This is a genomic window from Streptomyces mesophilus (assembly GCF_040300965.1).
Classification (GTDB): domain Bacteria; phylum Actinomycetota; class Actinomycetes; order Streptomycetales; family Streptomycetaceae; genus Streptomyces; species Streptomyces mesophilus_A.
Genome location: NZ_JBEPEW010000002.1, coordinates 113,197 through 169,233 on the forward strand (window position 1 = coordinate 113,197; position 56,037 = coordinate 169,233).

The window sequence follows — 56,037 nt, forward strand, 5'->3', positions numbered from 1 at the left end:
ACGAGTTCGCCGTCGTGCTCGACGAGCACGGCGGTGTGGCGGGCATCGTCACATACGAGGACATCGCGGAGGAGCTCGTCGGCGATATCGCGGACGAGTCCGACGCGGTGGTGGAGCCGGCCGTCGCGGACGGCGCCGGCTGGCTGGTCGACGCGGGTCGCCGGCTCGACGAGGTGGCCGACGCCACCGGGATCGAGCTGCCCGAGGAGGACGACTACGACACCGTGGCCGGCCTGGTCATCGACCGCCTCGGCCGCTTCCCGGCCATCGGCGACCGGCTCACGGTCGCCCTCGCAGACGGGTCGGGCGCCGAGATCGCGGTCCTCCGTCTGGACCGCCATGTCCCCGAGCGCGTACGGATCGAGCGCGTCCCGGCCCCCGACGCCACCGAGCCCGAGGAGGTCACGGCATGAGCTTCCCCATGGCCCTCTTCGTCACGCTTCTGCTCCTGGTCGGCAGCGGCTTCTTCGTGGCCGCCGAGTTCGCCCTGGTCGCCGCCAAACGGCACCGTATGGAACAGGCCGCGGCCCAGGGGCAGCGCGGCGCCAAGTCCGCGCTCGCGGGCATGCGCGAGCTGTCCCTGATGCTCGCGGGCGCCCAACTGGGCATCACCCTGTGCACCTTGGGCCTCGGCGCGATCTCCAAGCCGGCGATCTCGCACGAACTCGACCCGCTCCTGGAGAAGCTGGGGCTGCCCTCCGGCCTCAGCTACGGCATCGCGTTCGCCGTCGCCATGATCGTCGTGGTGTTCCTGCACATGGTGCTCGGCGAGATGGCCCCCAAGTCCTGGGCCATCGCCCACCCCGAACGCTCGGCGATGCTGCTCACCCCGCCCTTCCGCGCGCTGGTCAAGGCCGTACGCCCGGTGATCCGGGTGCTCAACGCGGTGAGCAACGCGCTCGTACGGCTGTGCCGTGTCACCCCGCGCGACGAGCTCGCCTCGGTCCACAACCGCGAGCAACTGACCCATCTGGTCGAGGAGTCCGAACGCCTCGGCCTGATCAGCGAGACCGACTCCGGCCTGATCACCAGCTCGCTCACCGAGCCGCTGACCCCGGTCGGCGCGCTCCAGACGCCCGCGGACCGGATCACTTCCGTACGGGCCGCGGCCGGTGTCGACGAGATCCTCGAGGTCGCCTCGGCGCACGACCGCACCCGCCTCCTGGTCCTGGACGGTCCGGCGGTACTCGGCGACGGCCGGGCGGTTCTCGGTGACACGGCGGTGCTCGGCTCTGTGCACGCCCGTGACGCCCTGGTCTCCCGCGCCCAGGGCCGCACCCCGACGGCCCGCGAACTGGCCCGCCCGGTACCGGAACTCGCCGCCACCGACACGATCGCCGACGCCGTCGAAACCCTCCGCCACCACCGAGCCACCCTCGCGGTCGTCCGCGACGGAACGGGCCACCTGACGGGCTTGGTCAGCCTGGACGACCTCCTGTCCCGCCTCCTGGAGCCCACCGTCTGACGGGGACCGACTGGCGCCGGGGGACCGATTGTCTTTGCGTAACCACCCATAGCGGACATCACGCAGGACAATCGGTCCCCCTGCCGAGCTATCCGACGGACGTGAGGGGAGACTTCGGGCGGTCGGGGAGGAGATGGCCGGTGTGGGCCAGGGCTGTGATCGCGGCCGCGCACAGGGCGCCCGTTGTGGCGAGGGCCGCCCAGGGAAGCCAGGCCACGCCCGTGTCGAACAGCGCGCCCACCGCCAGGTTCCCGGCCGCGATCGCGAGGCCCGACGCGGTGTTGTACGCGCCGTAGTACGTGGCGACAAGACGTTCGCCGGACAGCCTGACCACGGTGTCCATCTCGAACGGATAGAGCAGCGCCCCGCCCCACGCGAGCAGCGCGGCGCACAGGGCAAGACTCAGCACCCCGTACACGAAGGGCCCGTCGTAAAGGAGCGGCAGGAACGCGGCGCCCATCATCGCGAGTCCCCACGCGATGGCCCGCGGCCCGGACAGGGTCCGTTTCGCCCAGGCCGTCAGCCTCAACTGCCCGGACAGCGCGGCGAGCGCGGACACGGCGAACACGGCGCCCGTCACCACGCCCGTGCGCTCGCCGAACAGCTCCCGTGTCCGCAGCGGCAGCGCGAGGTACACCTGGAAGGCCAGGACGTAACTGCCGGACATGGCCACCGCGAACAGCAGGAACGGCCGGTTCGCCACGATCGACCGCCAGTCGGCGAGGACCGCACGCCAGGCCGGTTCGGCGCCGCGGTCCTGCGGCGCCCTGCCGGGCAGCGCCCGCGCCTGGAGCAGCGCCAAGGCACCGAAGATGAGCGCCGACGCCGCGCACACGGCCCTGAAGTCCCAGGCCAGGAGAGCGAGTCCGGCGAGCGGGCCGACCAGGATCCCGGCCTGGTAGAAGACGTTGAACGTGGCGAAGGCCTCCACCCGCCGCTCCTCACCCGCCTCGGCCGCCAAGTACGCCCGTACCGCCGGATTGAACAGCGCGCCCGCGAGACCCGTCAGCGCCGACGCGACGATCAGCGCGGGCAGCGACTGGGCGAAGCCGAGCAGCGCGAAGGCCACGGTGCGCAGCGCGCACCCGGTCAGGATCATCGGCTTGCACCCGTAGCGGTCGGCGAGCGTCCCGCCGACCAGGAACATCCCCTGCTGCGACAGATTCCGTACGCCGAGCACCAGACCCACCGCCCAGGCGGCGAGCCCGAGTCCATGGCCCAGGTGGTCGGCGAGATAGGGCATCAGCATGTAGAAGCCCAGGTTGATGGCGAACTGATTGACCATCAGGAGGCGTACGGCCGGGTCGAAGGACGCGACCTGTTCGCGGAGCCCCTTCACCGCACACCTGCCGTACGCGCGAGGGGGTCGCGGACCTGTCCGCACCGCGTCCACCCCGTCACCACGCGCTCGTCGGGCGTGGCGATCTCCTCGGGGCCCGGGGGTGGCGCCAGGTCCCAAATCCCTTGTTCCGTGCACCAGTTGTCGTTGTAGACCGTCTCCAGATAGCGGTACGGCCCGTCGGGGAACACGGCCGCGATCCGTGTCCCCGGCGGTGAGGTACGGGCCACCCACCCGGCCACCAGCGCGACCGCGCCCACGCTCCAGCCGCCCGAGGCGTAGTGCCGGCGCGCCAACTCGCGGCAGGCCCACACCGCTTCACCGGGCGCCACCCAGTGCACCTCCGCGAACGCGCCGTAATCCACGTTCGCCGGATGGATGCTGGAGCCGAGCCCGCGCATCAGCCGGGGCGCCGCGGGCTGTCCGAAGATGGCCGAGCCGACCGAGTCCACACCGACCACCCGCAGGCCGGGGGAGTGCCGGCGAAGGCCCGCCGCGATCCCGGCGGAGTGCCCGCCGGTGCCGACCGCCACCACGAGGGTGTCGATCCGGCCGAGCTGTGCGGTGAGTTCGGCGGCGAGGGGTCCGTACGCGGCGACATTGTCGGGATTGCTGTACTGGTCCGGGCAGTACGCACCCGGCTGCGCGGCCAGGAGTTCGGCGACCCGGGCCCGGCGGGCCTCCTGCCAGCCGCCGGCCGGATGCGGCCGGTCCACCCGGTCGACCCGCGCGCCGAGCGAGGTCAGGAGCCGGACCATCGCCGGCTCCATCCCGGGATCGGAGACGACGGTGACCGGATGCCCGTACGTCAGCCCGGCCAGCGCGAGCCCGAGCCCGAGCGTCCCGCTGGACGACTCGACCACGGGCGCACCGGGCCGCAGCGCACCGCGGCGCCGCGCCTCGCGGATCATATGCAGGCCTGGACGGTCCTTGATACCGCCGGGGTTGGCGCCTTCGAGCTTGGCGAAGAACCCGCGGCCGGGCGGGGCGAAGGGGCGGTCGATCCACAACACCGGGGTGTTTCCGACCAGTTGGGCAGGGCGGCGGGCGACGACCGGCGCCGCGGCCCCTGAGGGGGAGGTCCGGCCGATGGCCGGATGCGGGGGTCCGGGGGCGAAGTCCTCGGGGGTGAGGTCGTCGCGAGGGTCGTCACACAGTTCGTGCAGGCGGGGGGTGGGCTTCATGGCGTACGGCTCCTACGTGCTGCGGCGGCGCCAGGCGCGCTGAGCACGGGATCGGCAGGTCGGGGTCGCGCGGACGCATCCCGTGAACTCCCGGCTCGTATACGGGAGGTGGGATGCGGGGCGCGGCTACTGCCGCCAGACGCAGAGCGAGGACCGTTCGCCGCCCCGGCCCGGCGGTCCCGTATGGTCCACCGCCGCAGGGGACGGCAGCGGGCACCGGGCGGACGGGGTGAGGGGAGCGAGGAGGGGCAGCGCCGGCGCGGAGAGCTCCTGTGCGCCCGGATCGCGCGGCCGGTCCACCGAGTGGTCGACGTGCTCACCCTCGTCGTGATCGTGCGCGGGACCCGGTACGAGCGCGGCCTGCTGCGGACCGGCCGGCGCGTGATGACCGGGCGGGCAGACGGCGACGATGCCGGGATGCGGACCATGCGCCCCATGCGGCCCGGCGAACGGAGCACTGTGCGCGGCACTCGCCAGATGCGCGGTGATCAGCACGGCGAGCAGCGGCACGAGCACGAGACGGCCTTGCCGCATCGCCCCTGCCAAGGCCGTCCACCACGACTCGATCACGCACTGATCGTAATTCGGTGATTACGCGAGGTCACGTCCGCGGGCTGCGGTTCGCCCGTACGTGCGCCCGCTGGCCCCGCTCACACCGCCGCCCGCCGCCTCAGTAGGCCACCGTGTCGCACCACTTCTCCGCCCAGGCGGAGGGGCCGTGCGTGTTGGCCGCGCGGACCGTGACGCAGATTTCGTCTCCGGAGAACGGACCGTTGATGGTGTAGCTGGTGGCGCCGGTGGAGTATGTGGTGTCGACGTTCTTCTCGGTGAAGTTGCTGCCCGTGTTGGTGTAGTGGATGTCGTACCGGGTCGCCCGGGGGATCGCGGACCAGCTCACCTTGATGGGCATGTCGCAGGAGCCGACGCAGCCGTGGACGTACTCGAGCTTGTAGGCCGTGAGGGCGGGCGGCGGGGAACCCTCGGAGGAGCCGCCACCGGACGCGCCGCCGTCGGATGAGCCACCGCCGTCGGCGGAACCGCCGCCGGACCCGTCACCCGTCGGGGTGCCGCCCCCGCTGTCCGGCTCCTGTGAACTGCCGCCGCTCTCCTGGCCGTCCGGCTGCTCGCTGCCCTTGGGGTCCTTCGCTCCGTCCTCGTCCTTCCCGTCGTCCCCGCCCTTCTCCTTCTGCTTTCCGGAGGGCGAACTGCTGGGCGTACCGGAGGAATCACCGTCTCCAGGTGTCGCACTCGCGCTGCTGCCCGGCGGCTGCGTACGGGTCTCGTCGCCGCCGTCGCCGAAGGGCTGGAGCAGTGCGACCGTTCCGCCGCCGACGGCGAGTACGGCGACGACGGGCAGGACGAGGAGGGTGCGCCGCCGGCGCGGCCGCTCCTCGCGCGTACTGGTGTCGGCGGACGCGCCGGGCTGCCGCGGCCGCAGCCCGACGGTCGCCTGGTCGACGGCGCCGCCCGCCGCGGCCGGCTCCTCCCGCAGGGGCGTGGCCTCGGCATCGAGCAACTGCGCGGACTGCTGGGCGAGATGGGCGACGACGGGCGCGGGCAGCCAGGTGCCGCGCGCCGTGGTGGGCCGTGGCCGCCCGGGATCGGCGAGGAGCTCGTCGACACCGGGCCGCCGCTCGGCATCCTTGGCCAGGCACCGCGTGATCAGCGCCCGCAGCGCGGCATCCTCGATCCCCGTCAGATCCGGCTCGCCCTCCACGATCTGGTACATCACGGCATGCTGATTGCTCGCCCCCTGCCCGAACGGCAACTGCCCGGTCGCCGCGTACGTCAGGACGCAGCCGAGGGTGAACACATCGCTCTTCGCCCCCGCGCGCTGCCCCTGTATCTGCTCCGGGGACATGAACCCGGGCGAGCCGACGGCCATCCCCGTACTGGTCAGCAGGGAGGAGACGGACGCGTCGAGCGCCCGGGCGATCCCGAAGTCGATGACCTTGGTGCCGTCCACGGTCAGCATCACGTTGGACGGCTTGAGGTCGCGGTGCACGAGCCCTGCCGCGTGGATGTCGGCGAGTGCGTGCAGCAGGCCGTCTGCCAGGGTGTGCACGGACGAGGGGGGCAGCGGTCCGTGCATCCGTACGACCTGCTCCAGCGAGAGCCCGGCCACATAGCCCGTGGCCACCCACGGCGGCTCGTCGTCGGGGCCGGCGTCGAGCACCGGCGCCGTGTACCGCTCGCCGACCCGCCCGGCCGCCTCGATCTCCTGGCGGAACCGCGCCCTGAACTGCGGGTCGGACACATGCTCTTCATGGACGACCTTCACGGCGACGGTACGCCCGCGCTCCGTCCGCGCCAGGAACACCCGCCCCATCCCGCCGGCGCCCAGTCGGCCGAGCAGCAGATACGGCCCGATCCGCGGGGGATCGCTCGCGGCGAGCGGCTTGATCCCGCCGTCGAAGCCGTCCACGCCGTCCTGCCCGGCGTCCCGCTCGCCGCGCCCGTCCCCGTTCGCAGTGCTCATGTTGGTCTGGCTCCCCCGTTTTCGCGCGCCTGGTCCCGGCGCAACGCCGTTGAGGATAAACGGTGTTGAGGCGCGTGGTGAAGGAGCGTCCGGTGCTCCCGGTGAGCTCTTCGCCGGGGGCGAGGGGGACCTGGTCCCGCTCCCGGACCGGCTGACACACTGTGCGCCACGCGCACCTCCGCCCGTTCACGCACCCGGCCACCGCTTTCCCTGCCCGAAAGGCTCCCGATGATCACGCCGAACGAGGCTCCGGAGCCCGAACCGGGCAAGGCGGTCGAACCGGCCGAGGGAGTCGACCCGGCCGAGGCAGTCGACCCGGTCACGGCAGCCGAACCGGCCGCCGGGCGGCCCCTGGTGACCGCCGCCTATGGCGAGCCGGTCGTGCATGAGGGCGTCACGGTCATCCCGGTCGCCGAGACCTACGACTTCGGCGGCATCGGCGCGGTTGCCGGAGCCCGCCCGCGCGGCTTCATCGAGATCAGGAACGGCTCCGCCACGTACAAGCCCCTGCGCCCTCCGTGGAAGACCCTCGCCGCCCCACTGGCCGCCTTCGCGGTGGGCGCGGCCGTCCCCGCCCTGGCCCGCCGTCTCGCCGGCCGCCGCTGGGGGCGGTGACCGGACTCGCGGGCCGCCGCTGGGGGCGGTGACCGGAGCGCGGGCCGCCGCTGGGGGGCGGTGGCCGGACCGCAGGCCGCCGCTGGGGCGGTCACCTGACCGTGGGCCGTCCGCACACAGGGCCGTATGATCGTGGGGTTGGTCTGCTGCCGTCCCGCTTCCGTGCCGCGGGGTCACCGAGCGCGTGACCGCCAGCCGTGCCGGGGCCGCCGTCGCTCCCGGCGAGAACCGATGCCTGCAGGAGAGAGCGTGCGCATGCCCCAGATGCCCAGCGCCGCCGCCTGCCCGCCGTGATGCCTCGCCGCTGAGCCGTGCCCACAGTGATGTCTCGCCCCTGAGCCCGCCCCTCCGCGATGTCTCGCGCTGAGCCCGCCCCGCCGTGCTGCCCCTGAAGCTGCCCCTGAAGTGGTCCGGCCCTCGTGCCACCCCGTTCCGTACGTCCGTACAACGCCATGCCCGTACCACCTCGGGCGTGCCCGAACCCGACAGGTCCCGCCCTTGTCCCCCTCCACACTGTCCCCTGCCGCCCGCCTGCGCCCCGACTGGCTGAAGGACCCCAAGGTCTGGCGTACGGAGATCCTCGCCGGCCTGGTCGTCGCGCTGGCCCTGATCCCCGAGGCGATCTCCTTCTCGATCATCGCCGGGGTCGACCCCGCGATCGGTCTGTTCGCCTCCTTCACCATGGCCGTGGTGATCTCGGTCGTCGGTGGCCGCCGCGCGATGATCTCCGCCGCGACCGGCGCCGTCGCCCTGGTGATCGCCCCGCTCAACCGCGAGCACGGGCTCGGCTACCTGGTCGCCGCGGTGATCCTGGCCGGTGTCATCCAGATCGTCCTGGGCGTGCTCGGCGTCGCGAAGCTGATGCGGTTCGTGCCGCGCTCGGTGATGGTCGGCTTCGTCAACGCGCTGGCCATCCTGATCTTCATGGCCCAGGTCCCCGAGATGCGCGACGTGCCTTGGCCCGTCTACCCGCTGATCATCGGGGGCCTCGCACTCATGGTCCTCTTCCCGAAGGTCACCAAGGCGGTCCCGGCCCCGCTGGTCTCCATCGTGATCCTCACCGTGATCACCCTCGCCGCCGGCATCGCGGTCCCGACCGTCGGCGACAAGGGCGACCTGCCGTCCTCGCTGCCCGTGCCAGGGCTGCCCGACGTGCCGTTCACGCTCGACACCCTGACCACCATCGCCCCGTACGCGCTCGCGATGGCGCTGGTCGGTCTGATGGAGTCGCTGATGACGGCCAAGCTGGTCGACGACATCACCGACACCCGCTCCTCCAAGACCCGTGAGTCCATCGGTCAGGGCATCGCCAACATCGTCACCGGCTTCTTCGGCGGGATGGGCGGCTGCGCGATGATCGGCCAGACGATGATCAACGTACGGGTGTCCGGAGCACGCACCCGCCTGTCGACCTTCCTCGCGGGCGCCTTCCTCATGGTTCTCTGCATCGTCTTCGGTCCCGTGGTCTCCGACATCCCCATGGCCGCCCTCGTCGCCGTCATGGTGATGGTGTCCTTCGCGACCTTCGACTGGCACTCCATCGCGCCCAGGACCCTGCGGCGGATGCCGGCCGGGGAGATCACGGTCATGGTGATCACCGTCGCCGTCGTGGTCGCCACGCACAACCTCGCGATCGGCGTGGTCGCCGGCACCCTCACCGCCATGGCCGTCTTCGCCCGCCGCGTCGCCCACGTCGCCGACGTCACCGCGGTCACGGACCCGGACGGCACGAGCGTGGTCTACTCCGTGACCGGCGCCTTGTTCTTCGCCTCGTCCAACGACCTCGTCGGCCGTTTCGCCTACGCCACCGACCCCGACAGGATCGTCATCGACCTGACCGCCGCGCACATCTGGGACGCCTCCTCCGTCGCGGCCCTCGACACGATCGGCGCCAAGTACGCGCAGCGCGGCAAGACCGTGGAGATCATCGGCCTCAACGAGGCGAGCGCTCGGATGCACGAGAAGCTCAGCGGCGAACTCACCGGAAGCCACTAGCCGGTTCGGACCGGCCCCGCGCGGAACCCACTAGCGCGGATCGGTCCCGCGCGGAAGCCACTGGCCGAGGCGGACCGGCCCCGCGCGGAAGCGGCTAGCGCGGATCGGTCCCGCCCGTACGGCGGCGGCGTACGGCCCACAGCATGGCGCCGGCGCCGGAGACGATGCCGAGCCCGGCGAGCGCACCGATACGGCGCGCGGACAACTCCGTGCCGGTATCAGCCAGTTGGGGTGCATCGGGTTCGGACGGGATGAAGCTCGGTGTCGTTGGGCCGGGGGTCGGTGCCGGGCTGGTGGGGGCCGGTGTGGTGGGCGCGGCTGTGGTCGGCGTCGGCGTCGTCGGCGTAGGAGTGGGCGTCGGCGTAGGAGTGGTCGGCGTCGATGTGGGTGTCTGGGTGGTGGGGCTCGACGTCGGTGTCGGTGCGCCGGACTCGCAAGACAGGTCCGCGGCGAACGGGAAGTAGTGGATCTCACCCGCGTTCACATCCGACCCACCGGCCCCTTCCGTCCCGGCCAGTGGTCCCGCGACCAGCGACTTCACGATGACATCGCCCTCGATATTGGACGGGTCGACATCGGTCAGGTGCGCGTTCGGCGCGTAGATCGTGCCCTCGACCGAGTCGCCGTCCGTGATCGTGATGCCGGTCGCGTCGGGGAAGTCCCAGAGGATGTACGGTGCGTCGGTGCCCGAGACGCCCGCCATGTTCGGGGTCGACCAGTCGAACTCGCCGCCGGTCGCGGTGGTGTCGACGACGATGGCGAGCGGGGTGTCCGCGCTCGGCCGTGCCGTGAACGTCATGATGTCGATGTGGTCGAGCTGCTCGCCGGTCAGGTGCAGCACATTGGTCCTGCCCGGAGTCAGGTTGACGGTGACGTTGGAGCCGGCGGGCGGGTCCGTGACGACGGCGCCGCTGCTCGTGTCGGTCAGGACGACGTTGTCCCCGCAGCCGGCGATCCGGGCGGCCCGCGTCCGGTACGTCGCGAACAGCGAAGGGAAGTCCATCAGGCCCGCCGCCCGCACGGAGCCGGCGTCCTGCCGGGTGGTCAGCTCGATACGCGGCGTGGAGTCGTAACCCGAACCCGCCGCCACCACACGGGTGTTGACGGATGCGCCGTTCCCGTCCTTGTCCAGCGCCTGCCCGCCCGCCATGTCCCCGACGTGGACATAGCCGTTCGTCAGCACCTTGAGCACACCGGACGGGCTGCTCGCCGCGTAGTCGACGAAGCCGCCGACGAGCAGCGCCGTCGGGGTGCTCTCGCCGGGCGCGGTGAAGGTGCCGGGGGTGTGCAGGGACACGTTGTAGCCCGCGCCCATGGTGAGGTTTCCGCCGACGGCTACGGGCCCCTCGGACTCGGTGCTGCCGAGGGTCGCGTCGCCTTCGGTGACGACGCCGAAGCCGTTGTTCCCGGCCACGGGGTTGCCGATCGAGACGGTCTCGCGGACGGAGGCGACCGGGGCCGAGGACACGGGGCTCGCCGCGAGCAGTAGCCCGCCGGCGCATACGGCACATGTCGTGGCGGCCCCGAGCGCGGCCGGCCCGGCCATCGCCCGGGTCCTGCCACTCCGGGACGCTCTGGAGTGCTGGGTCATACGGCGCACTGTGATCCTCGTACGACGACCTGACCGGCCCCCACGCCGTGCGGCACCCCTTACGCGGGAACGTCCACGGGCAACCGGCTGCGCCCGCCGCACTCAGGACGACCCGACTCCGGGTCCCGCCCCCGACTGATCCGACTCCGGGCCCCCGCCCCCGACTCCGCGTCCCCACCCCTCACTTCCGCGACCCCGCCCCTCACTAGAGTCGCCGCATGCCTGATCTCTCCTACCTCGCCGCCGTCCGGGAGTCGTACGACACGGTCGCGTCCGACTACGTCGAGCAGGTCAAAGCGCCGGTGGAACTGGATCCGCTGTCGCGGGGCATGCTGGACGTCTTCGCCGAAGTGGTACGGACGGCCGCCCTCGGCCCCGTCGCCGACCTGGGGTGCGGGCCCGGCAAAGTCACGGCCCACCTCGCCGAGCGGCATGTACCCGTATTCGGCCTGGACTTGTCGCCCGCCATGGTCCGACTGGCCCGCGGCGCCTACCCGGAGCTGCGGTTCGACGTCGCCTCGATGACCTCGCTCCCGATCGACGACGACGGCCTCGGCGGCATCCTCGCGTACTACTCCACGCATCACACCCCGCCGGAGCTGCTGCCGGTGGTGTTCGGCGAGTTCCACCGCACGCTCGCACCCGGCGGCTGCCTGATGCTGGCCGGTCACGTCGGGACGGGTCAGCACTTTCGTCCGACCCAGGCGTACGGCGGGCACCCGGTGTCGTACGAGTCCTATCTGCTGCCACCGGACGAGATCGCCGAGCTCCTGCGCGGGGCAGGGCTCACCCTCACCGCGCGCCTGGTGGAGGAACCCGCCGAGGGAGCACAGCGCACCTACGCCACGTTCCTCGCGCGCAAGCCCGAACGCGCTTGAGAGCAGAGGCACCCACCGACGGCGCGCGGCGCCCCCGCTTCCCCGCACCGAGGGCTGGACCGGTTTGATCTAATCTGCCGCTTATGCCCCTCAGTGCTCAGGGAGATGCCCGACCACTCCGGTTCGGGGCGGTGACCGTGCTCGTCGGCCTGGCGGCGGGCGTCGCGGGAGCGCTGCTGGCCCTGCTGCTGCACGGGGTGCAGCACTTGGCGTACGGGTATCACGAGGGCTCGTTCCTGGCCGGGGTCGAGGGGGCCCCGCCGGGACGGCGCGTGGCCGTGATGGCCGTCGCCGGTGTGGTGGCCGGGGTCGGCTGGTGGGCGCTGTACCGGTACGGGCGTCCTCTGGTGAGCATCGCGGCGGCGGTGCGTTCGCCGGACGTCCGGATGCCGCCGCTCACCACCTTGTGCCATGCCCTGCTGCAGATCGTGACGGTGGGCCTCGGTTCCCCGCTCGGCCGGGAGGTGGCGCCGCGGGAGGTGGCCTCGGTGCTCGCGGGGGAGTTGACGCGAAGGACGGGACTCTCACCGCGCCAGTGCGGTGTGCTCACGGCGTGCGCGGCCGGCGCCGGTCTCGCCGCGGTCTACGACGTGCCGCTGGGCGGGGCCGTGTTCACCCTCGAGGTGCTGCTCGGCTCGTGGGCCCTGGGCGCGGTGCTGCCCGCCGTGGCCACGGCGGTGATCGCCACCGTCGTCTCGTGGGCCGTGCTCCCGGATGAGGCGGTCTACCGGCTCCCCCAACTCGACATCGGCACGCCCCTGTTGGTGTGGTCGGTGCTGATCGGGCCGGTCGTCGGGGTGTGCGCGTACTGGTTCGCACGGCTGGCCGCCGACGCGCGCGAGCGGGCGCCGCGCGGACGGCTGCTCCTGGTCGCGGCACCGGCCGCGTTCCTCGTCGGCGGGCTGCTCGCCGTCCCGTATCCCCAACTGCTCGGCAACGGCAAGGCCCCCGCCGAGGTCGCCTTCGAGGCCCAGCCCGCGATCGGCCTCGCGGCGGTCCTGCTGGCGCTGCGCGTGGCGCTCGTACTGCTGTGTCTGCGCGCGGGGGCCCGTGGCGGCCTGCTCACCCCTTCGCTCGCCAACGGGGCACTGCTCGGAGTGGTGGCCGGCGGTGCCTGGGTGCTGCTGTGGCCGGGGGACAGTCCGGCGGCGTACGCGGTCGTGGGAGCGGGCGCCTTCCTGGCCGCGGCACAGCGCATGCCGCTCACCGCGGTCATCCTGATCCTGGAGTTCACCGCCGCCCCGCGGGACCTGGTGGTACCGGTACTCCTCGCGGTCGCGGGCGCGGTGACCACGCGCAGACTCTGCGAAAGGTGATGCGCTCGTGGGGCCGACCATCGACCGGCGGGCGCCGGGCGCCCGCTCAGCGGGCCATCGAGCGGTCCATCTCCCGCACCCGCGCGTCCAACGACGCGACGACGGCCGCCGATTCGGCTGGAGGACGTCCGGGGACCTGCACGTCGTGCCGGACTCCACCGCACACATGGCCGGACTCCGGTCGGGGCAACTCGACCTCGATACCCGCCCGCCGCGCGAGCGCGACCGAGACGGCCACGAACCCCTCGGACAGCGCGAGGATCACGGAGTGACCCGTCCCGCAGTGCCACACGACCAAGCCACGGACGAACTCCGCGAACGCGACCGGATCGACCTCCAACGTGTCCGGGTCGCCCCAGTACTTCCCCTGGCCGATCCCCGAGGGCAGCCCGATCTCCGCCTCGAAGACCTCGACCTGCCGCACGAACAGACGCCCGGCACCGCTCGACGGATTCCACAACGTCTCGCCACCGACATCGAAGTACATGCTCATCGCTGAACCCCCTGCTCGGTCGTCCCCGGAGGCCAGATCCTGGGGCCGAAGCTCCACAGGCGCGTCACCATCGCCCTTGAGCGGCAATGTCTTTGCGTCGCATGATGCTCCCCGAACTGTCGGATGGGGGCACGCATGGCAGCGCTGTCAGGCAAGGTCACGCGTCGACATCTGATCTGGTCTCTGACTGGGATCGTAGTGTTGTCGATCATTGCGAGCACACCGTTTCTGCTCCGTGCTGTCGCACCCGATGGGCAGAACTGGGGCGAGCTGAGCGACATCAGTCAGACCTATGGGTCCCTCTCGGTGTTGTTCTCCGGCGCCGCACTCCTGGGTGTGATCGTGTCGCTCGTCTATCAAGCACGGCAGTCGGCGCTGGAGCGAGCGGAGGCACAACGCGCGGTCCACCGCGAGCTGTTGACCATGGCATTCGAGGACCCCGAACTCATCCCGTGCTGGGCTCCGTGGCCGCAGCCGGTGACTGCCACACGGTGGAAGCAGCTCTCCTACATCAACCTGATCTACAACTCGTGGTACACGGACTACAGGCTCGGCCGATCCAACGACAAGGCGGCACGTGAGAAGCTCGCGTACCACTTCCGAGGTCAACTGGCGCGGATCTACTGGGAGATGCACGCCGACGAATGGCGTGAGGTGACTCGGGCCGAAGGCTCGCGGCGGGCCGTTCGCTACTTTCAACTCACCACAGAGGTATACGCCCAGGCCGTAGCCGACCGGCGGCCCGCTGTGCCTGCCTCTGCTTACTTGCGGCCGTGACCCGACCCGAGCTCGTCAGTGGAGCTTTCGCCGGCAACCTGCCGAGATTCTCCCCTTGTCGTGACCGCTGTTCTGCGGTCACGACCACGGATCGTCCTGGCCATCTCCCGTGTCGGGCGCATCGGGGTGCAGCATTGCGCGCATACAGCGGGGCAGGCCGTCGCCGTCGGCGCACTCGGCCGCGCGCATCCACGGAAGTGGCGCCATCAACTCGGCCATGTCGTCGGTGGCCAGGTCGTTGACCATGGCGCGTAGTCGATCCGGGATCGGCTGATCGCTCAGACACATCCACCCCAGCGCGGCGCTCACCCGCACCTCGGGAGACCGCGAAGGGGTGGACCACTGGTCGCGGATCCAGCCCACCGTTTCTGGGGCCGGGTGCGCCCGGGTCAGCTCCGCCATGGCCAGGATCAGGGCCGACCGGACGGCGGGGGAGGGCTCGGTGAGCAGCCGGGTGTGGAAAGCGGTCCGGATGTCCCGCGCGCGGTCGGATGCGGCTGCCAGTGCGTAGAGGGCGGCAATGCGCACCGCGGGACTGGGGTCGTCGACCAGGCGGAGGAGGAGGTCCGCGTCTGCGGCGATCGCGTCGCGGGCAGCCTGTACGGACCAGTTGGCCAGATAGCCGGTGGGCTCGTACAACCACTCATCCGCACCCCGAGGCCGCAGCATCCTGTCCCGCGTGCATACGCCGAGGTATCCGACGCGAGCCGCTGCGGCTGTCACACCCAGGGCTTCCGTGCGCATGCCGGTACTCGGATCGGTGCCGATGCGCACAAGGAAAGGCACCGCCGGCGCGACCGCAGCCCTCATGTCGTTCGCGCACAGGCCACCGAGCGCATCGAGGGCGCCCCGGATGGCGGCGATGCTCCCCGACCGCAGCCGCTCCATCCTCTTCCGGACTTCGCGGCCTTCCGGAAAACGGTCCCAGGGAACCTCGTTCACCAGGAACCCATCCTTGGCCTCCGGGCGGATAGCGGCTACCACCGCGCGAACGTCTAGGGGCCCGCCTGCCTGATCCTGCGGATCCCCGTCCACGAACGCCCGCACCACTGCCTTGTACGCCGGGTCGCTTTCCCACTGCTGCACTGAACGCCCCTCCACGACAGCTCGCCCCAACCCCAGGCGCCGAGACGCATCCGGGCAGTGGATTTCCCTGACCACTCCCCGTTCACTCCCCACCGACCCCAAAACGCAGATCAGGCCCGGCTCTCCAAGAAGGAGAACCGGGCCTGACCTGCTGTTTCAGCTGTCGGGGTGGCGGGATTTGAACCCACGACCTCTTCGTCCCGAACGAAGCGCGCTGCCAAGCTGCGCTACACCCCGATGTCGTACTCCACGCCCCGCACTGCTGCAGGTCGCGGCGACATCGATTACTTTAGCGGACCCGCGCCCGGAGACGAAATCCGGTTTTTGCGGGGGCCCGGGGCGGGGCGGATGCGGTCGAGGCCCACGAAGGCCAGGGCCAGGGCGTAGAAGCAGAGGCCCAGGACGACCGCGTTGCCCAGGACGCCCGCGTAGCCGTGCTGCTCGACGTCCACGAAGGGGTACGGGTAGCGGGCCTCGGAGCCGGGGGACATGATCGCGCCGCGGATCAGGCAGAAGACGAGATACGCCAACGGGTACAGCAGCCAGAGGCCGGCGTGGCGCAGGCGCAGGCCGCCCGGGCGGGTCAGGAGCAGCCAGTTTGCGAAGGCGGCGAGCGGGGTGACGGTGTGCAGCAGCTGGTTGGCCACCTCGTGCCAGCCGGACAGGCCCGGCTGGTCCGTCATGGAGAAGGCGCTCGCGCTGTTCGCCAGGATCACGTGGTAGACGAGGCCCGTGATCGAGATGAAGACGACCGTGCCCGTCGTCAGCCAGGCGGGAAGCGGCGGCCGGCCCTGCCAGGCGCGCCAGGCGGAGAGGGCGAGGACGACCGCCACGATCACGTTGCTCTGGATCGTGAAGTAGCTGAACAGGCGCAGCACGCTGTCGGTCAGGCACAGGTCGATGACGATGCCGGTGACCGCAGCGAGGGAGATCAGCGCGCGAAAGGAGGCCGCGAACGGTCTGCGCTCCGGCGGTGCGACCGCTTGAGGTGGGACATGTCCGGAAATGGGCGCCGTCATGGGGTCACCGTAAACAACGCCCCCGGCGCCCGCGCGCCCGCCCCACCTTCACCGCCCGCGCGCCCGACCCGGAGGAAAGCCGGCCCTCAGCCTTCCCGCTCCACCAGCGTCAGCAGCGTCGCCTCCGGCGGACACGCGAACCGCACCGGCGCGTAGCGGCTCGTGCCGCAGCCCGCGGAGACGTGGAGATACGAGGTGTGGCCGCCGGACGTGTGCGTGGAAAGCCCCTTCACGCGGTCCGTGTCCAGATCGCAGTTGGTGACCAGCGCCCCATAGAAGGGGATGCAGAGCTGGCCGCCGTGTGTGTGCCCGGCGAGGATCAGCGGGTAGCCGTCCTGGGCGAAGTCGTCCAGACAGCGCAGATACGGGGCATGCACGACGCCGATCGAGAAGTCGGCGCCGGACTCGGGACCGCCCGCCACCTGCTCGTACCGGTCGCGGCGGATGTGCGGGTCGTCGAGGCCGGTGAAGGCGATCTCGTAACCGTCGATCTTCAGGGTGCCCCGGGTGTTGGTCAGGCCCACCCAGCCCGCCGCGTCGAACCCGTCGCGCAGGTCCTCCCACGGGTTGTGCAGGGCGCCGACGACGGGCGGGTTGCCGTTGAGGCCGTGCTTGCCCTGGAGCCGTTCGGTCAGATAGCGGCCGGGGTTGCGCAGCCGCGGACCGTAGTAGTCGTTCGAGCCGAAGACGTACGCGCCGGGGAACTGCATCAACGGGCCGAGCGCGTCCATGACTTCGGGCACCCCGTCCGGATCGGACAGGTTGTCACCCGTGTTGATGACGAAGTCGGGGCGCAGACCCGCGAGGGACTGCAGCCAATGCCGCTTCTTGCGCTGGCCGCTCACCATGTGGATGTCGGAGACCTGGAGAACGCGCAGCGGCCGCATGCCCGCCGGAAGCACCGGCACCGTCACCCGCCGCAACCGGAACGAACGCACCTCGATCCCGGCCGCGTACACCACACCCGCGGCCGCCGCCGCGGTGATTCCCAGAGGTACTCCGTATCGCGCGCGCATGGAACCCATCGTCGCAGACGTAGGCGGAGGGCCACAGTCCGCCTGTCGGCCCTCGCAGGGAGCTTGCAGGGCAGGGGAAATGCACAGGCACCCCACCCGCCGTACCTGCGACACTGAACCCATGACCACGCTCAAGACCAAGCTGCAGGCAGACCTCAACGTCGCGATCAAGGCGCGCGACGAGCTGCGCTCCTCCACCCTGCGGATGACCATTGCGGCCATCCAGAAGGAAGAGGTCGCGGGCAAGGAGAAGCGCGAGCTCTCCGACGACGAGGTGCAGAAGGTGATCACCCGCGAGGCGAAGAAGCGCCGCGAGGCCGCGGAGGCCTTCGCGCAGGGCGGGCGCGCCGAGTCGGCCGAGCGCGAGAAGGCGGAGGGCGAGGTGCTCGCCGAGTACCTGCCGAAGCAGCTGAGCGACGACGAGCTCAACGCGATCGTCGCCCAGGCCGTCGGGGAGGCGAAGGCCGCGGGCGCCGAGGGTCCGCGCGCGATGGGCCAGGTCATGAAGCTGGCGAACGCGAAGGTGGCCGGCCAGGCCGAGGGCGGCCGCGTCGCCGCCGCGGTGAAGCAGGCGCTCGCCGGCTGAGACCGCCGGCACCAGGTCGTACGTGGATGAGGGACATCACGCCGTACGCGGATGAGGGCGCCCCTTGACTCAGGGGGCGCCCTCACGCACGTACAGGCAGAGGCAGATCAGCCAGGCAGAGGCAGATCAGCGCGGCTCGGGCCACCCGCCGCCGTTGCCGTTGCCGTTGCCGCCGTTCTCCGTACCGCCGTCGATGAGGCCGCCGATGACACCGGCGTCCGTACCGCCGTCGGTACCGGCGTTCGTACCGCCGTCGATACCGCCGATGAGCCCGCCGTTGTCCCCGCCGCCGGGACGGCCGGGCTTGCCGTCGTCCTCGTCGTCGTCCTTGTCCTTGTCCTTGCGCGGGACGTCCGGGATGTGCACCCGGTTGAAGCGCGGTGCTTCCTTGCCCGTCAGAGCGCCGGTCATGGCGTCGCGCCAGATCGGGCCGGGGACCTCACCGCCGAAGACCTTCTCGTGGTAGCGGCCGCCGATGGTGATGTACTCCATCTCGACCCCCTGGGTCGGGGAGCCGACCCAGACGGCGCCGGACATGTTCGGGGTGTAGCCCACGAACCAGGCGTTCTTGCGGCTGTCGGTCGTACCCGTCTTACCGGCGTTGTCGCGCCCGCTCAGGCCTGCCCTCGCACCGGTACCGGAGTCGACCACCCCGCTCAGGAGCGAGTTGATGGAGTCGGCCGTCTGCACCGACATCGCCTGCTCACAGGTCGACTTGGGCACTTCGAGCGCCTTGCCGTTGGCGTCGGTGATCGACGCGATGGCGACGGGCGAGCAGTACGTGCCCCGGTTGGCGAAGGTGGCGTAGGCGCTCGCCATCGTCAGCGGCGAGATGGAGTCGGAGCCGAGCGTCAGCGGCGAAGGCTGCTCGGTGATCGGCTTGCCGTCGCCCTGGGTGACGTGCAGCTTCTTGGTCATCTCCAGCACGGGGCACATACCGATGTCGGCGATCATCTGGACGAAGTAGGTGTTGACCGACTTCTCCATCGCCTCCTTCAGGCCGTACGGGCCGACCTCGGCCTCGTTCTCGTTCTCCACCGTGGCGCCGTCGGGGTTCTTGTACGTGGAGTCGCAGCCGGAGATCGGGCTCGGATACGGCATCTCGTACGGCGCCGGATACACCTGGTTCAGCGGCTTGCCCTGCTCTATGGCGGCGGCCGCCACGAACGGCTTGAAGGTCGAACCGGTCGGGAAGCCCTGGCTCTCGCCCATGCGCTTGTCGACCGAGAAGTTGATCGTGGTCTCGTTCTTCTTGGCGTCGCCGCCGTACGGCCAGGACTGCCCCATCGCCAGGATCTTCCCGCTGCCCGGTTCGACGATCGTGGCCGCGGCGGCCACCTTGTCCTTCTGGTAGACGTGATCCTTCAGCGAGGCCTGCACGGACTCCTGCGCCTGCGGGTCGAGTGTGGTCTTGATCCGCAGTCCGCCGCGGTTCCACTTCTCGACGCGCTCCTCGCGCGTGTCGCCGAACGTCGGGCTGTCGAGGAACGCCGTCTTGACGTAGTCGCAGAAGAACCCGGAGCCGTTCGTCGCGGTGATGCAGCCGTTGCGCGGCTTGGAGATCTTCAGCGCGATCTCGGACTTCTTGGCCTTGTCCGCCTCCTGCTGCGAGATGTCGCCTGTGGCGACCATCCGCTGCAGCACCACATTGCGGCGCTTGGTGGCCTCCTGCTCGTCGTTCACCGGGTCGTACCGGCTCGGCGACTGCACGATGCCGGCGAGCAGCGCGGCCTCTTCCAGCTTCAGGTCCTTGGCCGGCTTGGAGAAGTAGCGCTGCGAGGCGGCCTCGACACCGTAGGCCTGCTGACCGAAGAACGTGATGTTCAGGTAGTTCTCGAGGATCTTCTTCTTGCCGAGCTTCTCCTCGACCTGGATCGCCATCTTGAGCTCGCGGATCTTGCGGCCGATGGTCTGCTGCGTAGCCTCGGCGAACTTGGCCGGGTCGTCCATCGCCTCTTCGACGAAGACGTTCTTCACGTACTGCTGCGTGAGAGTCGAAGCACCCTGGGAGACACCGCCCGAGCGGGCGTTCTCGTTCACCGCACGCAGGATGCCCTTGAGGTCGACCGCGCCGTGCTCGTAGAAGCGCGAGTCCTCGATCGCGACGATCGCCTTCTGCATGTACGGGGAGATCTCCTTGAGATCCACCAGCGTGCGGTCACGGGCGAAGACGGTCGCGATCGGGTTGTCGTTCGCGTCGGTGATCGTGGTGCGCTGCATCAGCGGAGGCTGCTTGAGATTGGCGGGGATCTCGTCGAATTCCTCGACCGATCCCTTGGCCGCAAGGCCCACCAGACCCGCCGCGGGGAGCGCGATGCCCGCAAGGACCGCGCCGGAGAGCACGCTGACGCCGAGGAACTTGGCGGCCTGCTGCGTCGGCGACAGTCCGCCACCCGAGAGCTTCTTACCCATGGGGGCAGCCTAATCCGTAGGTCTGTGCGTTCCGAGGGATCGGTCGGTCATCGGGATGTTCGAACCCGATCCGTGATGCCTGTGGCCTGTGACACGAGTGCGTTCACCGGTACGTCGGCGGGCAGCGGCCAACGTTCCGATTCGCCGGACAGGCGTATAGGCGTTGGCCTAAGCTGCTCACAACTGTCACAGCAGTGCGGTCCCGTATCAAGACTCCGACACCCCCGAAGACGCCGGAGTGCTGTCCGTTTCCGCCTCATGCGTCATTCGGCGCCCGTTGTGACCCAGCTGAACTGCCCCGATCTGTCGGGTTGGTCGCGCATGTCCGTGGCTCACTCCGTCGGGTGATCTGCCGCTTACGCATAGTCCGTTCGGGCCATTCAAGATTGGGCCCGAAGGGGGTGTTGCGCTGTGCCCACCTTCCGTAACGTCCTCAACTGGCGGCGGTGAATATGCCGCTGCCGCCGTGGGGGAGCCTCGATTCGGGAGAGGACGGCGCCGGCATGGGCTGGGTAGTTGACTGGAGTGCGCAGGCAGCCTGCCGCACTACTGATCCGGATGAACTGTTCGTACAAGGTGCGGCACAGAACAGGGCCAAGGCGGTGTGCACCGGGTGTCCGGTGCGTACGGAGTGCCTGGCAGACGCCCTGGACAACCGTGTCGAGTTCGGTGTCTGGGGTGGAATGACCGAGCGGGAGCGGCGCGCATTGCTGCGCAGGCGGCCCACGGTCACCTCCTGGCGCCGGCTGCTCGAGACGGCCCGCAGTGAATATGAGCGCAGCACGGGACTGTTGCCCGTGGACGCGGAGGACAGCGAGACGTACGAGAGCTACGCCGCGGTGGGCTAGCGCCCTACCGCTGCCGGCGCAGCTGTTCATCGGAACGGCTGTTTCTTTACTCAGCTTCGGCCGGTCGACCACCGGTCGCGAGCCGATGGCCGATGTCCCGCAGCCCCGCGAGATCGTGTACATCGCCGGGCAGCGCGGCCACCTCGGCCACCGCCACCTCGGGGTGGAGTGCGGTGAAGCGGTCACGCGTGCGCTGCTCGCGGGAGAGCAGCCGCATCCGTTCGGCGTGCAACCGCAGGAGTCCCGCGGTCAGTTCCGTTGCCGGGGTTTCAGGAGAATCGTGGGGTTCGGGAGGGGTACGCACCTCTTCCTTCCCGCCCTCCTGATCCACAATGCCGCCCGTTTCATGATTTTCTACGGGCCCGGCGGGACCAGCAGGATCGGGGCCGTCCGGCGCCCCGAGCGCTTCCGCGGCGGCGAGCGCACGCTCCGCCGAGAGCCGCGCGGCACCGCTGCCGTGCACACGGTTGAGCACGAGCCCGGCGAGCGGCATACGGTCCGCCGCGAGCCGCTCCACGAAGTACGCGGCCTCGCGCAGCGCGTCCCGCTCGGGCGCGGCCACCACGAGAAAAGCCGTCCCCGGCGCCTGAAGCAGCCGGTACGTGGCATCGGCCCGGGTGCGGAAACCGCCGAACATCGTGTCCATCGCGGCCACGAAGGTCTGCACGTCCTTGAGGAACGGACCGCCGAGCAGCTTGCCCAGGGTGCCGGTCATCATCGACATCCCGACGTTCAGGAACTTCATGCCGGCCCGCCCGCCGACCTTCGCCGGCGCCATGAGCACCCGGATGAACTTGCCGTCCAGGAACGAGCCGAGCCGGCTCGGAGCGTCCAGGAAATCGAGGGCGGAACGTGACGGCGGCGTATCGACGACGATCAGATCCCACTCGTCGCGTGCGCGGAGCTGCCCCAGCTTCTCCATCGCCATGTACTCCTGCGTACCGGCGAAACCGGCCGAGAGCGACTGGTAGAAGGGGTTCTCCAGGATCGCCCGGGCCCGCTCGGCATCCGCGTGCGCCTCGACGATCTCGTCGAAGGTGCGCTTCATGTCGAGCATCATGGCGTGCAGTTCGCCGTCGCCCTCGATCTCCTTCACCCGGCGTGGAGTGTTGTCGAGCGAGTCGATGCCCATCGACTGGGCCAGGCGCCGGGCCGGGTCGATGGTCAGGACGACCACCTTGCGGCCGCGTTCGGCCGCCCGGAGCCCGAGGGCCGCCGCGGTCGTGGTCTTGCCCACGCCGCCCGCGCCGCAGCACACGATGATCCGGGTCTTCGGGTCGTCGAGCAGCGGATCCACGGCGAGCGTGGGGGGAACGTCCAGCGTCATGAGACTCCCTGCCGGCGCAGAGTGATGGCGAGGCGGTAGAGCCCGGCCAGATCGATGCCCTCGCTGAGGAACTCCAACTCGTGTACGGGAAGGCCGGGTCCGGCCAGCTCGGCGCGCTGCTCCTGCTCCAGGGCGATCCGCTCGGCGTACTCCGCGGCCTGGGCGAGCAGCGGCTCGACCAGCTGTTCCGCGAGCCCGCCCTTGCGCGCACCGCCGAGCCCGGCCCGCGACAGCTCGCGCGCGATCTCCGTGCGCTTCACGCCGTCGGGCACGGGCCCGTCGAGCAGCGTGGGCCGCACCATGTTCACCAGGATCCGGCCCACCGGCAGCCCGGCCGCGCGCAGTTCGGCGATCCCGTCGAGGGTCTCCTGGACCGGCATCTCCTCGAGCAGCGTCACCAAGTGCACTGACGTCTCGGCGGACTTGAGGACCCGCATCACGGCCTGCGCCTGGTTGTGTATCGGCCCGATCTTCGCGAGGCCCGCCACTTCGTCGTTCACATTGAGGAAGCGGGTGATACGTCCGGTGGGCGGCGCGTCCATCACCACGTAGTCGTACGCATAGCGGCCCCGCTTGTCCTTGCGGCGTACCGCCTCACAGGCCTTGCCGGTGAGCAGGACGTCGCGGACGCCGGGTGCGATGGTCGTGGCGAAGTCGATGGCGCCGAGCTTGCGCAGGGCGCGGCCCGCGCCGCCGAGCCGGTAGAACATCTGGAGGTAGTCGAGCAGCGCCAGCTCGGCGTCGATGGCCAGCGCGAACACCTCGCCGCCGCCCGGGGCGACCGCGATCTTCCGCTCCTCGTAGGGAAGCGCCTCCGTCTCGAAGAGCTGGGCGATGCCCTGCCGGCCCTCGACCTCGACGAGGAGGGTGCGCTTGCCCTCGGTCGCGAGGGCGAGCGCGAGGGCGGCGGCGACCGTCGTCTTACCGGTCCCGCCCTTGCCGCTGACGACCTGAAGCCTGCTCACGCCTTCGAGCGTAACCAGTACGCCGCGGTTGAATCCCGGGGGCTCCGCACCGTACGCGCGTCCGAGGACATCCGACGGGTCCCACCGCGGACCCGCGGCCCGCGCCGGGGCATTACGCTCGGCCCCATGACCAAGTACGAATACGCGACCGTGCCGCTCCTCGTGCACGCGACCAAGCAGATTCTGGACACCTGGGGCGAGGACGGCTGGGAGCTCGTCCAGGTCGTGCCCGGGCCGAACAACCCCGAGCAGCTCGTGGCCTACCTCAAGCGGGAGAAGCAGGCATGAGCGGCGCCGTCGAGGCCAAGCTGGCCGAGCTCGGCCTGAAGCTGCCCGGCGTCGTGGCGCCGCTCGCGGCCTACCAGCCGGCCGTTCAGTCCGGTGCCTACGTCTACACCGCGGGCCAGCTCCCGATGGTGGACGGCAAGCTGCCGACGACCGGCAAGGTCGGCGGCGAGGTGACGCCGGAGGAGGCCAAGGACCTGGCCCGTATCTGCGCGCTCAACGCGCTCGCCGCGATCAAGTCCGTCGCCGGCGACCTCGACCGCGTCGCGCGCATCGTGAAGGTGACGGGCTTCGTCGCCTCCGCCACGGACTTCACCGGCCAGCCCGCGGTGATCAACGGCGCGAGCGAGCTGCTCGGCGAGGTCTTCGGCGACAAGGGCGTGCACGCGCGCAGCGCGGTGGGCGTGGCGGTCCTTCCGCTTGACGCTCCCGTCGAGGTCGAGTTCATCGTGGAGCTCGTGCAGGACTGAGCTTGCTTTGCCGGCGTGCGCCGTGAGGCGGGCGTTGTCAGTGGGCGCCGATAGCCTGGAAAGGGCTTCGGCCCCCGGGCGGGAGGGGACTGTCCGGCCTCCTCCGCTCCGTGCCTTCGGTCCCGGTCGTGACACACACGACCGGGACCTCTCGCGTTTCCGGCTGTCGCGTTTCCGGGCCGCAAGCTCCGGGCCGCCGCCCTCAGCCTCCGGCCCCACCCTCGTACGAGATCGGTTGCCTCTCGAACATCCGGGCGCGAGCGGTTAACCTCCGCCCATGTCCAATGGCCAGTGGTACCCGCCGGAATGGCCCGACCGGATCAGGGCGCTCGCGAACGGTGAACTGACGCCCGCGACCCCGCGCCGGGCCGCCACCGTCCTGCTGCTTCGCGACGGCGAGCAGGGCACGGACGTCTACATGCTGCGACGGCGGACCTCGATGGCGTTCGCCGGCGGTGCGTACGCCTATCCCGGTGGCTCGGTCGACCCGCGCGACGACGACCGGCACGTCGACTGGGCAGGGCCCTCGCTCGCCACCTGGGCCGAGCGGCTCGGTGTCGCCGAGGCCGAGGCGCAGGCGATCGTGTGCGCGGCGGTGCGGGAGACCTTCGAGGAGGCGGGCGTGCTGCTCGCCGGGCCGACGGCGGACTCGGTGGTCGGCGACACGACCGGGGACGACTGGGAGGCGGACCGGGTCGCGCTCGTGGAGCGTGAGCTGTCCTTCGCCGAGTTCCTCGCACGGCGCGGGCTCGTGCTCCGCTCCGATCTGCTCGGCGTCTGGGCGCGGTGGATCACGCCGGAGTTCGAACAGCGGCGGTACGACACGTGGTTCTTCGTGGCCGCGCTGCCGGCCGGGCAGCGGACGCGCAACGCGTCCACCGAGGCGGACCGCACGGTGTGGACCCGGCCGGCCGAGGCGGCAGCGGGCTACGACCGAGGCGAGCTGACGATGATGCCGCCGACGATCACGACGCTGCGGCAGCTGGAGCCGTACGCCACGCCGGCCGACGCACTGGCCTCCTCGGCGAAGCGGGATCTGACGCCCGTACTGGCCCAGGCGCGCCTGGAGGACGGGGAGTTGGTGCTCTTCTGGCCCGGGCACGACGAGTTCACCAAGCGCATCGTGCTCAAGAGCGGCTCGGACGCATGACCGACGCAGCCGCCCTGCCGGGCCAGCCCCGCGGCGTGGTCCTCTCGGGGCCCGCCACCGCCCGAGCCGTCAACGTCCTCGCGCCGAACGCCGACGCGATGACCCTGGACGGTACGAACACCTGGCTCCTGTCGGAGCCGGACTCGCCGCTCGCCGTCGTCGTCGACCCCGGGCCACTGGACGAGGGGCATCTGCAGCACGTCATCGCCACGGCCGAGAAGGCCGGCAAACGCATCGCGCTCACACTGCTCACGCACGGGCATCCGGACCATGCGGAGGGGGCGTCGCGGTTCTCGGACCTCACGGGCACGAAGGTGCGGGCGCTCGATCCGTCGCTGCGCCTCGGGGATGAGGGTCTTGCGGCCGGTGAGGCCCTGGAGGTCGGCGGTCTGGAGCTCCGGGTCGTGTCCACGCCCGGGCACACGGCCGACTCCCTGTGCTTCCATCTCCCCGCCGACCAGGCGGTCCTGACGGGGGACACGATCCTTGGCCGCGGCACCACGGTCGTCGCCCACCCCGACGGCCGGCTCGGCGACTACCTGGACTCGCTGCGCCGGCTGCGCTCCCTGACGGTGGACGACGGCGTGCATACGGTCCTGCCGGGTCACGGGCCGGTCCTCGAGGACGCCCAGGGCGCGGTCGAGTTCTACCTCGCCCACCGTGCGCACCGCCTGGCCCAGGTCGAAACAGCAGTGGAGAACGGGCACTTGACGCCGGCGGAGGTCGTGGCGGCGGTCTACGCGGACGTGGACCGCTCGCTGTGGCCGGCGGCGGAGCTTTCGGTTCGGGCGCAGTTGGAGTATTTGCGGGAGCACGGGCTGATCTAGCTTTCAGCCTCTGCGGCGTTTGAGCAGATCCGAACGAAGTTCGGATGCCGGGGGTCCGGGGGCAGAGCCCCCCGGTTTCGGGAAGGGGCGGGTAGGGGAACTCAGCCCGCCGCAGGCGCAACGACCCGCACCTGACCACGCACCTCGCCCAACGGAAACGGGGCCCGCCCCGAAGGCCGGACCCCGTCCACGTACACCCGAAGAAGCTCAGCGCGAGCGCTTCGCCAGACGCTCGACGTCCAGCAGGATCACCGCGCGGGCCTCCAGACGGAGCCACCCGCGGCCCGCGAAGTCCGCGAGCGCCTTGTTCACGGTCTCGCGCGAGGCGCCCACCAGCTGGGCCAGCTCCTCCTGCGTGAGGTCGTGCACGACGTGGATGCCCTCTTCGGACTGGACGCCGAAGCGGCGCGACAGGTCGAGGAGCGCGCGGGCCACACGGCCCGGCACGTCGGAGAAGACCAGGTCGGACATCTGGTCGTTGGTCTTGCGCAGGCGCCGGGCGACGGCGCGGAGCAGCGCGGCGGCCACCTCGGGGCGGGCGTTGAGCCAGGGCTGGAGGTCGCCGTGGCCGAGGCCGAGCAGCTTGACCTCGGTCAGCGCCGAAGCGGTGGCGGTTCGCGGGCCCGGGTCGAACAGCGAGAGCTCACCGATGAGCTCACCGGGGCCGAGCACGGCGAGCATGTTCTCGCGGCCGTCGGGGGAGGTGCGGTGCAGCTTCACCTTGCCCTCGGTGACCACGTACAGGCGGTCGCCCGGGTCGCCCTCGTGGAACAGCGCGTCGCCGCGCGCGAGGGTCACCTCACTCATGGAGGCGCGCAGCTCCGCCGCCTGCTCGTCATCGAGCGCCGCGAAGAGCGGGGCGCGCCGCAGAACGTCGTCCACGAGTTCTCTCCTATGTCGTCCGGCTCCAGTGGGCTGTGGTGCCCATAGTGCAGGACGTAGCAAACAGTGTGATCAGTCACAACAAGTTTGCCGTACTGAAGAGGTGTCCTGTGCGACTGGGGACCCAATCGGGGGTGGTTGGGTCAGATCCAGCCATGTTCAGGGTGCTGTTCGTGCTAGGCCCCAGGGCTCCAACAGGCCGGTGAGAGCACTGGCCAAGGGTGTACGGCGTCATGGTTGCCCGGGGTGATTCTGCTGTGGGCGAACGGGGCGAGAACGGATCGGCACCATTGCTGGAAAAGGGGCATAACGGACAGAAATCTGAGCTCGGGCAGGCTCACTCGGGAGTCCGCACACCCGCAAGCGGAATCGTCGCCGTGAGCACCGTCCCCTCCCCGGGCGCCGACTCCACCGCCAGCGTCCCGCCCAGCTGCCGCACCCGCGCCCGGATCGCGGGCAGCCCGTGCCCGCGCGATCCCTCGGGTGTGTCCGGCAGGGCGGCGGGGTCGAACCCGCGTCCGTCGTCGGCGACATCGAGCACCGCACGGTCGTCGAGCGTGGTGAGCGTCAGGACGGCGGTCGTGGCCCGGGCGTGTTCGCGTACGTTCGCGAGCGCGCCCTGGGCGATCCGCAGGAGCGTCGACTGCACCCGCTCGGGCAGTTCGGGGCCGGCCTGCCCCTCCGTATGCACGAGGACCCGAAGCCGCTCGTCGCTCTCGCGCCCGGCCAGCGCCCGCAGTGCCTCGGGCAGTCCGCCCGACAGCGCCAGGTCGGCGGGGGCCAGGTCATGGACGAAGCGGCGGGCCTCGGTGAGGTTGTGCTCGACGATCTTCGTGGCGGCCCGTACGTGCCCGTGTGCCTTGGCCGGATCCCTGTCCCAGGTCCGCTCGGCGGCCTGAAGGAGCATCTGCTGGCTGGACAGGCCCTGCGCGAGGGTGTCGTGGATCTCCATCGACAGGCGCTGGCGCTCGGCGAGCGTGCCGGCGCGGCGTTCGGTGGCGGCGAGCTCGCGGCGCGTACGGATCAGATCGTCGATCAGCCGCCGCTGCCGGGACGCAAGCCGCTTCATGTGCAGGAACACGGCGGTGGCGAACCCGGCGACCGCCGCGGGCCCGACCACCAGATCCAGGTCGAACCGGGGCGAGAGCGCCAGCTGCGCGATGATCACGAAGACGGTGAGCACCCCGACGAGCACACACGCGGCCACCGGCGGCAGGATCCGCAGGGCCGCGTAGATGAGCGGCACGGCCACCCACGCGAAGCTCGGCGCGAGTTCCACCAGGACGGCCCACACCACGACCACCGCGGCCAGCCAGCCGACCCGCCAGGCCTGTGAGCGCCGCGCCGACGGTTTCGTGGTCGCGTACGCGTCGCGGCCGACCCCGGCCGCGTAGATCACGGCGAGGAGCGCGGCCAGGGTGATGACCAGCGCGGAGTTGACCGTCGCCGGATGGCGCTGGATGAACCGGATCAGGGCCGTCGCCTGCAGCACGAAGAACGTCAGATGCATGACGAGGCTCAGCCAGCGCGCGTCCGGATCGAACTCCTCCGGCTGCAGATCGGCAGCGGTGGACGCCTCCTGTTCCGCGTGCACCGCACCCCTTCCGCCTGTCCGTCGCCTGCGGACCGTTTCGCCTGTCCGTCGCCTGCGGACCGTTTCGCCCGTCCGTCGCCTGTGGACCGCACGGACATTCTCATTTACGGAGGTATGCGGCGCACCAGCAGCCCGGGAAGCCCGCTCAACCACCCACCCGCTGTCAGCACCTCCCCGTAGGCTCTTGGCATGGCGAAAAGCGACAAGGAGCCGGGTGCGGCGGGCCCTCCCGTCATCCGGAAGGCCAAGCCGGCGAAGACCCGGACCGGCCTGGTGCGTCAGGCGCGCAAGATCAACCGGGCGCTCGCCGAGGTCTATCCGTATGCCCACCCGGAGCTGGACTTCGAGAATCCCTTCCAGCTCCTGGTCGCCACGGTGCTTTCGGCGCAGACCACGGACCTGAGGGTCAACCAGACGACACCGGGCCTGTTCGCCAAGTACCCGACCCCCGAGGACCTGGCCGCGGCCAACCCCGAGGAGGTCGAGGAGCTGATCCGCCCCACCGGCTTCTTCCGCGCCAAGACCCGGTCGATCATGGGCCTGGCCAAGGCCCTGCGCGACGAGCACGGCGGTGCGGTCCCCGGCCGCCTCGACGACCTGGTCAAGCTGCCGGGCGTCGGCCGCAAGACCGCCAATGTCGTCCTGGGCAATGCCTTCGGCGTCCCGGGCATCACCGTCGACACCCACTTCGGCCGGCTCGTACGGCGCTGGAAGTGGACCGACGAGGAGGACCCGGAGAAGGTCGAGGCGCTGATCTGCGAGATCTTCCCGAAGAGCGACTGGACGATGCTGTCGCACCGGATCATCTTCCACGGCCGCCGTATCTGCCACGCCCGCAAGCCCGCCTGCGGCGCCTGCCCGATCGCCTCGCTCTGTCCTTCGTACGGGGAGGGCGAGATCGACCCCGAGAAGGCGCAGAAGCTGCTCAAGTACGAGAAGGGCGGCTTCCCGGGCCAGCGCCTCAAGCCCCCGCCGGACTATCCCGGCCAGGCCGCGCCGCCGATGGGAGCTGTGTGACAGGGGAACGATCGGGTGTGGTCCGGCCGTTGAGGGGTCCGTACGGGGGTGACGCGTGACGCATTCAGGCAGGGCGCATTCAGGCAGGACGCAGACAAGCAGGACGCAGGCAGGGAGTTCCTACGGCGGGGAGGTCCTCGTCTCGAGCGAGGGCCTGCCCGAGTGGCTGACCCCCGTGGTGAAGGCCGCCGGGACGGTCGAGCCGAAGCAGCTCAGCCGGTTCCTGCCGCCCGAGAGCGGAGCGGGACGGCAGTCGGCGGTCCTGATCCTGTTCGGCGAGGGCGAGCAGGGTCCCGAGCTGCTGCTCATGGAGCGGGCCAGTTCGCTCAGATCGCATGCCGGGCAGCCCTCGTTCCCCGGTGGCGCCCTCGACCCGGAGGACGGCGATCCGGCCGGTGACGGTCCGCTGCGCGCCGCCCTTCGTGAGGCCGAGGAGGAAACCGGACTCGACCCCGCGGGCGTCCAGATCTTCGGGGTGCTGCCGAAGCTCTACATTCCGGTGAGCGGTTTCGTCGTTACCCCCGTCCTCGCGTGGTGGCGTGAGCCGACCCCGGTCGGTGTGGTCGATCCGGCCGAGACGGCCCGGGTGTTCACGGTTCCCGTGGCACATCTCACGGCTGCCGAGCACCGGGTGACCTCGGTCCATCCGCGCGGCCACCAAGGTCCCGCATTCCTGGTCGGTGACGCTCTGGTCTGGGGTTTTACGGCCGGTGTGATCGACCGGATCCTGCACTACGCGGGCTGGGAAAGACCTTGGGACCGCACAAAGCAGGTCCCTCTCGACTGGCGCGCATGACAGGCTTGGCACTTGCGCTTGTCCGGGTCCCACCCGGGGGAGGCACCGGGACATGCCCCGAAAAGGGCCCCGGAGTAGATGTTCCACGGCTGATCAGGGATCAGGGGTCCGGACGCACAGATCCGGACACCAGGAGCCCGGAGTCAGAGATCAGCCCCGACGGCCGAGGAGTGGCGACTGTGACGCGAGGCGAGGCGTGATTCGGTGAACGTGCTCGACATCCTGCTCCTGGTCGCCGCCGTGTGGTTCGCCATCGTGGGCTACCGCCAGGGCTTCGTCGTCGGCATCCTCTCGGTGCTCGGCTTCCTGGGCGGCGGCCTCGTCGCGCTCTACGTACTGCCGGTGATCTGGAAGCAGTTCACCGAGGAGCAGGCGGGCACGACGGCCGTGGTCGTCTGGGTGGTGGTCGTCATCGTCTGCGCCTCCGTCGGCCAGGCCTTCACCACGCACCTGGGCAACAAGCTGCGCCGCTACATCACCTGGTCACCCGCCAGAGCCCTGGACGCCACCGGCGGCGCCGTGGTCAACGTGCTCGCGCTGCTCCTGGTCTCCTGGCTGATCGGCTCGCTCCTGGCGGGCACGACCATGCCGACGGTGGGCAAGGAGGTCCGCAACTCCAAGGTGCTCAACGGGATCGACCGCGCCCTGCCGGGCCAGGCCGACACCTGGTTCACCAACTTCCGCTCGGTGCTCGCGCAGAACGGATTCCCGCAGGTCTTCAGCCCGTTCGCCAACGAGCCGATCACCGAGGTCCGCCCGCCCGACCCCAAGCTCGCAGGCAGCCCGGTCGCCGCCCGCGCGAAGGGTTCCATCGTCAAGGTGCTCGGCACCGCGAGCAGTTGCAGCAAGGTCCTCGAAGGCAGCGGCTTCGTCTTCGCCGACCGCCGCGTGATGACCAACGCGCATGTGGTCGGCGGCGTGGACGAGCCCACCGTGCAGATAGGCGGCGAGGGCAAGCGCTATGACGCCACGGTCGTGCTCTACGACTGGGAGCGCGACATCGCCGTACTCGACGTACCGCAGCTGGACGCGCGCCCGCTGCAGTTCACCGACCGCGACGCCGGCACCGGCGACAGCGCGATCGTGGCCGGCTTCCCGGAGAACGGCGGCTATGACGTCCGCTCCGCCCGTATCCGCGCCCGGATCGACGCCAGCGGACCGGACATCTACCACCGCGGCAATGTGCGCCGCGATGTCTACTCGCTGTACGCGAACGTCCGCCAGGGCAACTCCGGCGGCCCGCTGCTCACCCCGGACGGCAAGGTCTACGGCGTGATCTTCGCCAAGTCCCTGGACAGCCCGGACACCGGCTATGCGCTCACGGTGGACGAGATCCGCGAGGACATCAGCGCGGGACGCACCGCCAACCAGCAGGTGGACAGCCAGGGGTGTGCGCTGTAGGTCGCGCATGTGGGCGCGGTGGGCGGCGCAGGGGTGTGCGCTGTGAGCCGCGCTTGTACGGGGGCTTCAGGCCCTCGTCGTATGCCGCAGCCGGGCCGACACCCAGCGGGCGCGGCGGCGCAGGATACGGGGGATCCCGATAGCCGCTTGGGGGGACCGGTGACCCTGGCCCTGTGGGCCGCCTCCCCGAAACGGGTTCAGCTCCGAAGACCCGGGAGCCGAGCGGCGGTTGCGTGCTGCGTCACTGTAGTCGTGCGTCCAGCCCATACCCCGACGTGTGCCCGTGCCTCATGGTCGGTAATCGCCTGAGCGCCACTCAATTGGCTTATGCGCGGGGCAAAGGCCGTTCGAAGCACAGGTGTTCGCCCGTGCCTCAGCGGTCCGGCTCAGGGTCCTTCAGCCACTCGACGAGCTCCTTCGAGAAGGCCGCCGGGTCCTCTTCGTGCGGGAAGTGCCCCAGACCGTCGAACAGCCGCCAGCGGTACGGCGCTTCGACGTACTCGCCCGAGCCCGCCGCGCTGCGCGTACGCAGCACCGGGTCGAGCGAGCCGTGCAGATGCAGCGTGGGCACGCGCACCGGCCGCTTCATCCGCCGGTTGAACTGGATGCCGTCCGGCCGCGCCATCGACCGCACCATCCACCGGTACGGCTCGATCGAGCAGTGCGCCGTCGACGGAATGCACATGGCCTTGCGATACGTGTCCACCGCAGCGTCGTCCGGCAGCCGCGGCCCCGACCAGTCCCGGATCAGCTCGCCGACCAACGCGCCGTCGTCCGCGACCAGTTGCCGCTCGGGCAGCCACGGCCGCTGGAAGCCCCAGATGTACGAGCCGGCCTTGGTCTGCCGTATGTCGCCGAGCATCGCCGAACGCCACCGCCGCGGATGCGGCATCGAGGACACCGCGAGCCGGCGCACCAGCTTGGGGCGCATCACGGCCGCGGTCCACGCGAGATACCCGCCGAGGTCATGACCGACGAGCGCGGCGTCGGGCTCGCCGAGGGAGCGGATGACTCCAGTGATGTCGAGCGCGAGGTTCGCCGGGTCGTAACCGCGCGGTGTGCGGTCGCTGCCGCCGACGCCGCGCAGATCCATCGCGACCGCGCGGAAGCCGGCCTCGGCGAGCGCGGGCAGCTGGTGGCGCCAGGTCCACCAGTACTGCGGAAAGCCGTGCAGCAGCAGGACGAGCGGTCCGTCGCCCATCTCGGCGATATGGAAGCGGGCCCCGTTCGCCGCGACATCTCGGTGGGTCCAGGGGCCGTCCAGGCGCACAACCGAAGTCGCGGAAGGGTCCGTCATGAAGTCGAGCGTGCCACAGGCTTGGCATCCTCGACCGCGCGGGTCAGTTCACCCCTGGCCGGGGCGGTGACGGAGCGCGGATGCGGTTTGACGTTGCCGAGCACGGCGGCGGTCTCCTTGGCGGAGGCGGCGACCTTCTGCGGTCCCTTGGCCTTCGCGGTCTTCTTGGCCATGATCACGCCGATCAGCGCGAGCAGACCGGCGAGCAGCACGCTGGCCAGGAAGGAGAGTCCGAAGCACCAGACGAGGTTCCAGCCGCCGTTTCCGTTGTGGCCCCCCGTCCAGGTGTTGATCGCATAGGCAAGGACGAAACTCAGCATCGGCAGCGAGAAGATCAGCACCGCGAGCGCGGCGATGAACGCTCCGCCGCTGGTCGCGCCCCGCTTCACATCCGTCCGCAACTGGGCCTTGGCCAGCGCGATCTCGTCATGGATCAGCGCGGACATCTCACTGGTCGCCGAGGCGACCAGCTGTCCCAGGCTGCGGTCGGCGCCGTCGGATGCGCTCATCGCGTACTCCCTCTTCAGATCTGGCGTTACGGCAATGTCAGATCATGCCGGACTGCCGCTCTCGCCGCTTCCCGCGGGGCCCGGTTCGCCGCTCGATGCGGGGCTCAGTTCGGCGAGGCGACGGTGCTCGGCGGCCTTCTTCTCGTAGATCGCGGCCATACGGAGGTGGTACTCGGGGTTGTCCTGCTCGTAGATGTCGGGGATCCCGTCGAGGTCCTCGTCGCGGTCCTCGTGCTCGACCATCGCGCGGTACTTGGCGTTCCGCAGCTTCAGCAGGACCGTCGCGAGCACCGCCGCGATCAGCGAGCCGAGCAGGACGGCGGCCTTGACCTCGTCCATCAGTGCCGTGTCGCCCTTGAAGGCGAGTTCGCCGATCAGGAGCGAGACGGTGAAGCCGATACCGGCCAGTGAGGCGACCGCGAACACATCGGGCCAGGACAGGTCATCGCTCAGCTCGGCCCTGGTGAACCGGGCCGCGAGCCACGTACCGCCGAAGATGCCGACCGTCTTGCCGACCACCAGACCGAGCACCACACCGAGCGTCTCGGGCTGGGTGAACACATCGCCGATCGCCTTGCCGGAGACCGAGACACCCGCCGAGAACAGTGCGAACAGCGGCACCGCGAGCCCGGCCGACAGGGGGCGTACGAGGTGCTCGATGTGCTCGCCGGGGGAGTGCTGCTCGCCCTCCTTGCGGGTGCAGCGCAGCATCAGGCCCATGGCGACACCGGCGATGGTGGCGTGCACGCCGCTGTTGTACATCAGGCCCCAGATCACCAGGGCGAGCGGAACGTAGATGTACCAGCCGCGTACGCCCTTACGGAGGAGCAGCCAGAAGACGGCCAGGCCGACGACGGCGCCGCCGAGGGCCGCGAAGTTCAGCGAGTCCGTGAAGAAGACCGCGATGATCATGATCGCGAAGAGGTCGTCGACCACGGCGAGCGTGAGCAGGAAGGCGCGCAGCGCGGACGGCAGCGAGGTGCCGATCACGGCGAGTACGGCGAGTGCGAACGCGATGTCGGTCGCGGTCGGTACGGCCCAGCCGTCCATCGAGCCGTTGCCCAGCACGTTGGTCAGGACGTAGACCAGAGCGGGCACGGCCATACCGCAGAGCGCGGCGACCACCGGCAGGATCGCGGCCTTGGGGTCCCGCAGATCGCCGGCGACCAGCTCGCGCTTGAGCTCGATGCCGGCGACGAAGAAGAAGACCGCGAGCAGCCCGTCGGCGGCCCAGTGCTGGATCGAGAGGTCGAGTCCGAGCGCGGAGGGCCCGATGTGGAAGTCCCGTACGGAGGCGTAACTGTCGCTGAGCGGGGTGTTCGCCCAGATCAGGGCGACGACGGCGGCGATGAGGAGCAGCACACCGCCGACGGTCTCGGTCCGCAGGGCGTCCGCGACGAAGGTCCGCTCGGGCAGGGAGAGCCTGCCGAGGACCTTGCGGTTGTTCTTGCTGGGCGCGGCCACGGGGAAACCTCCGGGTCGGTACGGCAACGACGGATCGCTGAATGCAGTCGCCGACCAGACTTCCCGGCACACCCTGTGTTCTTGTCGCGGTTTTTACGCGGCCTCTACGGTACAGGGTGCCCGCAAGGGCGAATCTGGCGATCTTCACTTTACGCACGAAAAGGGCACTCAGCGCGGCGCTGAGTGCCCTCTCGCGTACGTACGAAGGTCGTCCTGGGGCCGGAAGGTCAGTCCTCCGAACCCGCCGACGGCAGCTTCGTCTGGATCAGGTCCATCACCGAGGAGTCGGTCAGCGTGGTGACGTCACCGAGCTGCCGGTTCTCGGCGACATCACGCAGCAGACGCCGCATGATCTTGCCCGAGCGGGTCTTCGGCAGCTCCGCCACCGGCAGGATCCGCTTCGGCTTGGCGATCGGGCCGAGCGTCGCGCCCACGTGGTTGCGCAGCTCGCCCACGAGGTCGGCGGTCTCCGAAGCCGTACCGCGCAGGATCACGAAGGCCACGATCGCCTGACCGGTGGTCTCGTCGGCCGCGCCCACGACCGCCGCCTCGGCGACGGACGGGTGCGAGACGAGCGCGGACTCGACCTCGGTGGTGGAGATGTTGTGGCCGGACACCAGCATCACGTCGTCGACCCGGCCGAGCAGCCAGATGTCGCCGTCGTCGTCCTTCTTGGCACCGTCGCCGGCGAAGTACTTGCCCTCGAACCGCGACCAGTAGGTGTCGATGAACCTCTGGTCGTCGCCCCAGATGGTGCGCAGCATCGACGGCCACGGCTCGGTGAGGACCAGGTAGCCGCCGCCGCCGTCGGGCACCTCGTTGGCCTCGTCGTCCACGACGGTCGCCGAGATGCCGGGGAGCGCGCGCTGGGCGGAGCCCGGCTTGGCCTCGGTGACGCCCGGCAGCGGCGAGATCATCATCGCGCCGGTCTCCGTCTGCCACCAGGTGTCCACTACGGGGGTGCGGTCGCCGCCGATGTTCTTGCGGTACCAGACCCACGCCTCCGGGTTGATCGGCTCACCGACCGAACCGAGGACCCGCAGCGAGGTGAGGTCGAACTTCGCGGGGATGTCGTCTCCCCACTTCATGAACGTCCGGATCGCGGTGGGCGCCGTGTAGAGGATCGTGACGCCGTACTTCTGCACGATCTCCCAGAACCGGCCCTGGTGCGGGGTGTCCGGGGTGCCCTCGTACATGACCTGCGTGGCGCCGTTCGCGAGCGGCCCGTAGACGATGTACGAGTGGCCCGTCACCCAGCCGACGTCGGCGGTGCACCAGTAGACGTCGGTCTCCGGCTTGAGGTCGAAGACCGCGTGGTGGGTGTACGCGGTCTGGGTGAGGTAGCCGCCGGAGGTGTGCAGGATGCCCTTCGGCTTACCCGTCGTACCCGAGGTGTAGAGGATGAACAGCGGGTGCTCGGCGTCGAAGGCCTCGGGGGTGTGCTCGGCGGACTGGCCGTCGACCAGTTCGTGCCACCACACGTCGCGGCCCTCGGTCCAGGAGATGTCCTCCTGGCCGGTGCGGCGCACGACGAGGACGTGCTCGACGTTGTCGACCTTCTCGACTGCGGCGTCCACGGCGGGCTTGAGCGCGGAGGGCTTGCCCCGGCGGTAGCCGCCGTCGGAGGTGACGACGACCTTGGCGTCGGCGTCCTGGATCCGGGTGGCGAGCGCGTCGGCCGAGAAGCCGCCGAAGACCACGGAGTGCGCGGCGCCGATCCGGGCGCAGGCCAGCATCGCGACCGCGGTCTCCGGGATCATCGGCATGTAGATCGCGACCCGGTCGCCGGCCTGGACACCCAGCCCGGTCAGGGCGTTGGCGGCCTTGGAGACCTCGTCCTTGAGCTCGGCGTAGGTGATCGCACGGCTGTCGCCGGGCTCGCCCTCGAAGTGGATGGCGACGCGGTCGCCGTTGCCGGCCTCGACGTGGCGGTCGACGCAGTTGTACGCGACGTTCAGCTTGCCGTCGGCGAACCACTTCGCGAAGGGCGGGTTCGACCAGTCGAGCGTCTCGGTCGGCTCGGTGGCCCAGCTGAGGCGGCGGGCCTGCTCGGCCCAGAAGCCCAGCCGGTCGGCCTTGGCCCGCTCGTACGCCTCCGCGGTGACGTTGGCGTTCGCGGCCAGGTCGGCGGGCGGCGCGAACCTGCGCTCTTCCTTGAGCAGGTTGGCCAAGGATTCGTTGCTCACGACATCTCCCATACGGAGTTTTTGCCCAGGGGGCGGCCGTTGTGTCCCAGGCCACAGCTCATCAGACGGACCCTCCTGGTGACAAGGGCCTACGGCCGATTGGTTTAGACCTGTTGTGGGCGGCCGGGACTGCGGACTCCGATGTCCCGCAGCAGCCGGTCCCACACGTTGGCACGTACCGCGAAGGGATCCCGTTCACACGGCGCTGCCCTTACCCGTCCGGCCGTGTAACGCTCTTGCGCCGGCCGCCCAAGTAGAGGTGCAAGCGGAGGTCGCGGCATCGGGAATCGGGAGGGGCCTGTGGACCCAGGGGATTTCGAGGAGTTCTACCGGCGGCACTTCGACGCGATCACCGGCTTCGTGGCGCGCCGGGTCGGCGATCCGCACACCGTCGCCGATCTGACGGCCGAGGTCTTCCTCGCGGTGATCGACTCGTCGGCCGGCTATGACCCGGCGCGCGGCAGCGAGACCGCCTGGCTGTACGGCATCGCGCGCAACGTCGTCTGCGCGGAGAGCCGTCGCAGCGCCCGCCAGTCGGTGCTGGGCGCCCGCGTCGCCGGCCGCCGGCTGCTCGACGAGGACGACATCGTCCGCTTGGAGGAGCGGCTCGACGCGGAGTCGGCGGCCAGGCTGGCACTCGCCGCGATGGGTCAACTGCCCGACGGGGAAAAGGCGGTGCTCGAACTGATCGTGGTGGACCAGCTCACGGTCGGCGAGGCCGCGAAGGTCCTGGGGATACGGCCTGTCACGGCCCGGGTGCGGCTGCACCGTGCCCGGCGTGCGCTGGCGGGGACGACGACCGTGGCACCGGGGACGGCACCTCTCACGTATGCAGGGGAGACGGCATGAAGACGGACGAGACCGGCAAGGCCACGTTCGAGGACCGGCTGCTGACCGAGTTGCAGCGCGAACTGCGCCTGCGCAACGCACAGGCACCCGTCCCACGGGTGCGTCACCGCCGGGTCACTCCGCGCCGCATCGGCCTCGTACTCGGCCTGGCGGCAACGGGGTTGGCGGTCGCGGTGATGGCTCCGTCGTCACCCGGCGGCTCGGAGGCGTTCGCCGTGGAGCGGAACGGGGACGGGACGCTGACGATCCGGTTCAACGAAGTCTCGGTGGACCGCGATGCGCAGGAGGCCTTGGGGGAGCGGCTGCGCGAGATCGGGGCCGCCGCCACGTTCGACACCGTGCCGGACGGCATGAACTGCGGCCCGGTGCGTGGCGACACCACCGGGCATCCCGTGTACTACATCCGTCAAAAGGACGGCGACGGACTGGCGAAGCTGCCGCCCGACGCCGTACCGCCGCCGAGGAACGGTGCGAGTCGGGAGGAGTTCGAGGCCTGGAGAAAGCTCCAGGAGCAGCAGGTCAAGATCACCGTCGGGCCCGGCGACACCGTGGTCTTCGAGACCACCGGCGACCCGTCGGACCCGTCGCGCGTCCTCGTCTACGCGGTCAAGGGCGAGGCGGCCCCGTGTGTTCCGGGGCCCGACCCCCGCCCCCACATCACACCCGGGCCCCTCGAACCGAAGTGACCGGCGCCGCGGGCTTTTCGTCCGCCGGCGCCCCGTTCGGCCGTACGGCCCGGAACTCACCGAGCGGCGTATCGAGCACATACGCCTGAGCCTCACCCACATGGAAGTACATCCCGTGCAGGCTCAGCGACCCGTCCGCCACCCGCCGCGCCACACAGGAGTGCGCCATCAGGTGGTTGAGCTGCTGCACCACGTTGGCGAGGCTCAGCCGCTCGACCTCGTCGGCGTGCGGCCGGTGGGCGATCCGCGGTCCGGACCCGTCCGCCCGCAGACTCGGCGCCCCGTGCCGCAGCCAGCGGCCCAGCGCGCTGTCCGAGGCACCGGCCGCAGGGTCCAGCAGCGCCTGCATGGCCCCGCACCCGGAGTGTCCGCACACGGTGATGGACTGCACCTGAAGGACGTCCACGGCGTACTCGATCGCCGCCGCCACCGAGTCGTCCCCGCTCTCCGTGCCCGGCACGGGCACGAGATTGCCGACGTTGCGAACGACGAAGAGGTCACCGGGACCGCTCGAGGTGATCATCGACGTCACGAGCCGGGAGTCCGCGCACGTCAGGAAGAGCTGTGAGGGCTGCTGCCCTTCCCGCGCCAGCCGCGCCAGTTCGCTGCGCACCAGCGGCGCGGTGTTGCGCTGGAACGCGCTGATCCCGCTGGCCAGTTGACGCGTCCCGTGCGCCTCGGTCCGCTCGGGCGTGCAGCTGTGGTTGCGCCAGGGGGTCCAGGGGCCGCAGCACGCGTGGTCCTCCTCCGTACCGCGCCGGCCCTTGCCGTGGGCGGGCGCGGCGAGCGGACCGGAACGCCCGGTGAGCTCGGCCTTGCCGCCGCGCGCCGCGTGCGCGTCCTGCCAGTCCTGCAGCGTCTCGAACGCCGCGTGGTCCATGAAGGACCCGTCGATCTCCACCACGGCCTCGGACCCGTGCGGCACCTGGTGCAGCGCCCGGCTCAGCCGCGGCACGGCCAGGAAGGTCAACTGCCCGCGCACCCGCACATGGTGGACCCCTTCCCTCTCCTCGTACGTGATCCTCGTCCGCGCGAGGCGGTGCAGCGCGACCCCGACGGCGACCGCGACCCCGACGGCCACGCCTTCGAGCACGCCGAAGAAGACGACACCGACCGTCGTCACCGCGTACACGAGGACCTCGCGATGGCGGGTGACGGTGCGGATGTGGTTGATCGAGACCATCTGGATGCCGATCGCCATCACCAGGGCGGCGAGCGAGGCCAGCGGGATCAGGTCGAGCACGGGCACGAGCAGCAGCGCCGCGATGATGATCCAAAGCCCGTGCAGCATCGTGGAGTTACGGCTCACGGCGCCGGCCCTGACATTCGCCGTACTGCGTACGGCGACACCGGTGATCGGCAGCCCGCCGAGCGCGCCGGAGGTGATGTTCGCAAGACCCTGCCCGCGCAGCTCGCGGTCGAGCTGCGCCCGCGGCACCGGCATCGCGTCACGCCGCGCGGAGGCCAGCTTGTCGGTGGCGACCGCGGAGAGCAGCGATTCGACGCTGCCGACCAGCGTGATCGTCAACACCGCCGCGATCAGGCCGAGTACGGGCCCGTCGGGCATCCCGACGAGCGCGTGATTGCTCCACGACGGCAGGTCCACGCGCGGCAGGTTCAAGCCGGCGAACGCGGCCACGGCGGTGGCGGCCGCGACGGCCGCGAGCGCGGCGGGGATCTTGCGCAGCATCCGTCCCGGAGTTCCGGGGATACGGGGCCAGGCCAGCAGCACGAGCAGGGTGAGCGCGCTCATCGACAGCGCGGCGGGGTGGATGTCCGCCAACTGGCTCGGCAGTTCACGGACGTTGTCGATCACGGAGCTGTGCGGCGAGCCGCCGAGCACGATGTGCAGCTGGGCCACGGCGATGGTGATGCCGATACCGGCCAGCATGCCGTGCACGATCGCGGGGCTCACGGCGAGCGCGGAACGGGCCACGCGCAGATACGCAAGGCCCAGCTGGGCGAGCCCGGCAAGGACGGTGATCGCGCAGGTGGTGCGCCAGCCGTACTGCTGGATCAAGTCGGCGGTGACCACGGTGAGTCCGGCCGCGGGGCCGGAGACCTGGAGCGGTGAGCCGCCGAAGCGGCCCGCCACCAGACCGCCGACGGCGGCGGCCACCAGACCCGCCTGGAGCGGGGCGCCGGTGGCCAGGGCGATGCCGAGGGACAGCGGCAGTGCGATCAGAAAGACCGAGATCGAGGCGGACACATCGGCGCCCGCCAGATGGAACCGGCGGCGGTGTCCCGCCTTGGGTGGTCCGCTCTCAGGGGGGCCGGACGAAGAGCTGTCGGTACGGGTGGGGACGCAGGCAGACATAGGTTCCCGTCTCCTCCGGGGCTACGCGGTCGCTAGGGGTCCCCCGGTGCCATGAATCGGGGGGTGGTCGCGGCCGTGGGTCACGGCGTACAGCGGCGGGACTTTCTCAACTGTCGGTAAACGGATCGTAATGGAGAGTAAAGAGCTCAGCCGGATTATCGGGGCAAATGGGGTAATCATTCACCTTCACGAGTGAATGGGTAGATTCATCGGCTTGTCGTACCAATTCACCGTCCTTTGCATGGGACCTTGGCCGCGCCCCAACCCCCGACCACCCGAGATCCGAAGGAAGTAGGTGGGCGCATGGCCGCCACCAAGAGGCTCGCCGCGTGCCTGGCCGCGAGCACGGCACTCGCCGTGGCGCTGGCCGGCTGCTCGAGCGGAGAGTCCGGCGAAGGCGTCAAGAAGAAGGGCGCCGCGGGTGCGCAGAACGCCCCGAAGGTCCCTGCGCCGGGCAGCGTGATGCGCCCGATCGGCGACGGCTCGACCGCGTACACGGGAAGCCAGCCGAACCTGGCCGAGCCCGAGCGCCTCAAGCCGGGCCAGAAGCCCCCGCAGTTCGTGGTCTTCTCCTGGGACGGCGCCGGCGAGGACAGCCAGAAGCTCTTCTCGCACTTCCGCAAGGTCGCCAAGGCCAACAACGCCACCATGACGTACTTCCTCAGCGGCGTGTATCTGCTGCCGGAGGACAAGAAGGACCTGTACGAGCCGCCGCAGCACTCACCGGGCCGCTCCGACATCGGCTTCGGCGACGCCCAAGGGATCAAGGACACCGTGGAGCAGTTGCGCGGCGCCTGGCTCGAGGGCAACGAGATCGGCACCCACTTCAACGGTCACTTCTGCGGCAAGGGCGGCGGAGTCGGCGAGTGGTCGGTCGAGGAGTGGAAGCACGAGATCGCGGAGGCCAAGTCCTTCGTGAAGGGCTGGAAGACCAACACCGGTGCCACGAAGGCCGCTGCGCTCCCGTTCGACTACGACAAGGAGCTGATCGGCGCCCGTACGCCCTGCCTGGAAGGGCAGAAGAACTTCACGCGCGCCGCCCGCGAGCTCGGCTTCCGCTACGACACCAGCGGCGTCAACGACCAGATCTGGCCCAAGAAGAAGCAGGGCCTGTGGGATCTGTCGATGCAGCTGGTGCCGGTGCCGGGCCGCAAGTTCGAGACGCTGACCATGGACTACAACTTCATGGTCAACCAGTCGGGCACCACGACCCAGGGCGACCCGTCCATGCACGAGTACTGGGGCAACCAGATGCGCGACGGGCTGCTCGCCGGCTTCGACCGCGCGTACAACGGCAACCGCGCACCGCTGATCATCGGCAACCACTTCGAGTCCTGGAACGGCGGTGCGTACATGCGCGCCATCGAGGAGACGATCGAGCGCGTCTGCACCAAGCGTGACGTCCGCTGTGTCTCCTTCCGTCAGCTGGTGGACTGGCTGGACGCCCAGGACCCGCAGGTCCTGGAGAAGATGACCACGCTGAAGGTGGGCCAGGCGCCGAGGGAAGGCTGGGCGGCCTTCCTGTCCGGGCAGCAGCCCGCCCCGGCCCCGAAGGGTGTACCGGGCGCGCCGGCCGCGAAGCCGGCGCGCGAGCACGGCTCAGGTCACTGACAGCGCCGCACGCTCGTCGAGTACGAAGCCGGGGTCGATCTGGTCCGCCAGGTCGGCCCCGGCTTTCGCGTTGCCCCAACTCGCGGCGTTCTTACGGTGGAAGTGCACCATCTGCCGCGTGTACCGCTCCCAGTCGCGGCGCTCGTACGCGGCGTCGGCGACCGTACGCATCGTCTCGAGGGCGGCCCGGTTGGACGCTTCGAGGAGCTCGAACCGGGGCGGCCGGCCCTTCTCCATCGCGCGCACCCAGTCCGAGTGCCCCACCGTCACCAGAAGGTCCTCGCCGACTTCCTCCCGTAGAAAATCGATGTCGTCCTGCCCCTGCACCTTGTTGCCCACGACCTTGAGCGCGACGTCGAAGTCGCGGGCGTACTCCTTGTACTGCCGGTAGACCGAGATGCCCTTGCGGGTGGGCTCCGCGATCAGGAACGTCATGTCGAAGCGGGTGAACATGCCGGAGGCGAAGGAGTCGGAGCCGGCCGTCATGTCGACGACCAGGAACTCGTCGCGGGCGTCGACGAGATGGTTGAGGCAGAGCTCCACCGCCCCGACCTTCGAGTGGTAGCAGGCGACGCCGAGGTCGGATTCGGTGAACGGCCCCGTGACCATCAAACGGACACTGCCGCCGTCGAGTTCCAGCTCGCGAGCGCAGCTTTCGTAGACCGGGTTGTCCTCCCGGATCCGCAGCAGACGGGAGCCCTCGCCGGGTGGCGTCGTCTTGATCATCGTCTCGGCCGAGGCGATCCGCGGGTTGCTGCCGCGCAGATAGTCCTTGATGAGCGGCAGCCGCGCACCCATCGCGGGCATCGCGGCGGCTTCCTCCTCATCGAGCCCGAGTGCGGCACCGAGGTGCTGGTTGATGTCCGCGTCGACGGCGATGACCGGGGCGCCCGTGGTGGCGAGATGGCGGATGAAGAGCGAGGACAGCGTGGTCTTGCCGCTGCCGCCCTTTCCGACGAAAGCAATTTTCATGTTCACCAAGCGTAGTGGGATGAATGCACTGCGCATCCGCTTCACGTGAAGAAGACCACTCCTTCGTGGGGCGGGCGGCTTTGCTGCGTAGGGTCTTACTCATGAGTACTGCCGACCCGCTCGCCACCCTCGGCGCGCTGCCCACCGTGGCCGATTCCGTGGACTCCGTACGCAAGGCCGTCGACCGGGTCTACGGGCACCGGGTCATGCGGCGGCGCAGCCATGCGGTCACTTCGGAGGCGGCGCTGCGCGGTGCGCGCGGTTCGGCCGCGCTGGCCGGTGCGGACTGGGCCTTGGAGGAGGTGCGGCGGCGCAGCGACTTCAGCGGTGACGACGAGGCGCGCGCGGTCGGCGCGGCGCTGCGCCTGACGGCCGAGGCCGGTCAACTCCTGTCCATCTGGCGCCAGTCGCCGCTGCGGGTCCTTGCCCGGCTGCATCTGGTGGCCGCGGGCACCCAGGACGACACGGTGGGGCGGCCGCGCCAGAAGGGCGAACCGGTCGACGAGCCGCTGATCGAACTCGAACTGCCGGACGCGGACGAGGTGGCCGGCCGCCTCGACGGGCTCGCGCAGCTGATCATCGCGGGCAGTACGGCGCCGGCGATCGTCACGGCGGCCGTGGTGCACGGCGAACTGCTCGCGCTGCGCCCCTTCGGAGCGCACAACGGCCTGGTCGCGCGGGCCGCCGAACGCATCGTCCTCATCGGCAGCGGCCTCGACCCCAAGTCGATCTGCCCGGCCGAGGTCGGCCACGCGGAACTCGGGCGAGCCGCTTACGTGGCGGCCCTCGAGGGGTACGTCTCGGGTACGCCGGAGGGCATGGCGGCCTGGATCGGGCACTGTGCCAAGGCGGTTGAGCTGGGAGTGCGGGAGTCGACGGCCGTCTGCGAGGCGCTTCAGCGGGGCGCGGCCTGAGGTTCCCTGGGGCGCGGTCCGAGGTTCCCTGCTGCAGGGGAGTCCCAGCAAAGGTCCCTGAAAAGGGTTGCGGCGGTACCGAAGTAGGTACCGCCGCTGGCATGTCCGCCCAGTTACCAAGCGTCCTCGATATATGCCCATCAGGTCGGGGAACTTTGCCCGTTGCCTGGTGCGGCTGGCCCGTAATCGACGGGTCGACGTCGCGTGGGTGCTGTGGCTTCCATGCTCGGTCCGTGGGGCCTTGGTTGCGTTAAAGGTGATCCTCTCGGATGTCCTTGGTCTCGCGGGCCGTTGAATCCTTTGTACTCCTGTCATGAGGGAAGCGGAACCCCTGAGCGCACTTCTTTACTTTTAGGTTCAAACAGGTGCGAAACGGGCGTGGCTGTGCTGTGCCGGGAGAGCGCAGGTCGCTGCGTCGGGAGAACGCAGGTCGCTGTGTCGAAAGAGCGCAGGTCGGCGGGCGTTGTCAGTGGGCGCCGATACCGTTGAACGGGCCGGTGGCCCCCTGGGAGGGAGGGCTGTGTCCGCTCTCAAGTCACCAGTGCGCGGCGCTTGCTGGCGTACCAGACGAGACCCGCGGTCGCCGCCGCCGCACCCACCGCGGCGGCGGCGACGAGCGCGGGCCGGGGCGGCACGGGCAGCTTCCGTACCCGCTGCTTGAGGCGCACGGGCCGGTGGAAGTCGAGAATCGGCCAGTCGCGGGCGAGGGCTTCGCGGCGCAGAGTGCGGTCGGGATTGACCGCATAGGGGTGGCCGACGGATTCGAGCATCGGCAGATCGGTGGCCGAGTCGCTGTACGCGTAACAGCGCTCCAGGTCGTATCCCTCGGAGGCGGCGAGCTCGCGCACGGCTTCGGCCTTCGTCGGCCCGTACGCGTAATAGTCGATCTCTCCGGTGAAGCAGCCGTCGTCGCCGACCACCATGCGGGTCGCCACCACGCGGTCCGCGCCGAGCAGTTCGCCGATCGGCTCGACGACCTCCGCGCCCGACGTGGACACGATCACCACGTCGCGCCCGGCGAGGTGGTGCTCCTCGATGAGTGAGGCGGCCTCGTCGTAGATGATCGGGTCGATCAGATCGTGCAGCGTCTCGGCGACGATCTCCTTGACCTGCTGCTGGTTCCAGCCCTTGCACAGCGCGGAGAGGTACTCGCGCATGCGCTCCATCTGATCGTGGTCGGCACCGCCCGCGAGAAAGATGAACTGGGTGTACGCCGTCCTCAGCACCGCTCGGCGGTTGATCAGGCCGCCTTGGTAGAACGACTTGCTGAACGTGAGCGTGCTCGACTTCGCAATGACCGTCTTGTCCAGGTCGAAGAAGGCGGCTGTGCGGGGCAACGAGTGGTTTTCCACGTGGTCGAGCATAGGCGCCCACCATTCGGCGTAAGCTGGGGCGCGTGGGTTTGCCTGAGAAGGCCTTCGGGTACACCATGGAAGTCACGGATCGTTCGCGACCGTGCTAACCCGGTCTGGCTCCTCCCCCCCCGAGTCGGACCGTGGGGACGACCCCCGCTCTCCCCCCCGGCGGGGGTCGTCGCATGTCCGGGCCCGGTTCGGGCCCTTTTTTCTTGCCCCTTTTGGCTCAGTGCACCCCTTCCTGCGCCAGCCGGCGCCTTCCTCCGCCCGTTGAGACTCGTCACGGTGCGTAGTGGTTGCGCTGCGCTCCGGAAGTCGTGAAGAACTCACCGGTTCGGGTGACGGAGTTATTCACATCGCTTCGGTTGTCCACAGATTTCGACCAAGATCCCCACCATTTTCCGGCTCCGCTCATCGTGATTCCTGCTTGCGGACTTCGCAGCCGGGCGCTCGCGCCTTCATGGCTGCGTCGGGGATGCCGCATTCACATCGTTCGCAGCGTTCACGGGCGTTCGGCGTCGGTCCTTTGGGGCGGCGGCGGTCGCGAGAACGCTCAAGACGTTCAGCGAGAGGGGCAGGAGCATGACGGGAGCCATGGCCGACGACCGGCCGGCCGAGCGGAAGCGGCGCGGGCCGCTGATCGTGACGGAGGATGCGCAGCTGCTCGACGATCTGCTGCGGCTGTGCGCCGCGGCAGGGGCCAGGGCAGAGGTGCATCACGGGGTGCCCGAGCGAAGAGACAGCTGGGAGGGCGCTCCTCTCGTACTGGTGGGGGACGACGCGGCCGCGCGGGTGCGCGGCGCCGTGCGCAGGCGCGGGGTGTGTCTGGTCGGCAGGGACCAGGACGATCCGATGGTGTGGCAGCGGGCCGTGGAGATCGGCGCCGACCATGTGCTGCGGCTGCCCGATGCGGAGCAGTGGATCGTCGACCGGATCGCCGATGCGGTCGAAGGCGTGGGGCGTCCCGCGCTGACCGTCGGGGTGATCGGCGGCAGGGGTGGCGCGGGTGCTTCCACCCTGGCCTGCGCGCTGGCGGTGTCGGCGGCGCGGGCGGGGCGGCGCACCATGCTGATCGACGGTGATCCACTGGGCGGCGGCCTCGATGTGCTGCTCGGCGGCGAGTCGGCGCAAGGGCTGCGCTGGCCCGCGTTCGCGCAGTCGCGGGGGCGGCTCGGGAGCGCGGCGCTCGAGGAGTCGCTGCCGGAGCTCAGTTCGTTGCGCGTGCTCAGCTGGGACCGCGGCGACATGCTCACGATCCCGCCCGAGGCGATGCGTGCGGTGCTCGCGGCGGCGCGCAGGCGCGGTGGAGTGGTCGTCGTGGATCTGCCGCGGCGGGTGGACGAGGGCGTGGCCGAGGCGCTGGAGCAGTTGGATCTCGGGCTCCTGGTGGTGCCTGCCGAGTTGCGCGCGCTGGCCGCCGCGGAGCGGGTGGCCTCGGCCGTACGCATGGTGCTGCGGGATCTGCGGACGGTGGTCCGCGGGCCGTTCACCGCGGGCCTCGGTGCCGAGGAGACGGCAGGGATGCTCGATCTGCCGCTGGCCGGTGAACTTCCGGTGGATGCGGGTGTGTTGAGCGGCCGGATCCCCGCCGCGGATGTGCGGGAGCCGCTTGCGCGGTTCTGCGAGGCCTTCTGGGAGCGCGTGCCCGCGGAGGGTGGTGCGTCATGAGCGGGGCGCTGCTCGACGGGGTGCGGCAGTGGCTTGCCGAGTCCGGGGCGGAGGCGACTCCTGCGCGGGTCGCTCAGGCGCTGCGGGCTCAGGGGAAGGTGCTCGGAGACAGCGAACTGCTCGGTGTCGTAGGGGAATTACGTTCCGAGCTGGTGGGCGCAGGGCCGCTGGAGCCGCTGCTCGCGGATCCGCGGGTGACAGATGTGCTGGTTTCGGCGCCCGACCGGGTGTGGGTGGACCGGGGCGGCGGACTCGAGCTCACGCCCGTGACCTTCGCCGACGCGTCGGCCGTGCGACAGCTCGCCCAGCGGCTCGCCGCGGTCGCAGGGCGGCGGCTGGACGACGCCAGGCCCTGGGTGGACGCGCGGCTGCCTGACGGCACCCGGCTGCATGCCGTGCTGCCGCCGGTCGCCGTCGGATCGGCCTGCCTCTCGCTGCGGGTGGTGCGGTCCAAGGCCTTCTCGCTGGGCGAGCTGGCCGCCGCGGGGACGGTGCCGCCGGGCGGTGACCGGGTGCTGCGGGCGCTGATCGAGGCGCGCGCGTCGTTTCTGATCAGCGGTGGAACCGGCTCAGGCAAGACCACGCTGCTCAGTGCGCTGCTCGGTCTGTCCGGGCCGGGCGAGCGGATCGTCCTGGCCGAGGATTCGGCTGAGTTGCGGCCCGAGCACCCTCATGTCGTACGTCTGGAATGCCGGGTGGCGAACCAGGAAGGCGCGGGCCGGGTCACGCTCGAGGACCTCGTGCGTCAGGCGCTGCGGATGCGGCCGGACCGGCTCGTGGTGGGTGAGGTGCGCGGGGCGGAGGTCGTGCACCTGCTCGCCGCGCTCAACACCGGGCATGCGGGGTGCGGGACAGTCCATGCCAATGCCGCAGCCGATGTCCCTGCGCGTCTCGAAGCGCTCGGGACGGCTGCGGGGCTCGACCGGGCCGCGCTGCACAGCCAGTTGGCGGCGGCACTTTCGGTGGTGCTGCATCTCGTACGGGACCGGGGCGGTCGGCGCCGGATCGCACAGGTGCATGTCCTGGAGCGGGATGCGGCGGGTCTGGTGCGGACGGTGCCGGCGCTGAGGTGGGGCGAGCGGGCGTTCGTCTACGACCAGGGCTGGGAGCGGTTGCGGGGGATTCTTGGGGGTGGGCTGTGAGCGGGGTGGTTCCGGTGATGTGGGGGACGCCGGCTTATGCGGCCGCGTTCTGCGCGGGGGCGGCGGTGTGGTTGGCGGCGGCTCAGGACAGGGGGATGCGGCGGGCCCGGAGGCTGGTCGTGGCCGGTATGGGTGAGCCGGAGCTCGTCCCGCCGTGGGTGCGGTGGGCCGCGTGGGTACGGGTGCGGGCGCGGCTCGAGTGGTGGTGCCTGGCCGTGGGTGCGCTGGTGGGTCTGGCCGGGAGGTCCGTACTGCCGCTGATTCTGGGCGGGTTGGCGGTGCCGCTCGTCGGGCGGGTGCTGCGCCGGCGTGAGGAGCGGCGGGTCCGGGAGAAGAGCGCGGAGCAGGTGATCGCGCTGTGCGCGGCACTGGCCTCGGAGGTGCGCGCGGGGCGGCAGCCCTCGGCGGCCCTGTCTCTCGCGGCGCGGGACACCGGCGGGCTGGGGGCGGGTGGAGCGGATGCGGCGGTCCTTGCCGCTGCCCGGTTCGGGGGTGATGTTCCGGCCGCTCTGCGGGAGGCGGCGTGTGGGCCTGGTGCGGAGGGGCTTGCCGGGCTGGCGGCGTGCTGGCAGGTCGCTGTGGACAGGGGTGCGGGCCTGGCCGAAGGGCTGGACCGGCTGGAGGCGGCGCTGCGGGCCGAGCGGGATCAACAGGCTGATCTCGTCACCAAGTTGGCCCCCGCACGGGCGACCGCACTGATGCTCGCCGTGCTGCCCGTGGTGGGGCTGCTCATGGGGACGGCGTTGGGTGCGGACCCTTTGGGAGTTCTGCTGCACACCCCGGCCGGGATCGCGTGCCTGGTGGTGGGCGGGGCGTTGGAAGGGGCCGGGCTGTGGTGGACGGGGCGGATCGTGCGGCGGGCTGAGGGGGCGGGTCGTGATGCGACGAGTGCTGTTCGGCCGCGCCGGCCCGTCAGTCCTGTGAGTCCCGCGAGTCCGGTACGGAAGGGGGCGGGGCCGGTGCGTGGTCCGGCGCGGCGGGCTGGGGAGCCGGAGCGGAGCGAGGCCCGGTGAGCGGGGAAGTTGTCCACAGGCTGGGGGTGGTGCTGTGTGCTGGGCTCGTGGCCTTGGTGATCGGTGGGGCGGTGGCCGACCGGCGTGAGCGGGCGCTGCGACGGCGGCTGGAGCGGTTGTTGGGGGTCGAACCGTGTGCGAGCGGTCGTGCCGTACGAGCTGAGGCGCGAAAGGCGGTGATCCGGCGCTGGGCGCCGGCGGTGAGCGTCGCGTGCTTGGCGTACGCCGTCGTCGGCGGTGCGGCCGGGCTGATGTTCGCAGGGGTGGCAGGGCTGGGTGTGTGGCACTGGTGGTCGCGGAAGGCGCCACCGTCCGACGCCGGCCGGACCGAGCAGGCGGGGCGCCAACTGCCTCTGGCCGCCGATCTGCTGGCGGCCTGCGTCGCCGCGGGTGCCGGCCCGGCCGAGGCGGCGTCCGCTGTGGGGGAGTCGCTGGGCGGGCCGGTGGGAGAGCGGCTGGTCGGGGTGGCCACCGAGTTGCGGCTCGGGGGTGAACCCGAGCAGTGCTGGGGGCGGTTGGCCTCGATACCCGAGGCGGCGGCGCTGGCGCGCTGTCTGCAACGGGCCACGAGCTCCGGCGCGCCCGCCGCCGATCAGGTGGCACGGGTGGCGTCCGACTGCCGCGAGCGTGCCGCGCGATCCGCCCTCACCAGGGCGCATCGGGCGTCGGTCATGGTCACGGCGCCGGTGGGGCTGTGCTTTCTGCCCGCGTTCTTGGTGCTCGGGGTGGTGCCTGTGGTGGTGGGGCTGGCGGGAGAGATCTTGCAAGGGGTGTGAGGGGACGGGCTCGTACGAGGTTCGTATTCGTACGAGGTGGTCGGGCGCTGGGGCCCGTGCGAGGCCAGGCGTGCGCTTTGGCCAGGAGAGCAGAGCAATCCATATCAGCGGCCCCAAAGGGCTGCCTTCAACGGGGAGTTGTCATGCGGTGGTGCAGGTCTGAACAGGGTGACGAGGATGTTCTCGTCGCGGGTGTGATGCGACAGATGGCCGGCGCCGGAGGGCTGGCGTGGGGCGCTGCGCGCCGGGCGTGGCGTGCGCGGTCGGCCCGGATGCGGGGCGCCGACGCCGGGATGATCACGTCGGAGTATGCGCTGGGCACCGTTGCGGCCTGTGCGTTCGCGGCACTGCTCTACCGGGTGGTGACCTCGGGCACGGTGAAACAGCTCCTTGAAGGGGTGATCGGGAAGGCGCTCGGTGGACAGTTCTGAGTGCGGGTGGGGCGTGCTGGGCGGGGGCCGGGTGGCTCTGCTGGGTGGGGCCGGGGAGCTGGCAGGGCGCCGGGGTGGGCGTGGGGAAGACGCGGTACTGCTGGGCGGAGGAGGAGCGGCGCTTCTGAGAGTGGCGCTGCTGGGAGGGGGTTGGCGCGGGTGCGAGGGCTAGGCGGAGCTGCTGAGGGGAGGAGCGCCGCTCCTGAGTCAGGGGGCGCACGTGGTGCTGGTCGCGGATGTGGTGCTTCGAGTTGTGCCGGGGGAGACGGGTCCGGGGCGGCCGCACGCCGAGACGCCGGGTTCGTCAGTGCCGAAGCGGCGTGTGCCATGCCTGCGCTGCTGCTCGTCGGGGTCGCGCTGGTGTGGGCACTGATGACCGCGGCCGCTCAACTCCAGTGCGTGGACGCCGCCAGGGCCGGTGCCCGGGCGGCGGCTCGCCAGGAGTCGGCGTCCGCGACGGTACGGGCCGCGCAGCAAGCCGCGCCGGACGGGGCGCAGGTCGACGTGAGCCGCGAGGGCGACCTGGTGCGCGTCACGGTCTCCGCCACGTCACCGGGACCCGACGCCCTCGCCCTGTCGTTGCGGACGTCCGCGGTGGCGTTGGCCGAGGAGACGGTGGGGGTGGAGGGATGACGGGAGCCCGGGGGTGGGGTGGCCGACGGCTTCGGATGGCGGGTGCTGGAGAGTCTGCGTGGGCTGGAGGGCTTGCGTGGGTTGGAGGGCCTGCGTGGGGTGGAGGGCTTGCGCGGGCTGGAGGACCTGCGCGGGCTGGAGGGCCTGCGTGGGCTGGAGGGCCTGCGTGGGCTGGAGGACCTGCGCAGATACGGGAGTTGGGGCCGGATGCCAGTGGTCGGCAGGCAGGTCCGGGGCCGACCCGTGGCGGGGGGCCGGGTGCCCGACGCCGGTGGGCCGGGTCGGGCGCTCGTGACCAGGAGCCGGATGTCCGTGGCCAGAGGTTCGGAGCGGATGCCTGTCGGCGCGGGACCGGGGCGGGTGCCTGTCGACGTGAGACTGGGGCGGGTGCCCGCCGACGTGAGACGGGGCCGGGTGCCCGCGGGCGGGTCGGGGTGCGTGCGCGCGACGATCGGGGTTCGGCGACCGTGTGGGTGGTCGGGCTGATCGGTGCGCTGTGTCTCATCCTTGCCGGCCTGCTGCTCATGGCCCAGGCCATGGTCGCGCGCCATCGGGCGGGCGCCGCCGCGGACTTGGCGGCACTCGCGGCCGCGGACCACGCCCTGCGGGGGCAGGAGGACGCGTGTGCTGGTGCAGGGCGGGTGGCACGGGCGCAGGGCACGGACGTGGTGCGGTGCGCGGTGCGGGGTGAGATCGCGGACGTGACCGTACGGGCACGGTCGGGGCCCATGTCGTCGGCAGTGCGCTCGAGGGCGGGGCCGCCGGGGCCCGAACCGGGGGCAGGCGCCGGGAGTTCAGGGCCTGCGCCCTGAGCCGGACGGCGGACGGCGGACGGCGGAGGGCGGACGGCGGCCTGGCGGCGAAAGGGCGAGGTGCGGAAGCCGGGCGTTGAGCTGGACGGCACGCGGCACCCTGGCGCCGAGGTGCGAAACCCTGGCGCCGGGGCGGCCAGGGCGGGGAACCTGGCGCTGCGGCGGGCGAGGGGCGGAAGCCGGGCGCATTGGAGACGCGCGGCCCCTGGTGTCGAGCGCGGCCCCTGGCGCTGAACTGGACGGCGCGCGGACCCGAGAGGTGAGAGCGGCCGCTGGCGCTACGGCGGGCGAGGTGCGAAGGCCGGGCATCGCGGTGGACGGTGCGCCGAACCCTGGCGCCGAGGTGGGCGAGGAGTCGGGCGTTGAGGTCGTGGTTGAAGGGCGGCGTCCGAGGCTGGGGTCTGCCAGCAATTGCGGGGCCTCGGGTGACCGTTCGGGCGGGGCCCGCTACTCCTCCGGAGCGCCCCGCAGCAGCTCCGTGAGCAAGCGCACCGCGCCCCGCTTGTGCAGCGGATCGTTGCCGTTGCCGCACTTGGGGGACTGGACGCACGACGGGCAGCCGGCCTCGCACTCGCAGGAGGCGATCGCGGCTCGCGTGGCCGTCAGCCAGGTGCGGGCCGTATGGAAGGCGCGTTCCGCGAAGCCCGCTCCGCCCGGGTGACCGTCGTAGACGAAGACGGTCGGAAGGAGCGTGTCCGGATGCAGGGGCACGGAGACGCCGCCGATGTCCCAGCGGTCGCAGGTGGCGAACAGCGGCAGCATGCCGATCGAGGCGTGCTCGGCGGCGTGCAGGGCGCCGCCGAGGATCTCGGGGTTGATCCGGGCGGCGTCGAGCTGGTCCTCGGTGACCGTCCACCACACGGCACGCGTACGCAGGGTGCGCGGCGGAAGGTCCAGCTTCTGCTCGCCGAGTACCTCGCCGGTGATGAGCCGGCGGCGGAGGAAGGAGACGACCTGGTTGGTGACCTCGACGGAGCCGTAGCAGAGGCGGCCGTCACCCCAGGGCACCGAGACGTCGGTGTCCAGGACGGAGATGGCCGTGGTGTCCCGGGCCGTCGTGGAGTAGGGCGGGTTCGCCTCCTGCACGAGGGCGACCGAGTCCTCCAGGTCGAGTTCCTTCACCAGATAGGTGCGGCCCTGGTGGAGGTGGACCGCGCCCTGGTGGACCGCCGTGTGGGCGGCCGAGGCGTCGACGGTGCCGAGCAGCCGCCCGGTGCCCGCCTCGACGACCTGGACAGGGCTGCCCCCCTCCCCCCGGATGTCGGTGAGGTCGGCGGCGCGCTCGCGGCGGGTCCAGTGCCATGCCTTCGTACGCCGCCGCAGCAGGCCGGCCGACTCCAGCTGCGGCAGCAGCTCCGCCGTCGTCGGCCCGAAGAGGGTGAAGTCGTCTTCCGTCAAAGGCAGTTCGGAGGCTGCCGCGCACAAGTGAGGAGCGAGCACATACGGGTTGTCGGGGTCCAGGACCGTCGATTCGACCGGCTGATGGAAGAGCGCCTCGGGGTGGTGCACGAGAAAGGTGTCCAAGGGGTCGTCCCGGGCGACCAGGACGGCCAGCGCACCCTGCCCCGCGCGGCCGGCCCGCCCTGCCTGCTGCCACAGCGAGGCGCGCGTTCCCGGATAGCCGGCGATCACCACCGCGTCCAGGCCCGAGATGTCGACGCCGAGCTCCAGCGCCGTAGTCGCGGCGAGACCGAGGAGTTCGCCGGAGTGCAGGGCGCGTTCCAGTGCGCGGCGTTCGTGCGGCAGGTAGCCGCCGCGGTACGCGGCGACGCGCCCGACGAGGGAGCGGTCGATCTCGGCCAGACGTTCCTGGGCGATCACGGAGACCAGCTCGGCGCCGCGCCGGGACCGTACGAAGGCGATCGAGCGCCGGCCCTGGAGCGTCAGGTCGGTCAGCAGGTCGGCGGTCTCGGCCGTGGCCGTACGGCGGACGGGCGCGCCCTTCTCGCCGTGGAGCTCGGTGAGCGGCGGCTCCCACAGGGCGAAGACCAGCTCGCCGCGGGGCGAGGCGTCATCGGCGACTTCCTTGACCGGGAGCCCGGTGAGACGTTCGGCCGCTATGGACGGGTCGGCCGCGGTGGCAGAGGCGAGCAGGAAGACAGGGTCCGAGCCGTAGCGGGCACACAAGCGGCGCAGGCGGCGCAGCACTTGGGCGACATGGGAGCCGAAGACGCCCCGATAGGTGTGGCACTCGTCGATGACGACATAGCGCAGGGCGCGCAGGAAGGAGGACCAGCGGGGGTGGGAGGGGAGTATCCCGCGGTGCAGCATGTCCGGATTGGTCAGGGCGTAGTTGGCGTACTGACGTACCCATTCGCGTTCCTCGACGGGGGTGTCCCCGTCGTAGACCGCGGGCCGGACGGCGTGGCCGAGGGGAGCGGCCAGTTCCTTGACCGCGCGGCACTGGTCGGCCGCGAGGGCCTTCGTCGGGGCGAGGTACAGGGCCGTCGCGCCGCGGCCGTTGGGTGCCTCGGAGCCGTCGAGGAGCGCGGACAGGACCGGCATCAGATAGGCAAGGGACTTGCCCGAGGCCGTACCGGTGGCGACGACCACGGATTCGCCGTCCAGTGCGTGTTCGGCGGCGAGTGCCTGGTGGGCCCAGGGGTGATCGATTCCGGCCGAGTTCAGTGCGGCGATCACTTCCGGCCGGATACGGTCCGGCCAAAGAGCATGGCGGCCCGCCCGCGGGGGCAAGTGCTCCGTATGAGTGAGGCGCGCGGACCGGCTCTCCCCCGAGGCGAGCCGGTCGAGCACCGTGCGCGGAGAAGGCCGCCCGGAGCGCCCCGTAGCGGGCGGCTCCTGGCGGTCGTCGCTGCGCCGGTCGGGGCGGTGATTCGTGGCCATCGGCACCGAGTGTGTCACTGGCGTGACGGACAATGCTCCCAAGGCGTCGTGCTCGCCCGCCCGTAAGTGATTGAATGCCATCGCGGCTGGCGTTCCGCCCCAGTCCTGCAAGCCAGGAGACCAGGGGGCGACTGCCCGATAGCAAGGTGCTGGAGGATCCGTGGACCTGTCCCTGTCGACCCGTACCGTCGGCGATCGTACGGTCGTCGAGGTCGGTGGCGAAATCGATGTGTATACCGCGCCCAAGCTGCGCGAGCAGCTGGTCGAGCTGGTGAACGACGGCAGTTTCCACCTTGTCGTCGACATGGAGGGCGTGGACTTCCTCGACTCCACCGGACTCGGCGTGTTGGTGGGTGGTCTGAAGCGAGTGCGCGCCCATGAGGGTTCGCTGCGCCTGGTGTGCAACCAGGAGCGCATCCTGAAGATCTTCCGTATCACCGGTCTGACCAAGGTGTTCCCGATTCACACCTCGGTCGAGGAGGCGGTGGCGGCCACCGACTGACGGCTGCATCCCGGGCCGCCGAGGCCGCCCGGTGCGGAGGGAGCCGGGGGCACCGGGCCGCCCAGGCCCGGCCCCCGACAGCACGTAGGAACGTAACGGAGGGGGATTGATGGCCACCGTTGAACTCCGCTTCAGCGCGCTGCCCGAGCACGTCAGGACCGCCCGTCTGGTGGCGGCCGCGGTCGCGCGCAGGGCCGGGGTGGACGAGGCCGTGCTCGACGAGGTGCGCCTCGCGGTCGGCGA

The 56,037-nt window shown here is 70.8% G+C and carries 52 protein-coding genes and 1 tRNA gene (2 of these 53 cut by a window edge); 29 read left to right on the top strand and 24 right to left on the bottom strand.

Annotated features, from left to right (window positions below; all coding sequences use genetic code 11):
• Positions 1–413, top strand: partial view of a hemolysin family protein gene (locus ABT367_RS01345; RefSeq protein ID WP_434975372.1) — the 3' end only. Its footprint begins 934 nt before the window's first position; 413 of the gene's 1,347 nt are visible here — the last part of the coding sequence; its start codon lies beyond the left edge, outside the window; it ends in the stop codon at positions 411–413.
• Complete coding sequence (locus tag ABT367_RS01350) at positions 410–1,465, top strand: hemolysin family protein (protein ID WP_352248312.1); 1,056 nt, start codon at positions 410–412, stop codon at positions 1,463–1,465. The genes ABT367_RS01345 and ABT367_RS01350 overlap by 4 nt, the downstream gene beginning before the upstream one ends.
• Before the next feature lie 88 nt (positions 1,466–1,553).
• Here ABT367_RS01350 and ABT367_RS01355 read toward each other — a convergent pair whose 3' ends face one another.
• The 4 genes from ABT367_RS01355 to ABT367_RS01370 form a co-directional block, all read right to left on the bottom strand.
• Positions 1,554–2,804: an MFS transporter gene (locus ABT367_RS01355; RefSeq protein ID WP_352248314.1), complete on the bottom strand. Its 1,251-nt coding sequence runs from the start codon at positions 2,802–2,804 to the stop codon at positions 1,554–1,556.
• A complete protein-coding gene (locus tag ABT367_RS01360; RefSeq protein WP_352248316.1) occupies positions 2,801–3,988 on the bottom strand; it encodes a PLP-dependent cysteine synthase family protein in 1,188 nt (395 codons plus the stop codon). The genes ABT367_RS01355 and ABT367_RS01360 overlap by 4 nt, the downstream gene beginning before the upstream one ends.
• A gap of 126 nt (positions 3,989–4,114) precedes the next feature.
• Positions 4,115–4,558 carry a hypothetical protein gene (locus ABT367_RS01365; protein ID WP_352248318.1) on the bottom strand — a complete coding sequence of 148 codons (444 nt, stop codon included), beginning with the start codon at positions 4,556–4,558 and terminating at the stop codon, positions 4,115–4,117.
• A 100-nt stretch (positions 4,559–4,658) separates the two neighbouring features.
• Positions 4,659–6,467, bottom strand: a complete 1,809-nt coding sequence (locus ABT367_RS01370; protein WP_352248320.1) for a protein kinase domain-containing protein — start codon at positions 6,465–6,467, stop codon at positions 4,659–4,661.
• Between the two features lie 228 nt (positions 6,468–6,695).
• On the opposite strand from ABT367_RS01370, the gene ABT367_RS01375 reads away from it, so the two are divergent.
• Positions 6,696–7,082, top strand: coding sequence for a sporulation protein (locus ABT367_RS01375; RefSeq protein ID WP_352248322.1), 387 nt, complete (start codon positions 6,696–6,698; stop codon positions 7,080–7,082).
• Positions 7,083–7,580: 498 nt separating this feature from the next.
• Positions 7,581–9,077 (top strand): SulP family inorganic anion transporter, encoded by a 1,497-nt coding sequence (locus ABT367_RS01380; protein WP_352248324.1) that lies wholly within the window; start codon positions 7,581–7,583, stop codon positions 9,075–9,077.
• 94 nt (positions 9,078–9,171) lie between these two features.
• On the opposite strand, the gene ABT367_RS01385 is transcribed toward ABT367_RS01380, so the two are convergent.
• The gene (locus tag ABT367_RS01385; protein ID WP_352248326.1) at positions 9,172–10,668 is read right to left on the bottom strand and encodes a choice-of-anchor A family protein; all 1,497 of its coding nucleotides are present in this window, start codon (positions 10,666–10,668) and stop codon (positions 9,172–9,174) included.
• 218 nt (positions 10,669–10,886) lie between these two features.
• On the opposite strand from ABT367_RS01385, the gene ABT367_RS01390 reads away from it, so the two are divergent.
• Together ABT367_RS01390 and ABT367_RS01395 are read left to right on the top strand one after the other, a co-directional pair.
• Positions 10,887–11,546 carry a class I SAM-dependent methyltransferase gene (locus ABT367_RS01390; RefSeq protein WP_352248328.1) on the top strand — a complete coding sequence of 220 codons (660 nt, stop codon included), beginning with the start codon at positions 10,887–10,889 and terminating at the stop codon, positions 11,544–11,546.
• Between the two features lie 131 nt (positions 11,547–11,677).
• Positions 11,678–12,862 (top strand): chloride channel protein, encoded by a 1,185-nt coding sequence (locus ABT367_RS01395; protein ID WP_352248330.1) that lies wholly within the window; start codon positions 11,678–11,680, stop codon positions 12,860–12,862.
• A gap of 46 nt (positions 12,863–12,908) precedes the next feature.
• Here the strand turns inward: ABT367_RS01395 and ABT367_RS01400 are convergent, their stop codons facing one another.
• Positions 12,909–13,355: a DUF6086 family protein gene (locus tag ABT367_RS01400; RefSeq protein WP_352248332.1), complete on the bottom strand. Its 447-nt coding sequence runs from the start codon at positions 13,353–13,355 to the stop codon at positions 12,909–12,911.
• A 135-nt stretch (positions 13,356–13,490) separates the two neighbouring features.
• Between ABT367_RS01400 and ABT367_RS01405 the strand changes: the two genes are divergently transcribed.
• Positions 13,491–14,132 (top strand): DUF6082 family protein, encoded by a 642-nt coding sequence (locus tag ABT367_RS01405; protein ID WP_352248334.1) that lies wholly within the window; start codon positions 13,491–13,493, stop codon positions 14,130–14,132.
• A gap of 78 nt (positions 14,133–14,210) precedes the next feature.
• On the opposite strand, the gene ABT367_RS01410 is transcribed toward ABT367_RS01405, so the two are convergent.
• From ABT367_RS01410 to ABT367_RS01425, 4 genes are all read right to left on the bottom strand, one after another.
• Positions 14,211–15,218 (bottom strand): HEAT repeat domain-containing protein, encoded by a 1,008-nt coding sequence (locus tag ABT367_RS01410; RefSeq protein WP_352248336.1) that lies wholly within the window; start codon positions 15,216–15,218, stop codon positions 14,211–14,213.
• Positions 15,219–15,381: 163 nt separating this feature from the next.
• Positions 15,382–15,455 (bottom strand) — tRNA-Pro (locus tag ABT367_RS01415).
• Positions 15,456–15,502: 47 nt separating this feature from the next.
• A complete protein-coding gene (locus ABT367_RS01420; RefSeq protein ID WP_352248337.1) occupies positions 15,503–16,237 on the bottom strand; it encodes a Pr6Pr family membrane protein in 735 nt (244 codons plus the stop codon).
• Positions 16,238–16,323: 86 nt separating this feature from the next.
• Positions 16,324–17,253 carry a metallophosphoesterase gene (locus ABT367_RS01425; protein ID WP_352248339.1) on the bottom strand — a complete coding sequence of 310 codons (930 nt, stop codon included), beginning with the start codon at positions 17,251–17,253 and terminating at the stop codon, positions 16,324–16,326.
• Between the two features lie 121 nt (positions 17,254–17,374).
• On the opposite strand from ABT367_RS01425, the gene ABT367_RS01430 reads away from it, so the two are divergent.
• A complete protein-coding gene (locus ABT367_RS01430) occupies positions 17,375–17,839 on the top strand; it encodes a GatB/YqeY domain-containing protein (RefSeq protein WP_352248341.1) in 465 nt (154 codons plus the stop codon).
• 126 nt (positions 17,840–17,965) lie between these two features.
• Here the strand turns inward: ABT367_RS01430 and ABT367_RS01435 are convergent, their stop codons facing one another.
• Entirely contained in the window at positions 17,966–20,251 is a 2,286-nt protein-coding gene (locus ABT367_RS01435) for a transglycosylase domain-containing protein (protein ID WP_352248343.1), read from the bottom strand.
• Positions 20,252–20,754: 503 nt separating this feature from the next.
• Here ABT367_RS01435 and ABT367_RS01440 point away from each other — a divergent pair.
• The gene (locus ABT367_RS01440) at positions 20,755–21,099 is read left to right on the top strand and encodes a WhiB family transcriptional regulator (protein WP_187815053.1); all 345 of its coding nucleotides are present in this window, start codon (positions 20,755–20,757) and stop codon (positions 21,097–21,099) included.
• A 46-nt stretch (positions 21,100–21,145) separates the two neighbouring features.
• Here ABT367_RS01440 and ABT367_RS01445 read toward each other — a convergent pair whose 3' ends face one another.
• On the bottom strand, positions 21,146–22,426 hold the full coding sequence (locus tag ABT367_RS01445; RefSeq protein ID WP_352248345.1) for an ArsA family ATPase: 1,281 nt from the start codon (positions 22,424–22,426) through the stop codon (positions 21,146–21,148).
• On the bottom strand, positions 22,423–23,391 hold the full coding sequence (locus tag ABT367_RS01450; protein WP_352248347.1) for an ArsA family ATPase: 969 nt from the start codon (positions 23,389–23,391) through the stop codon (positions 22,423–22,425). The genes ABT367_RS01445 and ABT367_RS01450 overlap by 4 nt, the downstream gene beginning before the upstream one ends.
• Positions 23,392–23,517: 126 nt before the next feature.
• On the opposite strand from ABT367_RS01450, the gene ABT367_RS01455 reads away from it, so the two are divergent.
• The 4 genes from ABT367_RS01455 (at position 23,518) to ABT367_RS01470 (ending at position 26,123) form a co-directional block, all read left to right on the top strand.
• Entirely contained in the window at positions 23,518–23,679 is a 162-nt protein-coding gene (locus ABT367_RS01455) for a DUF4177 domain-containing protein (protein ID WP_018386146.1), read from the top strand.
• Positions 23,676–24,146 carry a RidA family protein gene (locus ABT367_RS01460; RefSeq protein WP_352248349.1) on the top strand — a complete coding sequence of 157 codons (471 nt, stop codon included), beginning with the start codon at positions 23,676–23,678 and terminating at the stop codon, positions 24,144–24,146. Before ABT367_RS01455 ends, ABT367_RS01460 begins: the two co-directional genes overlap by 4 nt.
• Positions 24,147–24,423: 277 nt before the next feature.
• Entirely contained in the window at positions 24,424–25,296 is an 873-nt protein-coding gene (locus tag ABT367_RS01465; protein ID WP_352248351.1) for an NUDIX hydrolase, read from the top strand.
• The gene (locus tag ABT367_RS01470) at positions 25,293–26,123 is read left to right on the top strand and encodes an MBL fold metallo-hydrolase (RefSeq protein ID WP_352248353.1); all 831 of its coding nucleotides are present in this window, start codon (positions 25,293–25,295) and stop codon (positions 26,121–26,123) included. Before ABT367_RS01465 ends, ABT367_RS01470 begins: the two co-directional genes overlap by 4 nt.
• A gap of 207 nt (positions 26,124–26,330) precedes the next feature.
• Here the strand turns inward: ABT367_RS01470 and ABT367_RS01475 are convergent, their stop codons facing one another.
• Entirely contained in the window at positions 26,331–27,005 is a 675-nt protein-coding gene (locus ABT367_RS01475; RefSeq protein WP_016642758.1) for a Crp/Fnr family transcriptional regulator, read from the bottom strand.
• Positions 27,006–27,342: 337 nt separating this feature from the next.
• A complete protein-coding gene (locus tag ABT367_RS01480) occupies positions 27,343–28,599 on the bottom strand; it encodes a sensor histidine kinase (protein WP_434975373.1) in 1,257 nt (418 codons plus the stop codon).
• A gap of 189 nt (positions 28,600–28,788) precedes the next feature.
• Here ABT367_RS01480 and nth point away from each other — a divergent pair, with 189 nt between their 5' ends.
• From nth to ABT367_RS01495, 3 genes are all read left to right on the top strand, one after another.
• Positions 28,789–29,616: an endonuclease III gene (gene nth, locus ABT367_RS01485; RefSeq protein WP_352248355.1), complete on the top strand. Its 828-nt coding sequence runs from the start codon at positions 28,789–28,791 to the stop codon at positions 29,614–29,616.
• A gap of 55 nt (positions 29,617–29,671) precedes the next feature.
• Entirely contained in the window at positions 29,672–30,412 is a 741-nt protein-coding gene (locus ABT367_RS01490) for an NUDIX hydrolase (RefSeq protein WP_434975374.1), read from the top strand.
• 204 nt (positions 30,413–30,616) lie between these two features.
• A complete protein-coding gene (locus ABT367_RS01495) occupies positions 30,617–31,813 on the top strand; it encodes a MarP family serine protease (RefSeq protein ID WP_352248357.1) in 1,197 nt (398 codons plus the stop codon).
• A gap of 66 nt (positions 31,814–31,879) precedes the next feature.
• Here the strand turns inward: ABT367_RS01495 and ABT367_RS01500 are convergent, their stop codons facing one another.
• The 5 genes from ABT367_RS01500 to acs all read right to left on the bottom strand — a co-directional run bounded on the left by ABT367_RS01500 (position 31,880) and on the right by acs (position 37,269).
• The gene (locus ABT367_RS01500) at positions 31,880–32,080 is read right to left on the bottom strand and encodes a hypothetical protein (protein WP_352248359.1); all 201 of its coding nucleotides are present in this window, start codon (positions 32,078–32,080) and stop codon (positions 31,880–31,882) included.
• 106 nt (positions 32,081–32,186) lie between these two features.
• Complete coding sequence (locus ABT367_RS01505) at positions 32,187–33,110, bottom strand: alpha/beta fold hydrolase (protein ID WP_352248361.1); 924 nt, start codon at positions 33,108–33,110, stop codon at positions 32,187–32,189.
• A complete protein-coding gene (locus ABT367_RS01510; RefSeq protein WP_165333013.1) occupies positions 33,107–33,619 on the bottom strand; it encodes a phage holin family protein in 513 nt (170 codons plus the stop codon). Before ABT367_RS01510 ends, ABT367_RS01505 begins: the two co-directional genes overlap by 4 nt.
• 42 nt (positions 33,620–33,661) lie before the next feature.
• Complete coding sequence (gene nhaA / locus ABT367_RS01515) at positions 33,662–35,083, bottom strand: Na+/H+ antiporter NhaA (protein ID WP_352248363.1); 1,422 nt, start codon at positions 35,081–35,083, stop codon at positions 33,662–33,664.
• A 227-nt stretch (positions 35,084–35,310) separates the two neighbouring features.
• A complete protein-coding gene (gene acs, locus ABT367_RS01520; RefSeq protein ID WP_352248365.1) occupies positions 35,311–37,269 on the bottom strand; it encodes an acetate--CoA ligase in 1,959 nt (652 codons plus the stop codon).
• Between the two features lie 300 nt (positions 37,270–37,569).
• On the opposite strand from acs, the gene ABT367_RS01525 reads away from it, so the two are divergent.
• Both ABT367_RS01525 and ABT367_RS01530 read left to right on the top strand, forming a co-directional pair.
• Complete coding sequence (locus ABT367_RS01525; protein WP_352248367.1) at positions 37,570–38,118, top strand: RNA polymerase sigma factor; 549 nt, start codon at positions 37,570–37,572, stop codon at positions 38,116–38,118.
• Entirely contained in the window at positions 38,115–38,804 is a 690-nt protein-coding gene (locus tag ABT367_RS01530) for a hypothetical protein (RefSeq protein WP_352248369.1), read from the top strand. Before ABT367_RS01525 ends, ABT367_RS01530 begins: the two co-directional genes overlap by 4 nt.
• On the opposite strand, the gene ABT367_RS01535 is transcribed toward ABT367_RS01530, so the two are convergent.
• A complete protein-coding gene (locus tag ABT367_RS01535) occupies positions 38,776–41,121 on the bottom strand; it encodes a SulP family inorganic anion transporter (RefSeq protein ID WP_352248371.1) in 2,346 nt (781 codons plus the stop codon). The genes ABT367_RS01530 and ABT367_RS01535 overlap by 29 nt on opposite strands.
• Positions 41,122–41,424: 303 nt before the next feature.
• On the opposite strand from ABT367_RS01535, the gene ABT367_RS01540 reads away from it, so the two are divergent.
• Entirely contained in the window at positions 41,425–42,732 is a 1,308-nt protein-coding gene (locus tag ABT367_RS01540; RefSeq protein ID WP_352248373.1) for a hypothetical protein, read from the top strand.
• On the opposite strand, the gene ABT367_RS01545 is transcribed toward ABT367_RS01540, so the two are convergent.
• The gene (locus tag ABT367_RS01545) at positions 42,721–43,704 is read right to left on the bottom strand and encodes an ATP-binding protein (protein WP_352248375.1); all 984 of its coding nucleotides are present in this window, start codon (positions 43,702–43,704) and stop codon (positions 42,721–42,723) included. The two genes, ABT367_RS01540 and ABT367_RS01545, sit on opposite strands and share 12 nt — an antisense overlap.
• Positions 43,705–43,805: 101 nt before the next feature.
• Between ABT367_RS01545 and ABT367_RS01550 the strand changes: the two genes are divergently transcribed.
• Complete coding sequence (locus tag ABT367_RS01550) at positions 43,806–44,618, top strand: oxidoreductase (RefSeq protein WP_352248377.1); 813 nt, start codon at positions 43,806–43,808, stop codon at positions 44,616–44,618.
• Positions 44,619–45,148: 530 nt separating this feature from the next.
• Here the strand turns inward: ABT367_RS01550 and ABT367_RS01555 are convergent.
• On the bottom strand, positions 45,149–45,982 hold the full coding sequence (locus ABT367_RS01555) for an HAD family hydrolase (RefSeq protein ID WP_352248379.1): 834 nt from the start codon (positions 45,980–45,982) through the stop codon (positions 45,149–45,151).
• 573 nt (positions 45,983–46,555) lie between these two features.
• Between ABT367_RS01555 and ssd the strand changes: the two genes are divergently transcribed.
• The 7 genes from ssd to ABT367_RS01590 all read left to right on the top strand — a co-directional run bounded on the left by ssd (position 46,556) and on the right by ABT367_RS01590 (position 52,448).
• Positions 46,556–47,641, top strand: a complete 1,086-nt coding sequence (gene ssd / locus ABT367_RS01560) for a septum site-determining protein Ssd (RefSeq protein WP_352248381.1) — start codon at positions 46,556–46,558, stop codon at positions 47,639–47,641.
• Complete coding sequence (locus ABT367_RS01565; protein ID WP_352248383.1) at positions 47,638–48,783, top strand: TadA family conjugal transfer-associated ATPase; 1,146 nt, start codon at positions 47,638–47,640, stop codon at positions 48,781–48,783. Before ssd ends, ABT367_RS01565 begins: the two co-directional genes overlap by 4 nt.
• A 17-nt stretch (positions 48,784–48,800) precedes the next feature.
• Positions 48,801–49,796 carry a type II secretion system F family protein gene (locus ABT367_RS01570; RefSeq protein WP_434975379.1) on the top strand — a complete coding sequence of 332 codons (996 nt, stop codon included), beginning with the start codon at positions 48,801–48,803 and terminating at the stop codon, positions 49,794–49,796.
• A 29-nt stretch (positions 49,797–49,825) separates the two neighbouring features.
• Positions 49,826–50,572, top strand: coding sequence for a type II secretion system F family protein (locus ABT367_RS01575; RefSeq protein WP_352248385.1), 747 nt, complete (start codon positions 49,826–49,828; stop codon positions 50,570–50,572).
• 206 nt (positions 50,573–50,778) lie between these two features.
• Positions 50,779–51,003, top strand: coding sequence for a DUF4244 domain-containing protein (locus ABT367_RS01580; protein ID WP_352248387.1), 225 nt, complete (start codon positions 50,779–50,781; stop codon positions 51,001–51,003).
• A 159-nt stretch (positions 51,004–51,162) separates the two neighbouring features.
• Positions 51,163–51,636 (top strand): TadE family type IV pilus minor pilin, encoded by a 474-nt coding sequence (locus ABT367_RS01585; RefSeq protein ID WP_352248389.1) that lies wholly within the window; start codon positions 51,163–51,165, stop codon positions 51,634–51,636.
• Positions 51,637–52,070: 434 nt separating this feature from the next.
• Positions 52,071–52,448: an Rv3654c family TadE-like protein gene (locus ABT367_RS01590; protein WP_352248391.1), complete on the top strand. Its 378-nt coding sequence runs from the start codon at positions 52,071–52,073 to the stop codon at positions 52,446–52,448.
• 447 nt (positions 52,449–52,895) lie between these two features.
• Here the strand turns inward: ABT367_RS01590 and ABT367_RS01595 are convergent, their stop codons facing one another.
• The gene (locus tag ABT367_RS01595; RefSeq protein ID WP_352248393.1) at positions 52,896–55,373 is read right to left on the bottom strand and encodes a DEAD/DEAH box helicase; all 2,478 of its coding nucleotides are present in this window, start codon (positions 55,371–55,373) and stop codon (positions 52,896–52,898) included.
• 79 nt (positions 55,374–55,452) lie between these two features.
• Here ABT367_RS01595 and bldG point away from each other — a divergent pair, with 79 nt between their 5' ends.
• Positions 55,453–55,794 carry an anti-sigma factor antagonist BldG gene (gene bldG, locus ABT367_RS01600; protein ID WP_003975386.1) on the top strand — a complete coding sequence of 114 codons (342 nt, stop codon included), beginning with the start codon at positions 55,453–55,455 and terminating at the stop codon, positions 55,792–55,794.
• Positions 55,795–55,903: 109 nt separating this feature from the next.
• Positions 55,904–56,037, top strand: the beginning of a protein-coding gene (locus ABT367_RS01605) for an ATP-binding protein (protein WP_352248395.1). It continues 304 nt past the right edge of the window; 134 of the gene's 438 nt are visible here — the first part of the coding sequence; it begins with the start codon at positions 55,904–55,906; the stop codon falls past the right edge of the window.

What these genes read in the sequence shown, in the direction of transcription:
- ABT367_RS01550 (WP_352248377.1), top strand. Translation starts at nt 43,806, where the DNA reads ATGAGTACTGCCGACCCGCTCGCCACCCTCGGCGCGCTGCCCACCGTG.
- ABT367_RS01440 (WP_187815053.1), top strand. Translation starts at nt 20,755, where the DNA reads ATGGGCTGGGTAGTTGACTGGAGTGCGCAGGCAGCCTGCCGCACTACT.
- ABT367_RS01545 (WP_352248375.1), bottom strand. Translation starts at nt 43,704, where the DNA reads ATGAAAATTGCTTTCGTCGGAAAGGGCGGCAGCGGCAAGACCACGCTG.
- ABT367_RS01455 (WP_018386146.1), top strand. Translation starts at nt 23,518, where the DNA reads ATGACCAAGTACGAATACGCGACCGTGCCGCTCCTCGTGCACGCGACC.
- ABT367_RS01445 (WP_352248345.1), bottom strand. Translation starts at nt 22,426, where the DNA reads ATGACGCTGGACGTTCCCCCCACGCTCGCCGTGGATCCGCTGCTCGAC.
- ABT367_RS01595 (WP_352248393.1), bottom strand. Translation starts at nt 55,373, where the DNA reads ATGGCATTCAATCACTTACGGGCGGGCGAGCACGACGCCTTGGGAGCA.
- ABT367_RS01565 (WP_352248383.1), top strand. Translation starts at nt 47,638, where the DNA reads ATGAGCGGGGCGCTGCTCGACGGGGTGCGGCAGTGGCTTGCCGAGTCC.
- ABT367_RS01400 (WP_352248332.1), bottom strand. Translation starts at nt 13,355, where the DNA reads ATGAGCATGTACTTCGATGTCGGTGGCGAGACGTTGTGGAATCCGTCG.
- ABT367_RS01420 (WP_352248337.1), bottom strand. Translation starts at nt 16,237, where the DNA reads ATGACGGCGCCCATTTCCGGACATGTCCCACCTCAAGCGGTCGCACCG.
- ABT367_RS01360 (WP_352248316.1), bottom strand. Translation starts at nt 3,988, where the DNA reads ATGAAGCCCACCCCCCGCCTGCACGAACTGTGTGACGACCCTCGCGAC.
- ABT367_RS01430 (WP_352248341.1), top strand. Translation starts at nt 17,375, where the DNA reads ATGACCACGCTCAAGACCAAGCTGCAGGCAGACCTCAACGTCGCGATC.
- ABT367_RS01535 (WP_352248371.1), bottom strand. Translation starts at nt 41,121, where the DNA reads ATGTCTGCCTGCGTCCCCACCCGTACCGACAGCTCTTCGTCCGGCCCC.
- ABT367_RS01390 (WP_352248328.1), top strand. Translation starts at nt 10,887, where the DNA reads ATGCCTGATCTCTCCTACCTCGCCGCCGTCCGGGAGTCGTACGACACG.
- ABT367_RS01425 (WP_352248339.1), bottom strand. Translation starts at nt 17,253, where the DNA reads ATGCGCGCGCGATACGGAGTACCTCTGGGAATCACCGCGGCGGCGGCC.
- ABT367_RS01460 (WP_352248349.1), top strand. Translation starts at nt 23,676, where the DNA reads ATGAGCGGCGCCGTCGAGGCCAAGCTGGCCGAGCTCGGCCTGAAGCTG.
- ABT367_RS01570 (WP_434975379.1), top strand. Translation starts at nt 48,801, where the DNA reads ATGTGGGGGACGCCGGCTTATGCGGCCGCGTTCTGCGCGGGGGCGGCG.
- ABT367_RS01435 (WP_352248343.1), bottom strand. Translation starts at nt 20,251, where the DNA reads ATGGGTAAGAAGCTCTCGGGTGGCGGACTGTCGCCGACGCAGCAGGCC.
- ABT367_RS01555 (WP_352248379.1), bottom strand. Translation starts at nt 45,982, where the DNA reads ATGCTCGACCACGTGGAAAACCACTCGTTGCCCCGCACAGCCGCCTTC.
- ABT367_RS01405 (WP_352248334.1), top strand. Translation starts at nt 13,491, where the DNA reads ATGGCAGCGCTGTCAGGCAAGGTCACGCGTCGACATCTGATCTGGTCT.
- ABT367_RS01370 (WP_352248320.1), bottom strand. Translation starts at nt 6,467, where the DNA reads ATGAGCACTGCGAACGGGGACGGGCGCGGCGAGCGGGACGCCGGGCAG.
- ABT367_RS01385 (WP_352248326.1), bottom strand. Translation starts at nt 10,668, where the DNA reads ATGACCCAGCACTCCAGAGCGTCCCGGAGTGGCAGGACCCGGGCGATG.
- ABT367_RS01540 (WP_352248373.1), top strand. Translation starts at nt 41,425, where the DNA reads ATGGCCGCCACCAAGAGGCTCGCCGCGTGCCTGGCCGCGAGCACGGCA.
- ABT367_RS01470 (WP_352248353.1), top strand. Translation starts at nt 25,293, where the DNA reads ATGACCGACGCAGCCGCCCTGCCGGGCCAGCCCCGCGGCGTGGTCCTC.
- ssd (WP_352248381.1), top strand. Translation starts at nt 46,556, where the DNA reads ATGACGGGAGCCATGGCCGACGACCGGCCGGCCGAGCGGAAGCGGCGC.
- ABT367_RS01350 (WP_352248312.1), top strand. Translation starts at nt 410, where the DNA reads ATGAGCTTCCCCATGGCCCTCTTCGTCACGCTTCTGCTCCTGGTCGGC.
- ABT367_RS01500 (WP_352248359.1), bottom strand. Translation starts at nt 32,080, where the DNA reads ATGGGCTGGACGCACGACTACAGTGACGCAGCACGCAACCGCCGCTCG.
- ABT367_RS01465 (WP_352248351.1), top strand. Translation starts at nt 24,424, where the DNA reads ATGTCCAATGGCCAGTGGTACCCGCCGGAATGGCCCGACCGGATCAGG.
- ABT367_RS01505 (WP_352248361.1), bottom strand. Translation starts at nt 33,110, where the DNA reads ATGACGGACCCTTCCGCGACTTCGGTTGTGCGCCTGGACGGCCCCTGG.
- nth (WP_352248355.1), top strand. Translation starts at nt 28,789, where the DNA reads ATGGCGAAAAGCGACAAGGAGCCGGGTGCGGCGGGCCCTCCCGTCATC.
- ABT367_RS01530 (WP_352248369.1), top strand. Translation starts at nt 38,115, where the DNA reads ATGAAGACGGACGAGACCGGCAAGGCCACGTTCGAGGACCGGCTGCTG.
- ABT367_RS01375 (WP_352248322.1), top strand. Translation starts at nt 6,696, where the DNA reads ATGATCACGCCGAACGAGGCTCCGGAGCCCGAACCGGGCAAGGCGGTC.
- ABT367_RS01580 (WP_352248387.1), top strand. Translation starts at nt 50,779, where the DNA reads ATGGCCGGCGCCGGAGGGCTGGCGTGGGGCGCTGCGCGCCGGGCGTGG.
- ABT367_RS01510 (WP_165333013.1), bottom strand. Translation starts at nt 33,619, where the DNA reads ATGAGCGCATCCGACGGCGCCGACCGCAGCCTGGGACAGCTGGTCGCC.